General features: G+C 55.2%; 53 protein-coding genes, 1 pseudogene and 1 riboswitch (2 of these 55 only partly in view). Of the genes and pseudogenes, 26 read left to right on the forward strand and 28 right to left on the reverse strand.

What is annotated here, in order from left to right; genetic code table 11:
- Positions 1-1,448, forward strand: the 3' portion of a protein-coding gene (aas, locus tag ABK821_RS01010; RefSeq protein WP_343178371.1) for a bifunctional acyl-ACP--phospholipid O-acyltransferase/long-chain-fatty-acid--ACP ligase. It extends 712 nt beyond the left edge of the window; only the last 1,448 of its 2,160 coding nucleotides appear in the window; its start codon lies off the left edge, out of view; it ends in the stop codon at positions 1,446-1,448.
- The gene (gene lplT, locus ABK821_RS01015; protein WP_138360160.1) at positions 1,441-2,634 is read left to right on the forward strand and encodes a lysophospholipid transporter LplT; all 1,194 of its coding nucleotides are present in this window, start codon (positions 1,441-1,443) and stop codon (positions 2,632-2,634) included. The genes aas and lplT overlap by 8 nt, the downstream gene beginning before the upstream one ends.
- Before the next feature lie 41 nt (positions 2,635-2,675).
- Here the strand turns inward: lplT and ABK821_RS01020 are convergent, their stop codons facing one another.
- From ABK821_RS01020 to ABK821_RS01040, 5 genes are all read right to left on the reverse strand, one after another.
- On the reverse strand, positions 2,676-3,716 hold the full coding sequence (locus ABK821_RS01020) for an NADP(H)-dependent aldo-keto reductase (RefSeq protein WP_138360159.1): 1,041 nt from the start codon (positions 3,714-3,716) through the stop codon (positions 2,676-2,678).
- Positions 3,717-3,950: 234 nt separating this feature from the next.
- Positions 3,951-4,169, reverse strand: a complete 219-nt coding sequence (locus ABK821_RS01025) for a YgdI/YgdR family lipoprotein (RefSeq protein ID WP_004105255.1) — start codon at positions 4,167-4,169, stop codon at positions 3,951-3,953.
- A 114-nt stretch (positions 4,170-4,283) separates the two neighbouring features.
- A complete protein-coding gene (locus ABK821_RS01030; RefSeq protein ID WP_138360214.1) occupies positions 4,284-4,997 on the reverse strand; it encodes a TerC family protein in 714 nt (237 codons plus the stop codon).
- 168 nt (positions 4,998-5,165) lie between these two features.
- Positions 5,166-5,861 carry a DNA mismatch repair endonuclease MutH gene (gene mutH, locus ABK821_RS01035; RefSeq protein WP_343178370.1) on the reverse strand — a complete coding sequence of 232 codons (696 nt, stop codon included), beginning with the start codon at positions 5,859-5,861 and terminating at the stop codon, positions 5,166-5,168.
- A gap of 109 nt (positions 5,862-5,970) precedes the next feature.
- Positions 5,971-6,102, reverse strand: coding sequence for a hypothetical protein (locus tag ABK821_RS01040; RefSeq protein WP_241675616.1), 132 nt, complete (start codon positions 6,100-6,102; stop codon positions 5,971-5,973).
- 441 nt (positions 6,103-6,543) lie between these two features.
- On the opposite strand from ABK821_RS01040, the gene rppH reads away from it, so the two are divergent.
- From rppH to recD, 12 genes are all read left to right on the forward strand, one after another.
- Complete coding sequence (gene rppH, locus ABK821_RS01045) at positions 6,544-7,074, forward strand: RNA pyrophosphohydrolase (RefSeq protein ID WP_138360156.1); 531 nt, start codon at positions 6,544-6,546, stop codon at positions 7,072-7,074.
- Between the two features lie 12 nt (positions 7,075-7,086).
- Positions 7,087-9,333, forward strand: coding sequence for a phosphoenolpyruvate--protein phosphotransferase (gene ptsP / locus ABK821_RS01050; RefSeq protein ID WP_138360155.1), 2,247 nt, complete (start codon positions 7,087-7,089; stop codon positions 9,331-9,333).
- Positions 9,334-9,552: 219 nt separating this feature from the next.
- Positions 9,553-10,428: a prolipoprotein diacylglyceryl transferase gene (gene lgt / locus ABK821_RS01055; protein ID WP_138360154.1), complete on the forward strand. Its 876-nt coding sequence runs from the start codon at positions 9,553-9,555 to the stop codon at positions 10,426-10,428.
- Between the two features lie 6 nt (positions 10,429-10,434).
- Positions 10,435-11,229 (forward strand): thymidylate synthase, encoded by a 795-nt coding sequence (gene thyA / locus ABK821_RS01060; RefSeq protein ID WP_138360153.1) that lies wholly within the window; start codon positions 10,435-10,437, stop codon positions 11,227-11,229.
- Between the two features lie 377 nt (positions 11,230-11,606).
- Entirely contained in the window at positions 11,607-12,074 is a 468-nt protein-coding gene (locus ABK821_RS01065; protein WP_142502571.1) for a prepilin peptidase-dependent protein, read from the forward strand.
- Positions 12,065-12,628, forward strand: coding sequence for a prepilin peptidase-dependent protein (locus ABK821_RS01070; protein WP_142502570.1), 564 nt, complete (start codon positions 12,065-12,067; stop codon positions 12,626-12,628). Before ABK821_RS01065 ends, ABK821_RS01070 begins: the two co-directional genes overlap by 10 nt.
- Positions 12,625-13,032 (forward strand): DUF2509 family protein, encoded by a 408-nt coding sequence (locus ABK821_RS01075; RefSeq protein WP_138360150.1) that lies wholly within the window; start codon positions 12,625-12,627, stop codon positions 13,030-13,032. Before ABK821_RS01070 ends, ABK821_RS01075 begins: the two co-directional genes overlap by 4 nt.
- Complete coding sequence (locus tag ABK821_RS01080; RefSeq protein ID WP_138360149.1) at positions 13,017-13,340, forward strand: prepilin-type N-terminal cleavage/methylation domain-containing protein; 324 nt, start codon at positions 13,017-13,019, stop codon at positions 13,338-13,340. The genes ABK821_RS01075 and ABK821_RS01080 overlap by 16 nt, the downstream gene beginning before the upstream one ends.
- A 12-nt stretch (positions 13,341-13,352) precedes the next feature.
- Positions 13,353-16,727, forward strand: coding sequence for an exodeoxyribonuclease V subunit gamma (recC, locus tag ABK821_RS01085; RefSeq protein ID WP_343178369.1), 3,375 nt, complete (start codon positions 13,353-13,355; stop codon positions 16,725-16,727).
- A 128-nt stretch (positions 16,728-16,855) separates the two neighbouring features.
- Complete coding sequence (gene ptrA, locus ABK821_RS01090) at positions 16,856-19,741, forward strand: pitrilysin (RefSeq protein WP_343178368.1); 2,886 nt, start codon at positions 16,856-16,858, stop codon at positions 19,739-19,741.
- Positions 19,738-23,283, forward strand: coding sequence for an exodeoxyribonuclease V subunit beta (gene recB, locus ABK821_RS01095; protein WP_343178367.1), 3,546 nt, complete (start codon positions 19,738-19,740; stop codon positions 23,281-23,283). The genes ptrA and recB overlap by 4 nt, the downstream gene beginning before the upstream one ends.
- On the forward strand, positions 23,280-25,115 hold the full coding sequence (gene recD, locus ABK821_RS01100) for an exodeoxyribonuclease V subunit alpha (RefSeq protein WP_142502567.1): 1,836 nt from the start codon (positions 23,280-23,282) through the stop codon (positions 25,113-25,115). The genes recB and recD overlap by 4 nt, the downstream gene beginning before the upstream one ends.
- Before the next feature lie 192 nt (positions 25,116-25,307).
- Here recD and argA read toward each other — a convergent pair whose 3' ends face one another.
- On the reverse strand, positions 25,308-26,639 hold the full coding sequence (gene argA, locus ABK821_RS01105) for an amino-acid N-acetyltransferase (RefSeq protein ID WP_138360144.1): 1,332 nt from the start codon (positions 26,637-26,639) through the stop codon (positions 25,308-25,310).
- Positions 26,640-26,841: 202 nt separating this feature from the next.
- Between argA and amiC the strand changes: the two genes are divergently transcribed.
- Together amiC and cobD are read left to right on the forward strand one after the other, a co-directional pair.
- The gene (amiC, locus tag ABK821_RS01110) at positions 26,842-28,095 is read left to right on the forward strand and encodes an N-acetylmuramoyl-L-alanine amidase AmiC (RefSeq protein ID WP_138360143.1); all 1,254 of its coding nucleotides are present in this window, start codon (positions 26,842-26,844) and stop codon (positions 28,093-28,095) included.
- Between the two features lie 17 nt (positions 28,096-28,112).
- The gene (cobD, locus tag ABK821_RS01115) at positions 28,113-29,201 is read left to right on the forward strand and encodes a threonine-phosphate decarboxylase CobD (protein WP_343178366.1); all 1,089 of its coding nucleotides are present in this window, start codon (positions 28,113-28,115) and stop codon (positions 29,199-29,201) included.
- A 160-nt stretch (positions 29,202-29,361) separates the two neighbouring features.
- On the opposite strand, the gene ABK821_RS01120 is transcribed toward cobD, so the two are convergent.
- On the reverse strand, positions 29,362-30,114 hold the full coding sequence (locus tag ABK821_RS01120; RefSeq protein ID WP_138360213.1) for an IclR family transcriptional regulator: 753 nt from the start codon (positions 30,112-30,114) through the stop codon (positions 29,362-29,364).
- Positions 30,115-30,516: 402 nt separating this feature from the next.
- Between ABK821_RS01120 and ABK821_RS01125 the strand changes: the two genes are divergently transcribed.
- From ABK821_RS01125 to ABK821_RS01155, 7 genes and pseudogenes are all read left to right on the forward strand, one after another.
- Positions 30,517-30,909, forward strand: coding sequence for a RidA family protein (locus ABK821_RS01125; RefSeq protein ID WP_138360141.1), 393 nt, complete (start codon positions 30,517-30,519; stop codon positions 30,907-30,909).
- A 202-nt stretch (positions 30,910-31,111) separates the two neighbouring features.
- Entirely contained in the window at positions 31,112-31,948 is an 837-nt protein-coding gene (locus ABK821_RS01130; protein WP_343178365.1) for a transporter substrate-binding domain-containing protein, read from the forward strand.
- Positions 31,949-32,000: 52 nt separating this feature from the next.
- Positions 32,001-32,738 (forward strand): amino acid ABC transporter permease, encoded by a 738-nt coding sequence (locus ABK821_RS01135; protein WP_138360139.1) that lies wholly within the window; start codon positions 32,001-32,003, stop codon positions 32,736-32,738.
- Positions 32,735-33,379 (forward strand): amino acid ABC transporter permease, encoded by a 645-nt coding sequence (locus ABK821_RS01140; protein WP_138360138.1) that lies wholly within the window; start codon positions 32,735-32,737, stop codon positions 33,377-33,379. The genes ABK821_RS01135 and ABK821_RS01140 overlap by 4 nt, the downstream gene beginning before the upstream one ends.
- A complete protein-coding gene (locus ABK821_RS01145; RefSeq protein WP_138360137.1) occupies positions 33,376-34,113 on the forward strand; it encodes an amino acid ABC transporter ATP-binding protein in 738 nt (245 codons plus the stop codon). The genes ABK821_RS01140 and ABK821_RS01145 overlap by 4 nt, the downstream gene beginning before the upstream one ends.
- Positions 34,114-34,124: 11 nt before the next feature.
- A complete protein-coding gene (locus ABK821_RS01150; RefSeq protein ID WP_343178364.1) occupies positions 34,125-35,396 on the forward strand; it encodes an alanine racemase in 1,272 nt (423 codons plus the stop codon).
- Positions 35,397-35,506: 110 nt separating this feature from the next.
- Positions 35,507-36,364: pseudogene (locus ABK821_RS01155) on the forward strand (IS4 family transposase); the annotation flags it as partial.
- A gap of 123 nt (positions 36,365-36,487) precedes the next feature.
- Here ABK821_RS01155 and ABK821_RS01160 read toward each other — a convergent pair.
- The 21 genes from ABK821_RS01160 to pduA all read right to left on the reverse strand — a co-directional run bounded on the left by ABK821_RS01160 (position 36,488) and on the right by pduA (position 53,410).
- On the reverse strand, positions 36,488-37,354 hold the full coding sequence (locus tag ABK821_RS01160) for an L-threonine kinase (protein ID WP_343178363.1): 867 nt from the start codon (positions 37,352-37,354) through the stop codon (positions 36,488-36,490).
- Between the two features lie 217 nt (positions 37,355-37,571).
- Positions 37,572-38,786, reverse strand: a complete 1,215-nt coding sequence (locus ABK821_RS01165; protein ID WP_138360135.1) for an acetate/propionate family kinase — start codon at positions 38,784-38,786, stop codon at positions 37,572-37,574.
- On the reverse strand, positions 38,771-39,223 hold the full coding sequence (gene pduV, locus ABK821_RS01170) for a propanediol utilization protein PduV (RefSeq protein WP_142502773.1): 453 nt from the start codon (positions 39,221-39,223) through the stop codon (positions 38,771-38,773). Before pduV ends, ABK821_RS01165 begins: the two co-directional genes overlap by 16 nt.
- Positions 39,224-39,227: 4 nt before the next feature.
- Entirely contained in the window at positions 39,228-39,578 is a 351-nt protein-coding gene (pduU, locus tag ABK821_RS01175; RefSeq protein ID WP_138360134.1) for a propanediol utilization microcompartment protein PduU, read from the reverse strand.
- Positions 39,578-40,132 carry a propanediol utilization microcompartment protein PduT gene (gene pduT / locus ABK821_RS01180; RefSeq protein ID WP_138360133.1) on the reverse strand — a complete coding sequence of 185 codons (555 nt, stop codon included), beginning with the start codon at positions 40,130-40,132 and terminating at the stop codon, positions 39,578-39,580. The genes pduU and pduT overlap by 1 nt, the downstream gene beginning before the upstream one ends.
- Positions 40,133-40,134: 2 nt before the next feature.
- Positions 40,135-41,502, reverse strand: coding sequence for a 4Fe-4S dicluster domain-containing protein (locus tag ABK821_RS01185; protein WP_343178362.1), 1,368 nt, complete (start codon positions 41,500-41,502; stop codon positions 40,135-40,137).
- A complete protein-coding gene (pduQ, locus tag ABK821_RS01190; RefSeq protein WP_308563132.1) occupies positions 41,499-42,611 on the reverse strand; it encodes a 1-propanol dehydrogenase PduQ in 1,113 nt (370 codons plus the stop codon). The genes ABK821_RS01185 and pduQ overlap by 4 nt, the downstream gene beginning before the upstream one ends.
- An 11-nt stretch (positions 42,612-42,622) precedes the next feature.
- Positions 42,623-44,014 (reverse strand): CoA-acylating propionaldehyde dehydrogenase PduP, encoded by a 1,392-nt coding sequence (gene pduP, locus ABK821_RS01195; protein ID WP_343178361.1) that lies wholly within the window; start codon positions 44,012-44,014, stop codon positions 42,623-42,625.
- Positions 44,011-45,021: a two-domain cob(I)yrinic acid a,c-diamide adenosyltransferase PduO gene (gene pduO / locus ABK821_RS01200; protein ID WP_343178360.1), complete on the reverse strand. Its 1,011-nt coding sequence runs from the start codon at positions 45,019-45,021 to the stop codon at positions 44,011-44,013. The genes pduP and pduO overlap by 4 nt, the downstream gene beginning before the upstream one ends.
- Before the next feature lie 9 nt (positions 45,022-45,030).
- A complete protein-coding gene (locus tag ABK821_RS01205) occupies positions 45,031-45,306 on the reverse strand; it encodes a EutN/CcmL family microcompartment protein (protein ID WP_138360128.1) in 276 nt (91 codons plus the stop codon).
- A 3-nt stretch (positions 45,307-45,309) separates the two neighbouring features.
- Entirely contained in the window at positions 45,310-45,801 is a 492-nt protein-coding gene (gene pduM, locus ABK821_RS01210) for a microcompartment protein PduM (RefSeq protein WP_138360127.1), read from the reverse strand.
- Positions 45,798-46,430 (reverse strand): phosphate propanoyltransferase, encoded by a 633-nt coding sequence (locus ABK821_RS01215; RefSeq protein WP_138360126.1) that lies wholly within the window; start codon positions 46,428-46,430, stop codon positions 45,798-45,800. The genes pduM and ABK821_RS01215 overlap by 4 nt, the downstream gene beginning before the upstream one ends.
- A complete protein-coding gene (locus ABK821_RS01220; RefSeq protein ID WP_138360125.1) occupies positions 46,430-46,936 on the reverse strand; it encodes a BMC domain-containing protein in 507 nt (168 codons plus the stop codon). Before ABK821_RS01220 ends, ABK821_RS01215 begins: the two co-directional genes overlap by 1 nt.
- A 3-nt stretch (positions 46,937-46,939) precedes the next feature.
- Positions 46,940-47,215, reverse strand: a complete 276-nt coding sequence (pduJ, locus tag ABK821_RS01225) for a propanediol utilization microcompartment protein PduJ (RefSeq protein WP_001057755.1) — start codon at positions 47,213-47,215, stop codon at positions 46,940-46,942.
- 18 nt (positions 47,216-47,233) lie between these two features.
- Entirely contained in the window at positions 47,234-47,584 is a 351-nt protein-coding gene (locus tag ABK821_RS01230) for a glycerol dehydratase reactivase beta/small subunit family protein (RefSeq protein WP_343178359.1), read from the reverse strand.
- Entirely contained in the window at positions 47,574-49,406 is a 1,833-nt protein-coding gene (locus tag ABK821_RS01235) for a diol dehydratase reactivase subunit alpha (RefSeq protein WP_343178358.1), read from the reverse strand. Before ABK821_RS01235 ends, ABK821_RS01230 begins: the two co-directional genes overlap by 11 nt.
- Before the next feature lie 15 nt (positions 49,407-49,421).
- Positions 49,422-49,949 (reverse strand): propanediol dehydratase small subunit PduE, encoded by a 528-nt coding sequence (gene pduE / locus ABK821_RS01240; protein WP_138360122.1) that lies wholly within the window; start codon positions 49,947-49,949, stop codon positions 49,422-49,424.
- A gap of 14 nt (positions 49,950-49,963) precedes the next feature.
- A complete protein-coding gene (gene pduD, locus ABK821_RS01245) occupies positions 49,964-50,623 on the reverse strand; it encodes a propanediol dehydratase medium subunit PduD (RefSeq protein ID WP_138360121.1) in 660 nt (219 codons plus the stop codon).
- A 10-nt stretch (positions 50,624-50,633) separates the two neighbouring features.
- Positions 50,634-52,298: a propanediol dehydratase large subunit PduC gene (gene pduC / locus ABK821_RS01250; protein WP_138360120.1), complete on the reverse strand. Its 1,665-nt coding sequence runs from the start codon at positions 52,296-52,298 to the stop codon at positions 50,634-50,636.
- An 18-nt stretch (positions 52,299-52,316) separates the two neighbouring features.
- A complete protein-coding gene (pduB, locus tag ABK821_RS01255) occupies positions 52,317-53,129 on the reverse strand; it encodes a propanediol utilization microcompartment protein PduB (protein WP_138360119.1) in 813 nt (270 codons plus the stop codon).
- Positions 53,126-53,410, reverse strand: a complete 285-nt coding sequence (gene pduA, locus ABK821_RS01260) for a propanediol utilization microcompartment protein PduA (protein WP_138360118.1) — start codon at positions 53,408-53,410, stop codon at positions 53,126-53,128. Before pduA ends, pduB begins: the two co-directional genes overlap by 4 nt.
- A 524-nt stretch (positions 53,411-53,934) precedes the next feature.
- On the opposite strand from pduA, the gene pduF reads away from it, so the two are divergent.
- The 3 genes from pduF to ABK821_RS01275 all read left to right on the forward strand — a co-directional run.
- On the forward strand, positions 53,935-54,735 hold the full coding sequence (gene pduF, locus ABK821_RS01265; protein WP_395033799.1) for a propanediol diffusion facilitator PduF: 801 nt from the start codon (positions 53,935-53,937) through the stop codon (positions 54,733-54,735).
- A gap of 188 nt (positions 54,736-54,923) precedes the next feature.
- Positions 54,924-55,835, forward strand: a complete 912-nt coding sequence (pocR, locus tag ABK821_RS01270) for a regulatory protein PocR (RefSeq protein WP_138360116.1) — start codon at positions 54,924-54,926, stop codon at positions 55,833-55,835.
- A gap of 298 nt (positions 55,836-56,133) precedes the next feature.
- Positions 56,134-56,436: riboswitch (cobalamin riboswitch) on the forward strand.
- An 87-nt stretch (positions 56,437-56,523) separates the two neighbouring features.
- Positions 56,524-57,671, forward strand: partial view of a cobyrinate a,c-diamide synthase gene (locus ABK821_RS01275; RefSeq protein WP_343178357.1) — the 5' portion only. The gene runs 232 nt beyond the window's last position; the window shows 1,148 of its 1,380 coding nt (coding positions 1-1,148); its start codon is at positions 56,524-56,526; the stop codon falls past the right edge of the window.

Here is a 57,671-nt window from a genome sequence, read left to right on the forward strand (position 1 = left end):
TGACCAAAACCCTGTTTGTGGCGCGTATTCTGGAAAGGTATAGCGCTCAGGGCGAGAAAATCGGCCTGATGCTGCCGAATGCCGGGATTAGCGCAGCGGTAATTTTCGGCGCGATTGCCCGTGGGCGTATTCCGGCGATGATGAACTATACCGCCGGGGTGAAAGGCCTGAGCAGCGCGGTTACCGCCGCCGAAATTAAGACGATTTTCACCTCGCGAACCTTCCTTGATAAAGGCAAACTCTGGCACCTGCCGGAACAGTTGACTCAGGTGCGCTGGGTATTCCTCGAAGATTTAAAAGCGGATATCACCGCCGCGGATAAGCTGTGGATTTTTGGTCATCTGTTGATACCGAAGCTGGCGCAGGTTAAGCAGCAGCCGGAAGATGCGGCGATGATCCTGTTTACTTCCGGTTCAGAAGGCAATCCGAAAGGCGTGGTACATAGTCATAAAAGCCTGCTGGCTAACGTCGAGCAGATTAAAACCGTCGCTGACTTTACCGCGAACGATCGCTTTATGTCCTCGCTGCCGCTGTTTCACTCCTTTGGCCTGACGGTCGGCCTGCTGACCCCACTGTTTACCGGTGCGGAGGTGTTCCTCTATCCGAGTCCGCTGCATTATCGCATGGTGCCGGAACTGGTGTATGACCGTAATTGTACCGTGCTGTTCGGCACCTCGACCTTCCTCGCCAACTATGCCCGCTTTGCTAATCCATATGACTTTTATCGCCTGCGGTATGTTGTTGCAGGCGCGGAGAAACTGCAGGAGAGCACAAAGCAGATCTGGCAGGACAAGTTTGGCCTGCGTATTCTCGAAGGCTATGGCGTTACCGAATGTGCGCCAGTGGTGTCGATCAATGTGCCGATGGCGACGAAGGTGGGAACCGTTGGTCGCATTCTGCCGGGTATGGATGCGCGTTTACTGGCGATGCCGGGTATTGAAGAAGGCGGCCGTCTGCAGCTAAAAGGGCCGAATATTATGAAAGGCTATCTGCGCGTGGAAAATCCGGGTGTGCTGGAGGCGCCAACGGCGGAGAATCAACACAGCGAAGTGGAAACCGGCTGGTATGACACCGGCGATATTGTCACCTTTGACGAGCAGGGCTATGTGCGAATTCAGGGACGCGCAAAGCGCTTTGCTAAAATTGCCGGTGAGATGGTATCGCTGGAGATGGTCGAGCAGGTGGCGCTGGCGGTTTCGCCGGACAAAATGCACGCCACGGCGATTAAACAGGATGCCAGCAAAGGCGAGGCGCTGGTGCTGTTTACCAGCGATAATGAACTAAATCGCGAGAAACTGCTGCGCTATGCCCGTGAACATGGCGTGCCGGAGCTGGCGGTACCGCGCGACATTCGCTGGCTGAAACAGCTCCCGGTGCTGGGCAGCGGTAAGCCGGATTTCGTCGCCCTTAACGATATGGTTGAAGAGATGGAACATTCGGATGAGTGAGTCAGTACACACTAACACCTCTCTGTATTCGAAAGGAATGATGGCGGTTATCTGCGCCCAGTTTCTCTCGGCATTCGGCGATAACGCGCTACTCTTCGCGACCCTGGCGCTGATGAAGCAACTGTTCTACCCGGCGTGGAGCCAGCCGGTATTGCAGATGTTGTTTGTGGGTGCTTACATTCTCTTCGCGCCTTTTGTCGGGCAGTTTGCCGATAGCTTCGCCAAAGGGCGGGTAATGATGGTGGCTAACGGTTTGAAGCTTATCGGCGCGGGCTGTATTTGCTTTGGCGTTAATCCGTTTGTTGGCTACACGCTGGTGGGCATTGGCGCTGCCGCCTATTCTCCGGCTAAATACGGCATCCTCGGCGAGCTGACCACCGGGGATAAGTTAGTCAAAGCTAACGGCCTGATGGAGTCCTCCACCATTGCGGCTATTTTGCTTGGTTCGATGGCTGGCGGTATTCTGGCGGACTGGCATGTCCTGGCGGCGCTTGTCGTCTGCGCGATGGTGTACGGCGGGGCGGTGATGGCCAACCTGTGGATCCCCAAACTGCCCGCCGCGCGTCCCGGCCAGTCGTGGCGTTTCAGGCCGATGACCCACCGTTTCTTTAGCGCCTGTGCAGTGCTGTGGCGTGACGGCGATACCCGGTTTTCGTTAGTCGGCACCAGCTTGTTCTGGGGAGCGGGAGTGACCCTGCGCTTCTTACTGGTGCTGTGGGTGCCAGTAGCCCTGGGTATTACCAGTAATGCCATGCCGACCTACCTTAACGCAATGGTGGCGGTGGGGATAGTACTGGGGGCTGGCGCGGCGGCGAAGCTGGTGACGCTGGAAACGGTGTCCCGTTGTATGCCCGCGGGGATTTTGATTGGCGTCGCGGTCGTCTTTTTCGCCATCCAGCAGGCGTTGCTGCCGGCATTTGGCCTGCTGCTGCTGCTCGGGGCGTTCGGCGGTTTCTTTATTGTGCCGCTGAATGCGCTGCTTCAGGAACGCGGCAAACACACGGTTGGCGCGGGCAATGCAATCGCGGTGCAGAATCTCGGCGAGAACGTCGCGATGTTGCTGATGCTGGGCCTGTACTCGCTGGCGGTGAGCATAGGTATTCCGGTTGTTGGCGTCGGGATGGGCTTCGGCGTGGTATTTGCGCTGGCTATCATCGCGCTGTGGATTTGGGGGCGTCGTAAATAGTCTCCCGGGTGCAGCGGACCGCCCCGGGAAGGTGACTTTTCCTACGGTGCCGGGTAGGTATAAATTCGATGCACCGCTTCAATCTCCGCCAGCACCTCTTCGCTTAGTGTCAGATGGAGGCTTTCGACGTTAGTCTGAAGCTGCGCCATGGTCGTCGCCCCAAGCAGGGTGCTGGCGACAAACGGCTGGCGACGCACGAAAGCCAGCGCCATTTGTGCCGGGTCAAGATTATGGCGTTTTGCGATATCGACATAGGCCGCCACCGCTTTCTGAGTCTGCTCGCCGCTATAGCGGGTAAAGCGGCTGAACAGGGTATTGCGCGCGCCGGCGGGTTTCGCGCCGTTGAGGTATTTCCCGGTCAGCGTACCGAATGCCAGACAGGAATAAGCTAACAGCTCCACGCCTTCATACTGGCTCACTTCCGACAGCGCCACTTCATAGCTGCGGTTCACCAGGCTGTAAGGATTCTGAATCGTCACAATACGCGGCAAATCATGCTTGTCCGCCAGATGGAGATAGCGCATCACGCCAAAAGCCGTTTCGTTGGAGACGCCAATATAGCGAATCTTCCCGGCGCGCTGGAATTCAGCCAGCGCTTCCAGGGTATCCAGCAGGGTGACGACCGGGGCGGAATCGGTCCAGGTGTAGCCCAGTTTACCAAAACAGTTGGTTGGCCGCTGCGGCCAGTGGACCTGATAGAGGTCAAGATAATCAGTCTGCAACCGCTTCAGGCTGTCGTGCAGCGCCTCGCGGATATTTTTACGATCCAGCGCATGGTTAGGGCGAATGCTGCTGTCGTTATTGCGGGCAGGGCCGCTCACTTTGGAGGCGATAACCAGCTTTTCGCGATTACCGCGTTTTGCCAGCCAGTTACCGACATAGGTTTCCGTCAGGCCCTGGGTTTCCGGGCGCGGCGGGACAGGATACATTTCGGCGACATCGATCAGGTTGATGCCCTGACTGACAGCGTAATCGAGCTGGTCGTGCGCGTCTGCCTCGCTATTCTGCTCACCAAACGTCATTGTGCCCAGTCCCAGCGTGCTGATTTCAAGAGAACTGTGTGGGATACGGTGATACTGCATAGCCGGTTTCCTTTTTTGTTACAAGGTCAGGCGTTCCCCGACAAAGGAATATAAAAATGGCAGAGGGGAAGAAAAAGGGGAAGTAAAAAGATCAAAAAAAGCCGGGTTTACGGAATCTGGCCTGATTTATCCGGAGATGGATCAGGATATCCCGACTCTTTTCGCAAATGAAAAGGGGACGAAAACACCGCTTAACTCTGTGATAAACGGCTCGTCGCAGGTTGGCGTGAAAGCTTACCGTTTAATAATCTGCGAGACATCATCGCGATTGATCTGCATTTTGTTCCCTTGCTGATCTTCGTAGCTGATAAGACCGGTGTCGTCGTCAATCGCAGGTTTACCGTCTGTCAGAATCATACGTCCGTCTTTGGTTGCCATGACATAATCGCTGCTGCAGCCGGAAACGGAGAATGCCAGTCCTACGGCGGAAATCAATACTGCCCATTTTTTCATCGTTATTACCTCTATTTTGGCCGTACCTTCTATCAGATTAATAGTCTGATTTCTGGAATATAAGAATCAGTAAAGTCTTAAAAGGGATGACAGCCCTTTTCAGGGCTGTGCGGGTTACAGCGGATTTTTTTTATTTCGTAGCAGATTGAGGCTCTCAACCGCAATCGAAAAGAACATAGCGAAATAAATGTAGCCTTTCGGCACGTGCACATCAAAACTTTCCAGTATCAGCGTGAAGCCGACGAGAATCAAAAATGACAGCGCCAGCATTTTCACCGAAGGGTGGCGGTCAACAAAATCGCCTATCGAACGGGCGGCCACCATCATCACCAGTACGGCAATAACGACCGCCGCCATCATGATGAACAGATGATCCGACAGCCCGACGGCGGTAATCACCGAATCAAGGCTGAAAATGATATCCAGCAGCATAATCTGCACAATGGCGCCAATAAATGAATGAACGTTGGTTTTTAACCCCTCTTCTTCTCCTTCAATGGATTCGTGAATCTCTTTACTCGCTTTCCAGATCAGGAATAACCCGCCGAGTAGCAGGATCAGATCGCGAAATGAGATCGCCTGGCCCAGCACGGTAAACAGCGGGTTGGTGAGCTTAACGACCCATGCGATTGACGCCAGTAACGCCAGACGCATGATCATTGCCCCCATAAGCCCGATGCGGCGGGCATGAGCCCGTTGCGCAGTGGGAAGCTTGGCCACGACCAGAGAGAGGAAAATAATATTATCGATCCCAAGCACTATCTCCAGTAGCGTCAGCGTACCAAGCGCCAGCCAGGCGTTAGGATCGGTTACCCATGCAAATAACATCATTCAAAGTCCTGCAAAATAGAAAGAAGTGATTATATGCAACCCGCATGGCAGAACAAAAAATTAATCATGGACAGTAATCGCCGTGCGCGACTGCTCCGGCGCCTTCCTGCGCTGCTCGCCCCTGGAGCCAGCGCACGCGTTGTTAAACACCGCCCGCGGTGTGAATTATCCAGAGGAAAGAAGGAAGTGGCGGGCCAGCAGGGCGGCGGTGAAGTTTTTCTTCAGGTAGAAACCGCGCGGTAACGTGAGGATCGGCTCTCCGTGGGCGCCAACCGCTTCGGTCAGGGCCTTGCTATTTGCCGCTTTTGGGCGCAATTGCAGCACTTCGCCGTGACGCGCAGTGATGCGTTCAACTTGCCCAAGCACGATCAGATCCATCAGCTCTTCCCAGTCCATGCGTAGCTGACGCGCTTCTTCTTCGCTGGGGCTCCACAGCAGAGGCGCGCCCACCCGGCGGCTGGCGAGCGGAATCGTTCGCTCGCCCTCTACCGGGATCCACAGTACGCGCTTGAGTTTATGACGCACATGGCTGCTCTCCCAGGTGACGCCGCTATTACCGGTGAGCGGCGCGACGCAGACGAAGGTCGTTTCCAGCGGACGCCCCTGAGAATCGACAGGGATGGTTTTCAATTCAACGCCGAGAGCGGCGAAATCCTGCTCGGGCTTGCTGCCTGCGCTGGCGCCAAGCCAAATTTCCAGCAGGATACCGATCCAGCCTTTATCACGTTTTAAATCGCGCGGAACGGGAATACTGGCAAGGGCGGCCAGCTCACCCAGTGAATAACCTGCCAGCTGCCGCGCCTGAGCCAGAAGCTGTTCCTGGCTTTGCGGTGGCGATAAGAGCGGCGCGATATTCGGCATAACATGAAACCTCTGGCTAAAAAATAAGCGGTAATTTCGTCCGTTGTGGATAGAGTTTACCTTTTCCTGACTAACTATGACAATTTGATGATTCATATGGCTTTTTTAATTATTTTTTGCCGTTATGAAAAATCTGGAGGCAGGTTTTCCAGAACTGGTCACCGACAATGAACAGGATCTTACACCATGTTATCCACAGAAAAATGGGATAACTGGGGAAAAGCGCCACTACTGTTTCCATTTACAGCCTTGACGTGGGAGAAAAATCGAGTTTTTAGCCAAAATATGTCCAGAGTACTTGCGCAAGCTGTGGATAAAACCGACATTGTTCGATCTTTCATCAGTTCCGGGATCGTATATGTGATGATCGTCACGTTACACTGTGAATGATGAAATTTAAACAAGGTAACTTAATGAAAATAAATATATTATTATGTGGGTTGATTACGCCGCTGTTCGGATTACTCTGGGTTTTCCCTGGTTAATTCCGTACTTCTTCACAACTCTATCCACAGAAAAAGTGAATAAAATCGCGCGTGGACGGCTTTCACTGTTTATAACTCGGGGGATTGCTGTGAGTTATTCAAATGTTATTCGATCTCATCTCGTTCACAGAGTGGTTTACCGTTTCCAGCGAGTGTGAAACAATCATTCGCATTGAAGCTTATTTTGAGGTAGTCCGGTGATTGATGACGATGGCTACCGCCCAAATGTCGGTATTGTAATCTGTAATCGCCAGGGTCAGGTTATGTGGGCCAGGCGCTATGGTCAGCACTCGTGGCAGTTCCCGCAAGGGGGCATTAATCCAGGAGAATCAGCAGAGCAGGCGATGTATCGGGAATTGTTCGAAGAAGTTGGGTTAAACCGCAAAGATGTGCGGATTCTGGCTTCAACCCGTAACTGGTTGCGTTACAAATTGCCTAAACGTTTGGTGCGTTGGGACACAAAGCCGGTATGTATCGGCCAGAAACAGAAGTGGTTTCTCCTGCAATTGATTGGCAGTGATGCGGATGTCAATATGCAAACCAGCAGTACACCTGAATTTGATGGCTGGCGATGGGTAAGCTACTGGTATCCGGTGCGTCAGGTGGTGTCGTTTAAGCGCGATGTCTACCGCCGGGTGATGAAAGAGTTCGCCAGCGCCACAATGGCGCTGGCAGAAAGTTCGCCTAAGCCGCAAAGCGCGCCTGCATATCGACGTAAAAGAGGTTAAGCCACACACATTATGCTCACTCGGTTGCGAGAAATAGTCGAGAAGGTCGCGAGTACGCCACGTTTAAACGAGGCGCTGGATATCCTGGTAACCGATATCTGCGCCGCAATGGAAACGGAAGTCTGCTCGGTTTATCTGGCTGACAACGACCGGCGCTGTTATTACCTGATGGCGACTCGCGGGTTGAAAAAGCCCCGCGGGCGCATTGTCGCGCTCGCTTTTGACGAAGGCCTGGTCGGCCTCGTCGGCCGTCTGGCAGAACCCATTAACCTCGCCGACGCGCAAAAGCATCCCAGCTTTAAATATATTCCTGCGGTAAAAGAGGGGCGTTTCCGCGCCTTCCTTGGCGTGCCGATTATCCAGCGGCGCCAATTGCTGGGGGTGCTGGTGGTGCAGCAGCGCGAGTTGCGCCAGTTTGACGAAAGTGAAGAGTCTTTTCTTGTTACGCTGGCCACGCAAATCGCCGGTATTCTTTCTCAGTCCCAGTTAAACGCACTGTTTGGTCAATATCGTCAGACCCGCATTCGCGCCCTGCCTGCTTCGTCCGGCGTCGCCATTGCTGAAGGCTGGATGGACGTTAGCCTGCCGCTGATGGAGCAGGTTTATGAAGCCTCGACGCTTGATACCGCTGCCGAGCGCGAGCGTCTGACCATCGCGCTGGAAGAGGCGGCGAACGAGTTTCGTCGTTACAGCAAACGCTATTCTGCCGGCGCGCAGAAAGAGACGGCGGCCATCTTTGACCTCTATTCACACCTGCTTTCCGACGCGCGCCTGCGTCGTGAACTGTTCGCTGAAGTGGATAAAGGCGCGGTGGCCGAATGGGCGGTGAAGAAGATCATCGAGCAGTTTGCCGAACAGTTTGCCGCGCTCAGTGATGGCTATCTGAAAGAGCGTGCGGGTGATTTACGCACGTTAGGCCAGCGACTGCTGTTTCACCTTGATGACAGCATTCAGGGAACGGATAGCTGGCCGGAGCGCATCATACTGGTGGCGGACGAACTGTCGGCCACGACTCTGGCGGAAGTTCCTCAGGACCGTTTAGCAGGCGTGGTGGTACGTGACGGCGCGGCGAACTCGCATGCTGCGATTATGGTTCGTGCGCTGGGCATTCCGACGGTGATGGGGGCGGATATTCAGCCTTCGCTGCTGCACGGTCATACCCTGATCGTCGACGGTTACCGCGGCGAGCTGCTGGTCGATCCGGAGCCGGTGTTGCTGCAGGAATACCAGCGCCTGATTAGCGAAGAGAATGAACTTAGCCGCCTGGCTGAGGACGATCTCAAGCGGGCGTCTGAACTGAAAAGCGGCGAGCGAGTAAAAGTGATGCTCAATGCGGGGCTGAGCCCTGAGCATGAGGAGAAGCTCGGCAATTTCGTCGATGGTATCGGTCTGTACCGCACCGAGATTCCCTTTATGCTGCAAAGCGGCTTCCCCTCTGAAGAGGAGCAGGTTGCCCAGTATCAGGGAATGCTACAGATGTTCAACGAGAAATCGGTGACTCTGCGCACGCTGGATGTCGGCGCGGATAAACAGCTGCCGTATATGCCAATCAGCGAAGAGAACCCGTGTCTTGGCTGGCGCGGTATTCGCATCACGCTCGATCAGCCGGAGATTTTTCTGGTGCAGATACGCGCCATGCTGCGCGCCAATGCGGCGACCGGTAACCTCAGTATTTTGCTGCCGATGGTGACCAGCCTGGATGAAGTGGATGAGGCTCGTCGTCTTATCGATCGCGCCAGCCGTGAAGTGGAAGACATGATCGGCTATGCCATTCCACGTCCGCGTCTTGGCGTGATGCTGGAAGTGCCGTCGATGGTCTTTATGCTTCCACAACTGGCTAATCGCATTGATTTTATCTCTGTTGGCACTAATGACCTGACCCAGTATATTCTGGCGGTGGATCGCAATAATACCCGGGTGGCCAGTATGTATGACAGCCTGCACCCAGGAGTTCTCAGGGCGCTGGCGATGATCGCCCGCGATGCCGAGCGTTTCGACATCGATCTGCGACTGTGTGGTGAAATGGCGGGTGATCCGATGTGCGTGACGATCCTCATCGGTATGGGTTATCGCCATTTGTCAATGAATGGTCGCTCGGTGGCAAGAGTGAAATATCTGCTGCGCCGTATCGATATTGATGAGGCCCAGGAACTTTCCCGCCGCAGTCTGGAAGCGCAGATGGCGACTGAAGTCCGTCACCAGGTTGCGGCTTTTATGGAGCGGCGCGGTCTCGGCGGCCTGATTCGCGGAGGCCGATAGCTGTCATTATCGGACGGCGCGTGAACAAGGCGCAACGCGCCGCCTCCGGAACTCCTCTGCTGCTCATTCGCATTCGTATACATATCTTTTACACGTCCGGCTCGGATCGTCTTTCGCGCATATGTTATCATTCGCAGCCTTTGGAGCGCTGGTTTCTGGCTGGCGCGGATGATCCCCGCTGTCCACTTTCGGCGGAATAACAAGTCTTTATGGTGACAGATGAATAGTGGCTACCTGCATTTTCCGGACTTTGATCCGGTAATATTTTCCATTGGACCGGTCTCCCTGCACTGGTACGGCCTGATGTATCTGGTCGGGTTTATTTTTGCCATGTGGCTGGCCACCCGTCGGGCCAATCGTCCGGGTAGCGGCTGGACGAAAAATGAAGTTGAAAACCTGCTGTACGCCGGGTTCCTGGGGGTCTTCCTCGGCGGGCGTATCGGTTACGTCTTTTTCTATAATCTGCCGCTCTTCCTGGAGGATCCGCTCTACCTGTTCCGCGTCTGGGATGGCGGCATGTCCTTCCACGGCGGCCTGATCGGTGTGATTCTGGTGATGATCATCTTCGCCAGACGCACGAAGCGAACCTTCTTCCAGGTCTCTGATTTTATTGCGCCGCTGATTCCGTTTGGCCTTGGCGCCGGGCGGCTGGGCAACTTTATCAACGGCGAACTGTGGGGGCGTGTCGATCCGAACTTCCACTATGCGATGATTTTCCCCGGCTCCCGCGCCGAAGATCTGGCTCTGCTGCCGTCACATCCCGAGTGGCAATCGTTGTTCGATACCTATGGTGCGCTGCCCCGCCATCCTTCACAGTTGTATGAGCTGGCGCTGGAAGGCGTGGTGCTGTTCCTGATCCTGAACCTGTTTATTCGCAAACCGCGCCCGACCGGCTCGGTTTCTGGTCTTTTCCTGATTGGCTACGGCCTGTTCCGCATTATTGTGGAATTTTTCCGTCAGCCCGACGCGCAGTTCACCGGCGCCTGGGTGCAGTACATCAGTATGGGACAGATTCTTTCGATTCCTATGGTGCTTGCGGGTATCATTATGATGGTCTGGGCGTACCGTTGTCGTCCGCAGCAACAAAACTCTTGAGGAACCATGAAACAGTATCTTGATTTGATGCAGAAAGTGCTCGACGAGGGCACGCAAAAAAATGACCGCACCGGTACCGGCACCGTCTCTATCTTCGGCCACCAGATGCGTTTTAACCTGCAGGAAGGATTCCCGTTGGTGACGACCAAACGCTGTCATTTACGCTCCATCATCCATGAACTGTTGTGGTTCCTGCAGGGAGATACCAACGTTGCGTATCTGCATGAAAACAACGTTACCATCTGGGATGAATGGGCCGATGAAAACGGCGATCTGGGGCCGGTCTATGGCAAGCAGTGGCGCTCCTGGCCTGCGCCGGATGGTCGTCATATCGACCAGATCAGCACGGTGATGGAACAGTTGAAAAATGACCCGGATTCACGGCGTATTATCGTCTCGGCATGGAACGTTGGCGAACTGAACAAAATGGCGCTGGCGCCGTGCCATGCGTTTTTCCAGTTTTACGTGGCGGATGGCAAGCTCTCCTGCCAGCTGTATCAGCGCTCCTGCGATGTGTTCCTTGGCCTGCCGTTCAATATCGCCAGCTACGCCTTGCTGGTGCATATGGTGGCGCAGCAGTGCGACCTGGCAGTGGGTGATTTTGTCTGGACCGGGGGCGACACGCATCTGTACAGCAACCATATGGAGCAGACGCATCTGCAGCTGAGCCGCGAACCCCGCGCATTGCCGAAACTGGTCATCAAACGCAAACCGGCGTCGATTTTCGACTACCGCTTTGAAGACTTTGAAATTGAAGGCTATGACCCGTATCCGGGAATTAAAGCGCCGGTGGCGATTTAATTCCCCGGAGTGAATGTTTTTGCTTAGTGGCCTGTTCTGTTCACGATAAATAACGTGGACAAGGGGCATATCCCTTGCGTGTGAACGTCCTTGGGAGATTTCGCCTGGCCCTGGCAAGTTTGTCCAGCCTCGAACGACCTCACTGGCCGCCGTCCTGGCGGCCAGTCCTGCATGTGTGCCAGCGTGCTCTCACCCGTTTTCGTGCTCACCTCCCTGCGGCAAGCCCGTGGAAAATCTGCTGCCATCGGGCGCCTTTTTGTTCGCTGGTTTCCTCCGTCTTTGCAAGCCATTGCAACGTCTTTAATACTCTCCGAGGCGCGACGCAAACGCGCATTTTTCCGTTCGAAAAAGGTATTGCTGATACCCATACTCAGCTCATGAACAGAGAACATGGCTATACCCTGACGGAAACCCTGGTCGCACTGATACTGGTCGTTATTCTTTGCGCCAGTGGGCTATATGGCTGGCACAGCTGGCAACGGCAGCAGCGCCTGTGGCAAACAGCCTGTCAGGTTCGCGACTTTCTGCTGCTGCTGCGTGATGATGCCAACTGGCATAATCGTAACCGGCTGTTAAACGTTGGTCGGAGCGGGGAGGGCTGGTGCCTGAGCGCCACTGGTTCCACGGCCGACTGTCGTGAAAAGGATGTTTTCACGCTATACCCGCTGTGGCCGGAAGTTTCGCTCCGCGTCATGACGCCTGGGCTGGGTTTTTACGGCCTGCGGAATACCGCCTGGGCCGGACATATCCGGCTGGAAAGCGCGGCTGGTGGCTGGAACATTATTGTCTCTAACTGGGGGCGAATCCGTCTCTGCCGTGGTGAGGAGACGGTATCATGTCTGTAATACGCCGTGGTTTTTCGCTACCAGAAACACTGATCGTGATGGCTATCAGCTCGGTGCTATTGTCAGGCGGCGCGCGCTTTCTCCCGGCCTTACAGTCGGCAACGCTTCTCCTGACCCGGCAACAGTCGTTGGAAAATGAACTCTGGCAGCGTATTTACACCGTGGCGAAGCATTTGCAACGCGCCGGTTATTGCAACGGCCGCTGTCGCGGAGAGGCGCTGCATATTGCCGCAAGTGGTGATTGTCTGCTTGTCCGCTGGGATGGCAACAGCGATGGCGTCTGGAATACGGCTCCACTGTCAGAATCGGATATGACCGGGTTCCGGTTACGTGATGGCGCGCTGGAAACCCAGCGTGGGGCGGACAGCTGTAATGGTAAAGGCTGGGAGAAAATGACTAATCCGGCGGCGATTAAAATCACCACGTTTCACATTTCCCGCTACGACAGAGCGGGATTCCCCCCGGAATTATCGATAACGCTGGCGGCACAATCCATTTTTGGTCGGCAAATCCACGCCCGTGCGGAATACAGCGTAACAGGATATAACCTGTGAATCGTCAGCGTGGTTTCTCTTCCTTGTTGATGGTGCTTCTGCTGTTCGCGCTCGGCAGTTTGTTGCTTCAGGGGCTGAACCAACAGCAGCGTTCTCTGCTGGCGCAAGCAGCCAACGAAATGCAGGCCCTGCGCGATACTGCCAGCGTGCAATCTGCGCTACAGTGGGGAAAAGGCCTTTCCTGGCCGCGACAGGAAGCGGTGAGCTGTCAGCAGGATGTCACGCTCGGCTGGCGTGCCTGCCTGCGAATCTTCAGCGATGCATCGGTATTGCTGATTGGCGGCAGCGGTACCATGCTGCTGTGGCAAACCGGCACGGTGGAACAAAACCGTGTCCGATTTTCTCCCCACGGCTGGAGCGATTTTTGCCCGTTAAAGGAGGCGAGCTTATGCCAGATGCCCTGAAGAAGCAGGACGGTTTTAGCCTGCCAGAAACGCTACTGGCTTTAATGCTGATGGTCATGACCGTCACCGCCCTGGCAGGTTATCAGCGTGCGCTGGCCAATGGCTTTATGCAGATCAATCAGTACCGTCAACTGTGGCGCGATGCGTGGCGATTCAGTCAGCTTAATCCGCCAGCAGTGCCGGATAATCGCCAGATATCCCGCATGCAGACATCGGCGCAAAGATGTGTCAGCATCACGGTAACGATCACCATGCCCGCCGTCAGGCGGGCCCAGATGACCAGGCTACATTGCCCGGTCAGTCAGTAGGCAGGAGCGAATATGTTAAGGGTGTACCATTCAAACCGTCTGGATGTGCTGGAAGCATTGATGGAGTTTATCGTCGAGCGTCAGCCGCTGGATGACCCTTTCATGCCGGAAATGGTTCTGGTCCAGAGTAGCGGGATGGCGCAATGGCTACAGATGTCGTTGGCCAGACGATTCGGCATCGCAGCCAATATCGAATTCCCGTTACCCGCCAGTTTCATTTGGGACATGTTCGTTCATGTACTGAAAGATATCCCTGGCGAAAGCGCGTTCAGCAAGCAAAGTATGAGCTGGAAGCTCATGACCCTGTTACCGCAGCGGCTAAATGACGATGCTTTTATGCCGCTACGTCACTATCTGAGCGATGATAACGACAAGCGCAAACTTTTCCAGTTGTCGGCAAGAGTGGCGGATCTCTATGACCAGTACCTGGTTTATCGCCCCGAGTGGCTGATGCGCTGGGAGGACGACCAGCGCGTAGACGGGCTGGGCGAGGCGCAGGTATGGCAAGCCCCGCTGTGGAAGGCGTTAGTAGAATATACGGCTGATTTGGGGCAGCCGCTGTGGCATCGCGCCAATTTGTATCAACGCTTTATCAGCGCGCTTGAAGCCGCGAAGGAACCGCCTGCCGGGCTCCCGTCCCGGGTATTTATATGCGGCATCTCGGCGCTGCCGCCGGTGTATCTGCAGGCGCTACAGGCGCTGGGAAAACATGTGGATGTTTACGTGCTCTTCACTAACCCTTGCCGCTACTACTGGGGGGATATTAAAGATCCCGCATTTCTGGCAAGGCTGATGTCTCGCCAGCGCCGTCACCACCGCGAAACATCGCGAGAGCTGCCGCTGTTTCGTGATACGGCGCTGGCGCCAGGACTGTTCAACGATGCCGGGGAGCAAGATGTCGGCAACCCATTGCTGGCCTCATGGGGCAAGCTGGGGCGCGACTATATCTATCTGCTGGCGGGTCTGGAACGCTATGACGAGCTGGATGCTTTCGTCGATATCGTGCCGGATAATTTGCTGCACAATCTTCAGGCGGATATTCTCGACTTGCGCAATGCGGCGGTGACCGGACGCAGCGCGGAGGAGTTCGCCAACAGCGGCGGCAAGCGGGTTTTAGCGGCGGACGATCGCAGCCTGACGATCCACGTCTGTCACAGCCCGCAGCGCGAGGTAGAAGTGCTGCACGACCGGCTGCTGGCCATGCTGGAAGAGGATCCTGAACTGACGCCGCGCGATATTATCGTTATGGTGGCGGATATTGATAGCTATAGCCCGTATATTCAGGCCGTCTTTGGGAGTGCGAGCGGTGAACGCTGGCTACCGTGGGCCATCTCTGACCGTCGCGCCCGTGAGTCGCATCCGGCGCTACAGGCATTTATCACTCTCCTTTCTCTGCCGGAGAGTCGCTTTGCCAGCGAAGATGTGCTGGCGCTACTGGATGTTCCGGTGCTGGCCGCGCGATTTAACATTAACGAAGAGGGGTTGCGCTACCTGCGCCAGTGGGTAAACGAATCCGGTGTCCGCTGGGGGATGGATGACGACAACGTGCGTGAACTGGATCTCCCGGCGACCGGTCAGCACACCTGGCGATTTGGCCTGACGCGTATGTTATTAGGCTACGCGATGGACAGCAGTGAGGGGGAGTGGCGCTCGGTGCTACCTTATGACGAATCGAGCGGGCTTATCGCCGAGCTGGTTGGTCATCTCGCATCATTGCTGATGCAGCTTAATCTCTGGCGCCGCGGCCTGGCGGAAGATCGCCCGTTAGCCGAGTGGCTACCGGTATGTCGCGATCTGCTGAACGACTTTTTCCTTCCGGATAGCGAGACGGAAGCTGCCCTGGCGTTGATTGAGCAGCAGTGGCAGGCCGTGATTAATGGCGGGGTAGAGGCGCAATATGCTGAAGCGGTGCCGCTGTCTTTACTCCGCGATGAGCTGGCTCAACGGCTCGATATGCAGCGAATCAGCCAGCGATTTCTCGCCGGGCCGGTGAATATTTGTACTCTGATGCCAATGCGCTCGATTCCTTTCAAGGTGGTTTGCTTGTTGGGTATGAATGATGGTGTTTATCCGCGTACCCTGCCGCCGTTAGGGTTTGATTTAATGAGCCAGAAGCCGCAACGCGGGGATCGTAGTCGTCGTGATGACGACCGTTATCTGTTTCTTGAAGCGCTGATGTCCGCCGGGCAAAAGCTGTATATCAGCTATATTGGTCGTTCAATTCAGGATAACAGCGAGCGCTATCCCTCCGTACTGGTCCAGGAGCTGGCTGATTATATTGGTCAGAGCCACTGCCTGGCTGGCGATGAAGCTCTGGATTGCGATGCCAGCGAACGTCGTGTTAAAGAACATATTACTCATCTGCATACGCGTATGCCTTTCGATGCGGATAATTTTCTTGCGAATGAAGAACAAAGCTATGCCCGGGAATGGCTGCCAGCCGCCAGCCAACAGGGGGCGGCCCACAGCGATTTTATCCAGCCGCTGCCCGCGCTGGAAATAGACCACCTGCCTTTCGGGCAGTTGCTGCGTTTCTGGCAGCACCCTGTCCGCGCCTTCTTTCAGCAGCGGTTACGGGTTAATTTTCGCCCGGAGGAGAGCGAGATCCCCGACGATGAGCCCTTCACTCTCGAAGGTTTGAGTCGTTATCAGTTGAACCAGCAGTTGCTCAATACGCTTATTGAGCAGCAGGATGCTTCGGCAATGTATCGTCGTTTCCGCGCGGCCGGGGAGTTGCCCTATGGCGCTTTTGGCGAGCTGGCCTGGGAGGCTCAACGGCAGGAGATGCAAAACCTGGCTGAGCGGGTGATCGCCAGTCGGCTGCCCGGGCAAAGTATGGAAATTGATCTGCAATGTAACGGCGTCAACATTACCGGGTGGCTACAGCAGGTACAATCTGACGGTTTGTTGCGCTGGCGACCATCGCTGTTAAGCATGGCGCAAGGGATGCAACTTTGGCTGGAGCATCTTGTCTATTGTGCCAGCGGAGGAACGGGAGAAAGCCGGCTGTTTGTGCGCAAAGAAGGGGGGTGGCGTTTCCCCCCGCTGGCGCAGGAGCAGGCTCAGGAATATCTGAATGATCTGGTTGATGGTTATCTGCAAGGCATGTCTGAACCACTGCTGCTGCTGCCGGAAAGCGGCGGCGCGTGGCTAAAAGTCTGTTATGACGCTGAGAAGAATATCATGTTAATGGATGAAGAGACGCAACAAAAAGCGCGTAGTAAATTTCTTCAGGCTTATGACGGGAATATGGTGGTCCGCGGTGAAGGTGCAGATGTCTGGTATCAACGCCTGTGGCGAACGCTGGAACCAGCATACTATGAAGAGATCATCGCGCAAACGCAGCGCTATTTACTGCCGATATTTCGTTTTCATCAGTCCGCATAACATGGCAGTAGTATAAAAATTGCGCAAAAGAATGGTGGTTCATTTATGATGCGCAACAAATCACGGACTGATGTTTGATAAGGCTGCATATGGTGCAGCGCCAGGTTTGTTAATAATGAGGTTCGTGAATGCCCCGCAGTGTATGGTTTAAGGTTATTGTCATACTGGTCGCCCTTTGGGCGCCGTTAAGTCAGGCAGACATCGGATGGCAACCTATTCAGGAAACTATCCGTAAAAGTGAAAATGATCCCCGTCAATATCAAGCGATTCGCCTGGATAATGACATGGTGGTGCTGCTGGTCTCCGATCCGCAGGCGGTGAAATCGCTGTCGGCGTTGGTTGTTCCTGTCGGTTCTCTGCAGGACCCCATTGAACATCAGGGGCTGGCCCACTTTCTTGAGCATATGACGTTAATGGGCTCGAAAAAGTATCCCCGGCCCGATAGCCTCGCCGAATTTCTCAAAATGCACGGCGGCAGCCACAACGCCAGTACCGCGCCGTATCGCACTGCGTTCTATCTTGAAGTGGAAAACGATGCTCTGGACGGTGCCGTCGATCGTCTGGCTGACGCCATTGCCGCGCCGCTGCTGGATAAAAAATATGTCGAACGCGAGCGTAATGCGGTTAATGCTGAACTGACCATGGCGCGAACCCGGGACGGGATGCGAATGGCGCAGATTAGCGCGGAAACCATCAATCCGGCGCACCCTGGTTCGCATTTTTCTGGTGGTAACCTTCAGACGCTAAGCGACAAACCTGGCAAACCGGTGCTTGATGCGCTTCACGCTTTCCGCGACAAATGGTATTCCGCCAACCTGATGAAAGCGGTGATCTACAGCAATAAGCCTTTGCCGGAACTGGCGGGCATCGCGGCTGCCACCTATGGTCGCGTACCGAATCACGCTATCAGCAAACCGAAAATTACCGTGTCGGTGGTGACTGATGCGCAAAAGGGCATCATTATTCACTATGTTCCGGCGCTGCCGCGTAAAGTGCTGCGTGTGGAATTTCGCATTGATAACAATAGCGATCAGTTTCGCAGCAAAACTGACGAGCTGATCACCTATATGATCGGTAATCGCAGCCCCGGCACGCTTTCAGACTGGTTACAAAGGCAGGGGCTGGTTGAAGGCATCCGGGCGGATTCCGATCCGGTCGTCAACGGTAATAGCGGGGTGCTGGCCATCTCCGCGACCCTGACGGACAAAGGCCTGTCGCATCGTGATGAAGTCACGGCAGCTATCTTTAGCTACCTTAACCTGTTGCGTAGCCAGGGGATCGATAAACGTTATTTTGACGAACTGGCCCATGTGCTGGCGCTTGATTTTCGCTACCCGTCCATTAACCGCGATATGGATTACGTCGAATGGCTGGCGGATACCATGATCCGCGTGCCGGTCGAACATGCTCTGGATGTGGTAAATATTGCCGATCGCTACGATCCGCAGGCGATTAACGATCGGCTGGCGATGATGACGCCGCAAAACGCCCGTATCTGGTATATCAGCCCGAAAGAACCGCATAACAAGATGGCTTATTTCGTCGATGCGCCCTATCAGGTGGATAAAATCAGCGATCAGACTTTTGCCGACTGGCAGTTGAAATCCAGCGCCATCGATCTCAAGCTACCGCAACTGAACCCCTACATTCCTGACGATTTCTCCTTAATTAAAAGTGACAAAGCCTGGCCGCATCCGCAGTTGATCGTCAATGAACCGACCCTACGCGTGGTTTATGCGCCGAGCCAGTTTTTCGCCAGTGAACCGAAAGCGGATATCTCGCTGGTTCTGCGCAATCCGCAGGCGATGGACAGCGCTCGTCGGCAGGTCATGTTCGCCCTCAATGATTATCTGGCGGGTATTGCGCTTGATCAGCTCAGTAATCAGGCGGCTGTCGGGGGAATCACCTTTTCTACCGGCGCCAATAATGGATTGATGGTCAACGCCAATGGCTATACGCAGCATCTTCCGCAGTTGTTTAGCGCGTTGCTCGATGGTTACTTCAGCTATACGCCAACAGAAGAACAGTTGAAGCAGGCGAAGTCCTGGTATGCCCAGATGATGGATTCGGCGGATAAAGGCAAAGCCTACGATCAGGCGATAGTCCCGATCCAGATGGTTTCTCAGGTGCCTTACTTTCAGCGTGAAGAGCGCCGGGCGCTACTGCCGTCAATTACGCTGCAAGAGGTGCTGGAATACCGCGAGAATCTCAAAACGAAAGGTCGCCCTGAATTTTTGGTGATTGGCAATCTCACGGCGGATCAATCCATCGCCATGGCGCGGCAGATTCAAAAGCAACTGGGGGCCGACGGCAACGAGTGGTGCCGTAACAAAAATGTGCGGGTAGACCGTAAACAACTGGCGATTTTGGAAAAAACTGGCAACAGCACTGATTCCGCGCTGGCCGCCGTTTTTGCACCGCCTGACGTTGACGAATACACCAGCTCTGCCGCCAGTTCTCTTCTCGGGCAAATCGTGCAACCGTGGTTCTATAACCAGTTGCGCACCGAAGAACAACTGGGCTATGCGGTCTTCGCCTTCCCGATGAACGTGGGCCGCCAGTGGGGTATGGGCTTCTTACTGCAGAGCAGCAACAAACAGCCAGCTTTCCTCTGGCAACGCTTCAGGGCGTTCTTCCCGACGGCGGAAGCCCGATTACGGGCGATGACGCCGCAAGCATTTGCGCAAATTCAGCAGGCGGTTATCAGCCAGATTCAGCAAGCGCCGCAAACGCTGAGCGAAGAAGCGTCAAAGCTGAGCAAAGATTTCGATCGCGGTAATATGCGTTTCGATTCACGTGATAAAGTAGTGGCTCAGATTAAACTGCTGACGCCGCAAAAACTTGCTGACTTTTTCCATCAGACGGTGGTGGATCCGCAAGGCATGGCGATACTCTCTCAGGTTTCCGGCAGCCAGAATGGCAAAGTGGAATACGCTCATCCGCAGGGTGGCAAAATCTGGGAAAAAGTCAGCGCATTGCAGAAATCTCTACCCCTGATGCGAGAAGATGAATGACCGACACCGCCGAGTCTCTTGACCCACTGCGCTTGCCCCTGACAGGCGAGCGCCTGATTGAAGCCTCTGCGGGCACCGGCAAAACCTTTACTATCGCCGCGCTCTATCTGCGGCTGCTGCTGGGGCTGGGGGGCGAATCCGCTTTCCCCCGGCAGGTCAGTGTTGAAGAACTGCTGGTGGTGACCTTCACCGAAGCGGCGACTGAAGAGTTGCGCGGGCGTATTCGCAGCAATATCCACGAGCTGCGTATCGCGTGTCTGCGTGACAGCACCGACAACCCTCTCTACGCCGGACTGCTGGCGGAAATCACCGATAAAGACCAGGCGGCGCAAACGCTGCTGCTGGCGGAACGCCAGATGGATGAAGCCGCGGTGTTCACCATTCACGGCTTCTGTCAGCGGATGCTGAGCCTTAACGCTTTTGAATCCGGTATGCTGTTTGAACAGCAACTGATTGAAGATGAATCACGCCTGCGCTATCAGGCCTGCGCCGATTTCTGGCGTCGGCATTGTTATCCGCTACCGCGCGATATCGCTGCGGTTATCGATGCGACGTGGAAAGGTCCGCGTGATCTTTTGAAGTCAATCGAGCGCTGGTTGCAGGGGGAAGCGCCGCAGCTTAAATCTCCACCGGCAGATGAAGAAACACTGGCCGAACGCCACCAGCAAATTATCGGGCGCATTAACGCCCTTAAACAACAGTGGCGGGAGCAGGCGGGGGAGATAGCGGAGGTGCTGGAAAACTCCGGTCTGGACCGACGCAAGTTTAATCGTGGAAATCAGGGGAAATGGCTGGAGAAAGTGGATGCCTGGGCGCAGGAAGAGACCCTGAACTACCAGCTACCGGAGGCGCTGGAAAAGTTCTCCCAGGCCTTCTTGCTTGAACGCACTAAAGCGGACGGTTTACCGCCTGTACACCCGTTGTTTAGCGCGGTAGAGGCGCTACTGTCGTCAGCGTTAACCTTGACTGACCTGGTTATTGCCAGGGCGATGGTCGAAATCCGTCAGGCGGTGGCGCGGGAAAAACGTCGCCGCGGTGAGCTTGGTTTTGACGATATGCTCAGCCGCCTGGACGAGGCCTTGCGCGGGGATAGCGGAGACGCGCTGGCCTGCGCGATTCGTCAGCGTTTCCCGGTGGCGATGATCGATGAATTCCAGGATACCGATCCACAGCAATATCGTATTTTCCGTCGTATCTGGCGGCGACAGGCGGATACCGCGCTGCTGCTGATTGGCGATCCCAAGCAGGCCATTTACGCTTTCCGTGGCGCGGACATCTTCACCTATATGAGGGCGCGCAGCGACGTGAGCGCCCACTATACGCTGGATACTAACTGGCGCTCTGCGCCGGGAATGGTTGAGAGCGTTAATCGTCTGTTCAGCCTCAGCGATAACCCTTTTATGTTCCGCGAGATACCGTTCCTGCCGGTGAAATCAGCAGAGAAAAACCAGGGGCTGCGCTTTACCGTCGATGATGCCGCGGTGCCGGCGATGAATATCTGGCTGATGCCGGGCGAAGCCGTTGGCGCGGGAGATTATCAGGCGTTTATGGCTCAGCTTTGCGCGACGCAAATTCGCGACTGGCTCAGCGCCGGGCAGCAGGGAAAGGCGCTGTTATGGCGTGGGGAGCGCGCGACACCGGTGCAGGCTTCGGACATCACGGTGCTGGTGCGTAACCGTCAGGAGGCATCGTTGATCCGTGATGCCCTCCAGCTGTTGTCGATTCCGTCCGTGTATCTCTCCAACCGGGATAGCGTATTTGAAACACCGGAAGCACGGGAACTGTTATGGTTGCTGCAGGCGGTGCTGGCTCCCGATCGTGAAGAAACCTTGCGCAGTGCGCTGGCGACGTCAATGTTCGGCCTTAACGCGTTCGATATTGACAAGCTCAATCAAAATGAGCGGGCCTGGGATGAGCTGGTCGAGGAGTTTAGCGGTTACCGGCAAATCTGGCGGCAGCGTGGGATCATGCCGATGCTGCGCGCGCTGATGACAGCGCGAAATATCGCGGAAAATTTGCTGGCGACCCGCGGCGGCGAGCGGCGGTTGACCGATATCCTGCATATTAGCGAGCTACTTCAGGAGGCAGCCAGTCAACTGGAGAGTGAACATGCGCTGGTACGCTGGCTGACGCAGCATATCGCTGAGCCGGATAGCAATGCTTCCAGCCAGCAGATGCGCCTGGAAAGCGACAAACACCTGGTGCAGATTGTCACCATTCATAAATCGAAAGGGCTGGAATATCCGCTGGTCTGGTTGCCGTTTATTGCGCGTTTTCGCAAACAGGATCAGGCCTTTTATCATGACAGAGATTCCTTTGCCGCCGTTCTTGATCTGGGAGAGGATGACGGCAGCATGGCGCTGGCGGAAGCCGAGCGTCTGGCCGAAGATTTGCGCCTGCTGTATGTGGCGCTCACCCGCTCAGTCTGGCACTGCAGCCTTGGCGTCGCGCCGCTGAGCACCCGGCGTAGCGACAAACCCGGCGTCAGTGACTTTCACCACAGCGCGCTCGGTCGCCTGATACAGAGGGGGGAAGCACTGGATGCCGCAGGGCTGATGGCGCGTTTGCAGGCATTTTGTTGCGAAGATATCGCCCTGCAGATCCCCACGCTGGCGGCGCAAACGCCCTGGCAGGCTCCGCAGACGCCATTGCCGCCGCTCTCTGCGCGTAGGCTTGCGCGTACGATAGCTGACGACTGGCGAGTTACCAGCTACTCTGGTTTGCAGCAGAACGGGCACAGCGCGGCGCTGGACCTTCTGCCGCGGCTTGATGTCGACGCCGCGGGCATCGGCGAAGTGGGGGAAGATCCGCAGCTCACGCCGCACCAGTTCCCGCGCGGCGCGTCGCCGGGGACCTTTTTGCACGGTCTGTTCGAAGATCTCGATTTTACCCGGCCGATACCTGCCGACTGGGTGGCGGAAAAACTGCAGCTTAGCGGGTTCGATGAAAAGTGGACGCCGGTGCTGACTACGTGGCTGGATGGCGTGCTGCGTACCCGTTTACCGGGCGCGGAGATCGCCCTGAACCAGCTTAGCGCAGGAGATAAACAGGTGGAGATGGCATTTTATCTGCCGATTGAACAGCCGCTCGATCCGCTGCGTCTGGATGCGCTGATTCGTCAGTACGATCCGCTCTCCGTCGATACGCCGATTCTTGATTTCCGCCAGGTGCGCGGCATGCTGAAAGGCTTTATCGACCTGGTGTTCCGCCATAACGGCCGTTATTACCTGCTGGATTACAAATCCAACTGGCTGGGAGAGGATCGCGAGGCTTATACCCGGCAAGCGATGATGCAGGCAATGCGTTCGCATCGTTACGACTTGCAGTATCAGCTTTACAGCCTGGCGCTGCACCGCTATTTGCGTCACCGGGTCGCGAATTACGACTATGAACGCCATTTCGGCGGTGTAATTTATCTCTTTTTACGCGGCATGGACGGGCAGGATGACGGGCAGGGGATTTTTACCACTCGTCCGGCGCTACCGCTAATTGCTGGCCTTGATGCGCTGTTTGCCGGGGAAATGCAGGAGGTCGCGTTATGACCATGGATGAACTATTGCTGGAAGCGGTTGAGCAGCGCCTGCTGCGCCCGCTGGATGTCCAGTTTGCGTTGATGGTGGCGCAAGATGCGCATCCGACGGTGAAACTGGCGGCCGCGATTCTGAGCCGCGACGCCGGAGAAGGGCACGTCTGCCTGCCTGTTTCGTGTCTCAAAGACGATGAGCTGCTGCATGCGAAAACGGTGAACCTGGGCGAGAAAATCCGCGAGCTGACGGGCGATCCAGACGACTGGTCAGCACAACTGCTTGATTCTTCGGCTATCAGCCGTGGCGAGCGCGCGACGCCGATGATCCTCTGCGGGGAGCGGCTCTACCTCAACCGGATGTGGCGTAATGAATTAACCGTTGCACACTTTTTTAACCAGACTAATCAGGTGCTGGATATAGATGAAAGCCTGCTGGCTTCAACGCTCAATGCGCTGTTTCCCCCGTCTGATGATGTTGACTGGCAAAAAGTGGCTGCGGCGGTTGCTCTGACCCGACGCATTTCGGTGATTTCCGGCGGCCCGGGCACCGGTAAAACGACTACTGTCGCCAGACTACTGGCAGCGCTGATTCAGACGAACACGCGTCCGCGTTGCCGTATCTGTCTGGCGGCGCCAACCGGTAAAGCCGCCGCGCGCCTGACCGAATCCCTGGGCGCGGCGCTACGCCGTCTTCCGTTAACGGAAGAACAAAAGGCGCTGGTGCCAACCGAAGCCAGTACCTTGCATCGTTTACTGGGCGCTCAGCCGGGGAGCCAGCGGCTGCGCTATCACGCCGGAAATCCACTGCATCTCGATGTACTGGTGGTGGATGAAGCCTCAATGATTGACCTGCCGATGATGTCGCGTCTGATCGATGCGCTGCCTGAACACGGCCGGGTTATTTTTCTCGGCGACCGCGATCAGCTGGCTTCGGTAGAGGCCGGGGCGGTACTGGGTGATATTTGCGCGTGGGTCAATGTGGGATATACACCGGAGCGGGCGGCGCAGCTTGCCCGCTTAACCGGTCAGCCGGTCCCTGCGGGCGAAGGCGAGGTGGCTGGAGCGTTGCGCGACAGCCTGTGTCTGCTGCAAAAAAGCTACCGTTTTGGTCGTCATTCCGGCATCGGGCAACTGGCTTACGCGGTTAACCGCGGCGAGCGGGGCGCAGTCAGAGCAATCCTGCGCCAGCCATTTGATGATATTGCTTTGTACCCACTTAGCACCACGGAAGAGTATGAATCCATGCTTATTCAGGCGCAGGCGGGCTATAGTCGCTTCCTGCAACGGCTACGCGAGCGGGCCGGGCCAGAAGAGGTGATTGCCGCATTTACTGAATTCCAGTTGCTGTGCGCTCTGCGCGATGGCCCCTATGGCGTTAGCGGGGTGAATGAACAGCTGGAGCAGATGCTCAACCGTCAGCGGGCCATCGCTCTGCCACGATATTCCCGCTGGTATGAAGGACGTCCGGTGATGATCTCCCGTAACGACAGCGCGCTGGGGCTGTTTAACGGGGATATCGGTATCGCCCTGGAAAGAGGCGATGGGCTGCGAGTCTGGTTCCCGATGCCTGATGGTCGCATTAAGTCGGTCCATCCTGGCCGCCTGCCGGAACACGATACCGCCTGGGCGATGACGGTGCATAAATCGCAAGGGTCAGAGTTCGATCATGCGGCGCTGATTCTACCTTCCCGTAGCGTGCCGCTGGTGACCCGTGAACTGGTTTATACCGCCATTACCCGCGCGAAACAGCGGTTGTCGATATATGCCGATGAGCAGGTGCTTACCCAGGCAATCGTCGCGCGTACTGAACGGCGCAGCGGTCTGGCGGATATTTTCGCCGGGAAGTAAATGTATACACGCTGGCGGATCCGTTGTATGTCTTTCAGGGCATGGCACACGAGACCATCGGCAGGGCAAAATCAGTGTCACCATCATTTTCAGATGATAAAAAATTACCGCAATTATCCCCGGTCACACAGGCGTTTCCGGGGAGCGGCGTTTACCGTGCATACGCCGTTATGACGGGACGCAGGAGGAGAATCAGGTCAGATCAGCCATCAGCACTTTAGAACGGCGTTGGTAGTTGTACATCTTTTTTTTGCTCTCCGGCAGCAACTCGACGTCCACCGGGGTAAAGCCACGCTCCTGGAACCAGTGGATGCTGCGGGTCGTTAGCACAAACAGCTTGCTCAGGCCCATTTGTTTCGCCTGGGCGGCAATACGCTCAAGCAACACTTCACCGCGCGATGAACTACGATAATCCGGATGCACAGCCACACAGGCCATCTCGCCAATCTTCTCTTCCGGGAACGGGTACAGCGCAGCGCAGGCGATGGTGGTGTTATCGCGCTGAATAATGGTGAATTTGTCGATTTCCATCTCCAGCTGTTCGCGCGAGCGACGCACCAGGATACCCTGCTGTTCAAGCGGGCTAATCAACTCAAGGATCCCGCCGATATCGTTAATCGTCGCGCGGCGGATCTGCTCGGCGCTCTCCATCACTATCTGGGTGCCGATACCGTCACGAGAGAACAGCTCCTGCAACAGCGAGCCGTTTTCCTGGTAGCTAATCAGATGGCAACGACGTACGCCGCTGCGGCAGGCTTTCACCGCACCGCGCAGGAAACGAACCGTACCGGAGCTATAGTCTGCGTTTGCTTCCATTTCCTCCACTCGCGCCTGAGCTTCGTTGGGGAACAGTTCGGAGACGATATCGCCATTCTGGTCGTAGACCCCCTGAGAAGAACAAAAACCGATCATTTTTTCGGCTTTCAGCTTAATCGCCAGTTGGGTGGCAATCTCTTCAGAGGTCAGGTTAAAACTTTCGCCGGTAACAGAAACCGCAACCGGGCCCATCAGGACAATCGCGCCGTTATCAAGCTGGCGGTGAATGGCTTCTTCATCAATACGCCGAATGCGCCCGCTGTGGCAGTAATCCACGCCGTCATCGACGCCTAACGGTTGCGCGATCAGGAAGTTGCCGCTGACCACGTTGATGTGGGCCCCCTGCAACGGCGTGTTGTTGAGGCTCATTGACAGGCGGGCGGTAATTTCCAGTTGCAGCATACCTGCGGCCTGCTTAACCAGTTCGAGAGTTTTGGTATCAGTCACTCGGGTTTGTTTGTGGTAAACCGGCTCGTGGTGATGCTCCGCCAGGTTGGCATCAATTTGCGGGCGTGCGCCATACACCACCACCAGGCGAATTCCCAGACTGTGAAGCAGGCCAATGTCATTGACTATACTGGAGAAATTGTCATGCTCAATGGCTTCTCCGCCCAGCATGATGACAAACGTTTTACCCCGATGGGCGTTAATATAGGGAACAGAATGGCGGAATCCCTCTACCAGTTCGGTGCGACGTTCCTTCACCATTACACAACCTCAATGCATGATTATTCGTAATTACTGTATTTTTATTCCGTTTTATTGGCAAACGCAAGCCCCAATTTATTGCTGAATCGGAGAAAACAGAACCCGGTTGTCAAAGATTGTTTACCCTTTTATAGATGACAGGTTATACGCCTTTCGTTAAAGTTTCCGGTCAATCTGTTTGTTTTTGTTGCTTGGGAGTGGCATGTCGGGATACAAGTCAGGATTAAGCCGCCGCCGTTTTTTACAAGGGGCAGGCGCCATGTGGTTGATGAGTGTGAGTCCGGTTGGTTTGGCTGCGACAGCGCGGGTGGTGGCTGTGCGCGTCTGGCCATCATCGACCTACACGCGCATCACGGTGGAGTCCAGCCATATCCTGAAATATCGGCAGTTTACGCTCAGTAATCCCGAGCGTCTGGTTGTGGATCTGGAAGGGGTTCATCTCAATTCAGTGCTCAAAGACATGGGAGGGCAGATTCGCCGCGACGATCCTTATATTCAGTCCGCCCGCGTCGGGCAGTTCGATCCGCAAACCGTACGCATGGTATTCGAGTTAAAACAGGATGTGAAACCACAGCTGTTCGCCCTTGCGCCGGTTGCCGGGTTTAAAGAGCGTCTGGTGATGGATCTCTACCCCGCCAATGCCACCAATGTGCAGGATCCGCTGCTGGCGCTGCTTGAAGATTACAACAATGGCGATCTTCAACGTCAGATCCCACCAGCGGAAAGCGGCCCGAAACCGGGTAAAGCCGGGCGCGATCGGCCAATTGTTATTATGCTCGACCCCGGTCATGGCGGCGAAGATCCTGGCGCAATAGGGAAATATCGTACTCGCGAGAAAGACGTGGTGCTAAAGATTGCCCGACGGCTACGCGCGCTGATCGAGAAAGAGGGCAATATGAAGGTCTATATGACCCGCAATGAGGATGTCTTCATTCCGCTGAAGGTTCGCGTCGCTAAGGCGCAGAAGCAGCGCGCTGACCTGTTCGTCTCTATTCACGCCGATGCGTTTACCAGTCGTCAGCCCAGCGGATCTTCGGTCTTTGCCCTGTCGACGAAAGGCGCCACCAGTGCCGCAGCCAAATATCTGGCGCAAACTCAGAACGCCTCGGACCTGATTGGCGGCGTAAGTAAAAGCGGCGATCGTTACGTCGATCACACCATGTTTGATATGGTGCAGTCGCTGACCATTGCCGACAGCCTGAAGTTTGGTAAGGCAGTGCTGGAAAAGATGGGCCATATTAATAATCTGCATAAGAACCGGGTTGAGCAGGCGGGCTTCGCGGTGCTGAAAGCGCCGGATATTCCCTCAATTCTGGTGGAAACCGCGTTTATCAGCAACGTCGAAGAAGAGCGTAAATTGAAAACGGCGAAATTCCAGCAGCAAGTTGCCGAGTCGATTCTGGCAGGGATTAAAGCCTACTTCGCCGACGGCGCCACGCTGGCACGGCGAGGGTAATACGACAGGAAGGGGATATGGCTCTACTGAAGAGCGCGCATGGCGGCAATATTCGCGAGGCCGCCGCGCTATTGGGGATCTCTGCGCAACAGTTATTGGATTTTAGCGCCAATATTAATCCGCTGGGGATGCCGGAACGTTTAAAGCGCGCCATCATCGACAATATGGATTGTGCCGAACGTTATCCCGACGTTGAGTATCAGCAGTTGCACCTCGCGCTGGCGGAGCATCACCGGATATCCGCGTCATGGATCCTCGCCGGAAATGGGGAAACCGAAGCTATTTTCACCCTCGTTCAGGGGCTGAAGCCGCGTCAGGCGATGATCATTACCCCCGGCTTTGCCGAGTATCGCCGGGCGCTGCAATCGATCGACTGCGCAGTGCGGGAGTTTTTGCTGCGTGAAGAGGATGGCTGGCAGCTAACCGAGGCTATTCTTGACGCTTTGACGCCGGATCTGGACTGCCTGTTTCTCTGTACGCCGAACAATCCTACCGGATTACTCCCCGAGCGCCGTTTGCTTGAATTCATTGCCGAGCGCTGTCAATCGCTGGGAATCGTGCTGATTCTTGATGAAGCGTTTATCGACTTTATTCCCGATGAGCCAGGGTTTATTCCGCACCTTAGCCAGAATCCGCACGTATGGGTTCTGCGTTCGCTGACCAAATTTTATGCTATTCCCGGTCTGCGTCTGGGATACCTGGTCAATAGCGATGAACGGGCGGTGGCGCAAATGCGTGAGCGTCAGATGCCGTGGTCGATAAACGCCTTTGCCGCACTGGCGGGGGAAATTATTCTGCAGGACAGCGCTTATCAGCAGCAAACCTGGCGGTGGCTGGCTGAAGAGGGAACGAACTTTTACCATCAGTTGCGCGGCATTCCTGGTCTGACAGTCTACCCAGGCCGGGCTAACTATCTGTTTCTGCGCTGCGATGTACCTGATCTTGATCTGCAATACGCCATGCTGCAACAGCATATTCTGATCCGCAGTTGCGCCAACTATCCAGGGCTGGACGGGCGCTACTTCCGCGTTGCGATCCGTGGCGAGCGGGAAAACGGGCAACTGCTGGCAGCTTTAAGGAGGGTATTTTCCTGGCAGGTATATTAAAACGTCTGCGGCTGTTTTTATCTGCTATTCATACGTAGCCTGTTCAAAAAACAGGCTTGCCGTACAATAATTTCTGATTTCCAGACTCATCCCTTCAAGGGTAACTCAGAGAGCCAGATTTCAGGTGCATAGTGTATGTTCAATCTCATGGAACACGGGTTCAGGTGAAATCAGATAATTTATGCCCGGAAACGATCAACTCTTTCAGCAGCATCTGACGGCGCTCCTCCGGCGTATCTCGACTCACCATAAAGCAGATAGCGGCTATCGACTGCCCGTTACGAGAATGAATCGGCGCCGCCATACAGCAGGTAAAACTCTCTGACAATCCTTCGGTCAGGCAATATCCTTGCTGTCCTGCTCGATGAATATCTTCGAGGAATTCCTGCTTGTTGAGGACTTGCCCGTTCGCCAGACGGTAATCCTCTTCGGGGATGAGATCGAGAATGGCGCTGTCCGACCAATTGCTGAGCAGCAGACGACCAGTAGCCGTCCAGGTAATCGGTACCCGTACCCCGATATCAGAAGTGATTTTGAACGGGTGGGCATTACTTTCAGATAGCACGACGGTGTACTTATTTCCTTCCAGCATACATAGCTGCACTGTCTCGCCATGACGGGCTACTATCTCAACCATTAACTGATGTGAGCGGCGGATAAGGTCGTTATGCGCCATGTAATCTGCACCGTAATAGTGCATTTCTCGGCCAAAGAACACTGCGCCGTCGGCATCCAGTTCAACTAACCCGGCCTCATCAAGCAGGTTGACTAGTTCATATACGCTAGAACGCGGCGCACCAGTGGCGTCGATCAAGTCGCGCATCGCCATGGGCTGACGAGCGATATGCAACTGGCGAAAAATGTCGATAACACGGTCAACACCGCGTGCTCGCGATGACTTCTCGTTCGGCATAAGCAAATTCTCCTGATGCAGTCGGGCGGTCATGCCAGACAGTAAAAAAGAAAAGATCATACACCGAGTGTCGTCCTTAACCCATCCCTGTTAATTAAAATTTCATTACCAGAGTTTTTATTTCCTCGTTCCATTTTGGGGCCTCATTTTAGCGCATTATGTGCAAATTGATTTTTCAAATCAGGATAACAGTAGCACTTCCAGTCAGAAATTTTCTTCATTCCTTTTTATTTTTCGAAAGTAACAACATCACGAGAAATTAAATTCCTCGCGATATATTGCAAAGTCAAAAATTCTGTGCAAATCTTGCTCTATCTGATACTTCAGATTTAAGTCTGATATATCAGACGGTGGTGGATCGGTACTAATGGGTATTCTCAAAACAAAAAGGAGCAGCGTTACATGACGATTAAGCGTTATGGCATTGAAGGTGGCACCGGCACTGGTGGCCAGAGACTGCCGTTCGCGCGGGCCGTTGAGGCCGATGGCTGGCTCTATATCTCAGGCCAGACACCGATGCGCGAGGGAGAAGTAGTGGAAGGAGGTATCATCGAACAGACGCAACTGGCGTTTGACAACTGTCTCACCATCATGCGGGAAGCAGGTTATCGCGTGGAGGATGTAGTGCATGTGACTGCGGTATTAACAGATGCGCGTTATTTCAGTTCATTTAATAAAGTATTCAGTGAGATATTTCGTGATAATCCACCAGCGCGTATTTGTAGCGTACAGAATTTAGTGGTTGACTGCAAAGTAGAAGTGGATATGAAATGTTTTCGCATCGACCATAAATAATTAAGACAGTTAAAATAGGCTGCGCGTTTCTATTTCTTTCCTCATCAATACCAGGACAGCCTGTTATTAATTGATGCTTTTCCTTTTTCATTAGCAATATTCCGAAATAATCAACGCTGCCGCTGCGCAGGTGAACGTCTGACTTACTAACGGATGACACGGTATTACGCCGTCTCGTTAAACATTAAAAGAGAGCATAAAAATGAATGCAACATCACTGAAATTAAGTGCCAAAGCACTGGCGGGCGCGCTGGTATTGCTTACTGTTGCGGGCTGTACGCCGAACGAAGAGAAAAAAGAGGCTGGTGCTGTACCACAGTCTGCGCTGCAAACCGTGCTGCAGCGCGGCACGCTGCGCGTAGGTGACTGCCTGAGCTTTGCCCCGTTTGGTTTTTACGATAAAGACGGCAATCCGGATGGTTATGACGTCGATTTGGCCAAAGCGCTGGCTAAAGAGATGGGCGTCAAACTGGAAATGGTCAACACCACCAGCGCCAACCGCATCCCTAACCTGCAAACCAATAAAGTCGACGTGGTGTTCTGTAACTTCACCCGCAATCTGGAGCGCGCTAAAGAGATTGGTTTCACGAACCCTTATGTTGTGGCAAGTGAAGCGATGCTGGTACGCAAAAGCAGCAGTATTCAGTCCGCACATGATATGGCCGGAAAAACCATTGCCACTGTGAAAGGTTCCACCAACGGCGACGAAGTGCGCAACCTCGGCATAGACGTGAAAATTCAGGAGTACGACTCCTCTCAGGCAGCAATCCTTGCGGTGAAACAGGGACAGGCTGATGCCATGATCGAAGATAACAACTTCCTCGCCTATCAGGCGAAACTCGATCCGTCTCTAACCGTTACCAACGAAGCGCTGGTACCGCTGGAGTACAACGCCTTCGGTGTGAAACAGGGGGACCAGGTATGGATCAACTATCTGAATGAATTCCTTTTTGAAATTAACGCCTCCGGCGAGAACGCCCGGCTGTATGAGAAGTGGTTCGGCAGTAAACCGCGCTACTCGCTGAATCCGCAATACTGATTGTTCGCCACGGCGCAGCCGCTGATGCTGCGCCGATTTAAGGAGTCACACTATGAGTTATCAATGGCTAACCTTGTGGCGCTACGCCGACACCTTTCTGGACGCAGCGTGGCTAACTCTGCAAGTCACGCTGCTGGCATTTGTACTGGCAGTGGTACTTGGCCTGCTATCCGCGCTGGCGAAATCCTCGCAGTTGGCACCGCTACGCTGGCTCAGTCACTGCTACGTCGAGTTCATCCGCAACACGCCGGTGCTGCTGCAAATCTTCATCATCTTTTTTGGCCTGCCGTCGCTGGGTATTACCATGAGCGCCTTTACCGCAGGAGTACTGGCGCTGGGGATTAACGTGGGCGCCTACCTGTCGGAAACCTTCCGCGCAGGAATTCAGTCGGTAGCGAAGGGCCAACTGGAAGCTGCGTATATCCTCGGTATTCCGCGCCGACAAATCTTTCTCAGTGTGGTGCTGCCGCAGGCAGCGCGCGCAGTGTGGCCTGCCATTATTAATAATCTTATTCAGCTACTGCTTGGTACTTCGCTGCTCTCAGCCATCGCGTTGCCGGAGCTGACCGGCACCGCAACGGTGATCAATGCGCGTACCCTGCTGTACATCCAGACCTTCAGCGTTGTTGCTCTGGTCTATCTGGTGCTGAGTAACCTGTTCTCCTGGCTTGGCATCATGGCTGGACGCCGGATGTTCCATCCGCCGCTGGTGATGCCGGTAAAAAAGCCCGGCCGGCAATGGGCAAGAAAATGGCTGATTAACCCAGTAAAACAGGAGAATGTGCTATGAGTGAACTTATCATTAGCTCACTGCCAATTCTGCTGAAAGGATTGGGCGTCACTTTACTGCTCTCCATTGCCGCTATTATCGGCAGCACATTGCTAGGTTTACTGGCGGCGCTGTTACGCACGAGCCGTTTGCCGGTTGCCAGACAGATCGCCGTGCTCTATACGGAATTGTTTCGTGGAACGCCGGTACTGATCACGCTAATGTTTATCTACTTCGGCGTGGCTTACTTCGGTTATGAAATCAATCTGTTCGCTGCAGGTATCCTTGGCCTGAGTATTTATCAGGGCGCTTATATCGCCGAAGTATTTCGCGGGGGTATTGAAGCCGTACCTAAAGGCCAATGGGAAGTGTCGTGGATTCTCGGCCTGTCGAAGCGTCAGACATTTCTTAGCGTGATTTTGCCTCAGACGCGCGGCATCGTGTTGCCTCCTCTGGTAGGTCAGTATCTTTCGCTGATAAAAGATACGTCGATTGTCAGCATGATTGGCATGTCAGAATTGATGCACCAGGGCCAGGCGATTGTCGATCGCATCGGCCAGCCAGTAGTGATTTACGGTCTGGTCGCCCTGTTGTACTTCGTTGTCTGCTTTCCGATTTCCCGTTGTGTTCAACATTATCAAACCAGGAGCCAGTTATCATGAGAAAATCCGCCATTACGCTGAGCCGGATTACCAAATCCTTTGGCTCAACCAAGGTGCTGAAAGAGATCAGCCTCGATGTTTCACCCGGCGAAGTCCTGGTGCTGATTGGCGCATCCGGCTCCGGAAAAAGTACTGTGTTACGCATTATGAGTGGGCTGGAAACCGCCGATGGTGGGGAAATCTGGGTTAATGAAGTGCCGCTACATGACCGCAAACGCAGCAGTGAAATCTGTGGCCACGTTGGCATGGTGTTTCAGCAGTTCAATCTCTTTCCCCATAAAACCGCGCTCGGTAACGTGACGCTGGCGCTGATTAAAGCGCAGAAACTGTCCGAGGCTGAAGCCAATAAACGCGGCCTGGCGGCCCTGGAGCGTGTGGGGCTGGCTGAGCGCGCGCATCATTATCCGGCCCAGCTTTCCGGTGGTCAGCAGCAGCGCGTGGCGATTGCTCGCGCGCTGGCTGTGGAGCCGAAAATTATGTTTTTTGATGAGGCGACTTCCGCCCTCGATCCCGAACTCGTCGGCGAAGTGATGGAGGTGATGCGCAGCCTGGCGCGTGAAGGCATGACCATGGTGGTGGTCACCCACGAGATGGGGTTTGCGCGTAAAACCGCTGATCGAGTGGTGTTTATGGATCAAGGCGTGATAGCCGAGCAGGGTTCTCCGGAGCAGATTTTTGTCAATCCGCAGAATCCGCGCACCCAACAGTTCTTATCACGCGTGCTTGAACACTGACAGGAGGCATGATGTCGATTCACTTTCCATTGCAGGCGGACGGAGCGCTAGATGCGCTGCAGCCTGCGCCGCGTTTTAAATCAGTCGCCGGAACTGGCAATCAGTCACTGACTAACGGCACGTCGATATTTAACAGCTCCGAGGTGTTTTCCCCACTGATGCTGATGAAGCAATCAGCACTGGAGAATAATCTTCGTCAACTGGCAGATTTTTGCCGTGAACAAGGTGTCATGCTGGCGGCTCATGGTAAGACATCAATGTCTCCTGCGATCCTGCGCCGCGCCGTCACTGAAGGTGGCGCCTGGGGATTGAGTGCTGCAACTCCTGCTCAGGTTCGCGCCTTGAGACAATTCGGCATTCGTAATGTTCTCCTCGCTAATGAACTGGTCGACCCCGGTGGTATTAGCTGGATCGGCGAATGGCAAAAAGAGCATCCAGACCATAGTTTCCTTTGCTACGTTGATTCTCTGCAGGGAGTACGTTTGCTGGAGCAGCATCTCGGCGACAGTCGCATTGCGGTGCTACTGGAGATGTCGGTCAGTGGGGGACGTACCGGCTGCCGATCATTGGATGAAGCGCTGAAGATTGCCGCCGCTATTGCCGTCAGCCCTTCTCTGCAACTGGTGGGCGTCGCGGGTTATGAAGGCGCGCTCGGTGCCGGACGTGATGCTGCAGGTGTGCAGCGAGTAAAAGATTACTGTCAGATGCTGATCGTTACGGCGGAGATGCTGGCCGAAAATCAGCTTTTTTCCAGCCAGCATATTATCCTCAGTGCTGGCGGCGGTGCGTGGTTTGACGTGGTCTCAGCGTGTTTTACGGCCGCGAACCTGCCGCTGCCAGTGACGCCACTGATTCGATCCGGCGCTTACATGGCGCATGATAGCGGACTGTATGCGCGTATCGCACCTTTTGCTCAGCCCGGCGCCACGCATCATTTCACCGCCGCACTGGAGATCTGGGGACGGGTGTTATCGCGCCCTGAGCCTGGGCTGGCTTTTATCGATTTCGGCCGCCGTGATGTGCCGTTCGATCAAGATCTGCCGAATCCGCTGTGGGTACGGAATGTCGATGGCAGCGCCCCTCGTGCGGCTTCTGGCATGAGCATCAGTGAGGTGAACGATCAGCATGCGTATTTGTTGCTGCCGCAAGAGGACGCCTTAAAGCCCGGCGACTGGATAGGCTGCGGTATTTCACATCCCTGTACTGCATTCGATAAATGGCGCTACTTGCCATTGGTGGATGATGATTATTTCGTCACAGATTCACTGGAAACCGCATTCTGAATGAGACATGGGGTCGTAATGGCGCGATATACCGCGTAGTTTTAGAGAGAATATCCCATGAATGATGAAGTGAACTGTCCCGTCAGTTCTTAAATGCCACGACACCCAGACTGATCTGTGACGGGCGTTCGATACCACTGTTAAGCTGGATAGTTCCTTCGGAAAAACAGCAGAATGCACAGATACGGCAAGCTTTCCTTGATGCTCTTGCAACTGCTGTTAATCCTCAGGCCAAAGTCATCATCGTGACCGATGCAGGCTTCCAGAATGCGTGGTTCCGGCACATCAAATCACCCGGCTGGGATTTTATCGGACGTATCAGAGGTAATATCCAGATGCGACTGAACAGAAAAGGTGAATGTTGGTTAAGACGTCAGGAATTACAGGCCAGCAGCAAACCAGAATATCTGGGGCCGGGAACACTTGCCCGCTCAGAATATGCCCGATGTGATGGTCATTTTTATCTGCAAAAAAAAGAGCCGAAAGGCCGAAAAAACAAACGGACCAAAGGGAAACCCGGTTCCCCCACAACAGAAAAAGAGCAACGAATATCAGCAAAAGAGCCGTGGCTTATCTTCAGCAGTACAGATGAATTCAGGCCACGGGAAATCATGAAGTTATACAGTCGTCGCATGCAGATAGAACAGAACTTCCGGGATGAAAAAAGCGAGCGCTTCGGGTTCGGTCTGCGAGCCAGTTCCAGCCACTCAGCGGGAAGGATGCTTGTCCTGAGCCTGCTGGCAACGCTGAGTACAATAGTTCTGTGGCTTATTGGTTATCACGCTGAAAATAAAGGATTACATCTGAGATATCAGGCCAACAGCATTAAATCTCGCCGTGTTATCTCGCATCTGACGTTAGCGGAGAATGTCTTACGACACTCGCCGCTAATATTAAGGCGAATGGTGCTGAGCACCGTTCTTAACCACCTCGCCAGAGCCTATCGAAATATGGTGCTGGTTTATTAGCGCTGATTTATGGGGATCCCTCAGCCCTTTGGGGGCGAGAGAAATGCCCCAGACCGTTCACACGCAGTGAGTATGATGAACGCTCTCGTAACGGAATAGCCTGCTGAACAACGCAGGGCGGCGTTACCGTAGTTCGACACCGCCCTGTACCATGCGCAGCAGGTGCCGTACCGGCCAGTGTTTACTGAACGGCTTCCCATCCAGACGCCGCTGGAGTGAGTCGATATCGTGGCGTCGGCGGTCGAGCATCAGGCCGACAACGCTGCCGCTGTGGGCCACGTTTAGGCCGTATAAATCACACTCTTCTACCAGCGCAAGCAGCGCATCAAACCCCGGTTTTGGCAGCAGATGCTGGCTGGCGATGGCGCTGAGCGTCGCCGCTTCTCCCATACGTCGCGGGTTATCCGTCCGGCAGGCCTGCTGGACTTTCTCCCAGGCCTGTTGCAGGGCGGCGGAATGGGCGCGCAGTTTTTCAAGCCGGGGCAGGCGATGATAATCCGTGGTCAGTATCGTCCGCGGGCTTTCCAGCACCAGCAGATCGAGCTGCGGCTGGGAGTGGCAGGCAATTTGCGTTGCCGCAGTGTTGTGATCGAACAGGGTGAGATGGCGAAACAGGGTGCTGTCGGTGGGTTCCAGCGATACGCAAAGCCGGGCCAGTGTTGTTTCATCCAGCGCGTGGCCGAGATGGTGCGCGGTGGCCACCGCCGTCGCGGCGATATCCGCGGTGCTGCTGGCCATGCCTTTAGCGACAGGGATTGTGGAACAAATTTCGATGCGAATTTCGTTGCTCAGTTCAGCAGGATAGTGCCAGTAGCTTAACAGCCGCTCGACCATCGCCCGCGAAAGCGGGCGTTCATCGGCGCGCGGCGCACCATAATCCACTTCGACGGTGCTGTACCAGTCAACGGGACAGGAGACCAGCTTCTCGCTGCCGAGGATCCAGCCCTGAATGAGTTCGCCGCAGGAGGCGGGACATTGCGCTACAGCCACGTTTTCACCTTTTTACCCGTCATACTTCACGCTACATATTCATTGGCTTCACAGTGACTCATCTCATCCATAAGCTTCGCCCATAGAGGCCCGCGCAAACGCGTCCCAATGTCCTGTAACCTGGATTATTTAGGGTAAAGCATCAGAATTTAAAACGCATAGTGTCATGCCGATCCCGCTATTACCATGATTCACCGCAATTTGACGGATGGCGAACTCAGGCTGAAGCGGTCAATGGCGATATTTCAGGTAGCGCTATACGCATCACATCGCGGGCAATCATCAGCTCTTCATTGGTATTAATGACCGCCACGTTGACCAGCGCATTGTCAGCCTGGATAAAGGTGGCGTTGCGCTGGTTTTTCTCTTCATCAATCGACAGCCCGAGGAAGTTCAGATTGTGGCAGATGGCGCTCCTGGCGCGGGCTGAGTTTTCGCCGATGCCACCGGTAAAGATCAACGCATCAAGCCCTCCCATCTGCATGATGTAGCTGCCAATGGTGGCACGGATGCGCTCGGCAAACAGAGTGAGCGCCAGCTTTGCTCTGGCATTTCCGCTATCTGCCGCCTGTTCGACGTCGCGATAGTCGTGCGAGACGCCGGAAACCCCAAGCAGACCGGATTCGTTATTCAGGAGATGATTGAGTTGTTCTGGCGTTTTACCTTCGTGAAGCGCCAGCCACGGTAAAATTGACGGGTCAATATCGCCGCTGCGGGTACCCATCATCACGCCGGACTGCGGCGTGAAGCCCATCGACGTATTTACCGAGCGTCCGCTTTTGATGGCGCAAACGCTGCTACCGTTGCCCAGATGACAGCACACCACGCGCAGGGCGCTCAGCGGCACGCCCAGCTTTTCCGCCAGCGTCGCGCTCACATACTTATGGCTGGTGCCGTGGAAGCCATAGCGGCGAATACCCAGTTCGCTGTAGTAGCGCCAGGGAAGTGGATAGATAAAGGCGCGCTCGTCCAGGGTCTGGTGAAAAGCGGTATCAAACACAGCGACCGACGGCGTAGTGGGTAACAACTGGCGAAAGACCTTAATTCCCAGCGCGTTAACCGGGTTATGTAGCGGCGCCAGCTCCGCCAGACGCTCAATTTCACTCAAGGTTTCATCGGTGACCCGCGTTGAATCTTTAAAACGTTCCCCGCCATGCGCCACGCGGTGACCAACGCCGTCAATATCCTGCAGGCTCTGAATAATGCGGTAATCGAGAAGCTTTTCCAGCAACAATGTGACGGCTTCGCGATGATCGGCGACCGGCGCCGATTCCTGCCATTTCTGCGCGGACGTTTTGATCGTCACCTCGGCGTTTGCCATCCCGATACGTTCAATCAGCCCCTGACAAAGGGTATCGCCCTGCGGCATCGCCAGCAGTTGAAATTTCAGTGATGAGCTACCGGCGTTAATGGCTATTATTTTGTAAGACATAAAGGTTCCTTCGAATGCAGAAAGGCCAGTACGGCTTCAAGTCCTGAGTGATTGAGCGCGCTGGTAATAAAAACCTGCTGCGCGCCCGCCTGTTTAAGCCACTCTCCAACTTGCGAAATACGCTGCGGGTCGGCCAGGTCAGCTTTGGTGACCAGGCCAATAACCGGGCGGTTCATTGGCCCGGTAAACCCCGGAGAAAATGGCGACCACTGAGCGTCGGCATTGAGTACCAGGGCGATAACGTCGGCCTCGCAGGCGCTGGTCAGCAGGGCGCTATAAAGGCAGCGGTTCTCCAGATATTCACCCGGTGTATCGATTGCCATCGGCGACCATTCAATGGCCTGAGTTTTCTTATAATGGAGCGCGTCACCGCGCAGGCTTTGAGTCAGCGACGTTTTCCCGCACTGGCTGGGACCGATAAACATCAGGCGTTTCATCATGTTATGTCCTGGTTATCGCGCAGGTAGTGAATTGCATCATTTCGCCCAGCGTGCGCGTTACCTGCTTGAGGGCATATTCGACGGCGGAAACATCGCCGGTCAGCACCACGGCGCCGGTAAAGCGGTCAAGAAAACCAATCTCCACCGCGCCGGATTTAGTGGCGATATCGCAGGCGATAATGGAGGCCTCGCTGGGCGTAATGGTGAGGATGCCAATAGCCGAGACCGCATCCGGCAGGCCCAGCTTCTTAAACAGATCCTTTCCGGGGTTGGCAATCAGGTGCGCGAGGGTAACCTGCTTCCCGGGAACGTATTCCTGGATCATCCGCTCCGTTGTTGGCTGTTTTTCCATTACCCCTCCACCATCTGTCGCCACATGGCTTCATGGGGGCGCGGGATCACCGAACGGTAAACCAGCAATCCTTTTTCGCCGGCGCTTTCGCTGGCAACCGTCACGGCGTTGTTAACGTCGGAAATATCGCCCGCCACGACCATGTAGCATTTACCGCCGATACCGAACGCCATATGCACCCGCACGAGGATAACGTTTGAGGCTTTTACCGCCCGGTCTGCGGCGCTGATGCAGGCCGCAACGCTCCAGGTTTCGACGATACCTACGGCCTGGCGCTGGTCGACGCTGTTCAGGCCGCTAATGGCCGGAAGCACGCTGGGATGAATATTCGCCAGCACCAGGCTGTCGACGAGCATCTCGCCGGCCTGGGAGGCGCCGGTTTCAATGGCCTGCTGGATCGCACCGATATCGCCGCCGAGCATAAGTAAAAACTTACCCGGGCAGATGGTTTTGCTGACCAGCAGATTGACGTTGGCGCTTTTCAGCATCGTATCGCCGAGCTCCATTCCTTTCGCGATACTGGTGAGTTCTAAAATTCCTATAGCCTGGGACATGGTTAACCTCTTACAACCGTGATGGCCTGTTCGCTGATCGCCGAAACAATGCCGTCAATACTGGCGTGAATCGGGGCGCCTAATGCGTCCGCCGGGATATCGGCAACGCATTGCCCGCGCGTGACGCGCTCTCCCGGCGTGACCTTCGGCACCGCGCTGGCGCCAATATGCTGACGTAGCAGCAGAGTGACTTTTTCTACCGTCGGCTGCGCTTCGCGCAGTGGGGCTTCCTGATACCAGGGACTTAACCCCAGTTTGGCGATCAGCCGTTTCACCGGCACCAGACGATATTTCGCCATCTCATCGGCCGGATAGAGCGGCCCCTGATAACGCAGGTTTTGCGCCCGCAACTGCTGTTTCAGCATGCGGTTGATGCGCATTGGCGAGATCCCCACCGGACAGGCTACGCTTTCGCAAACGTTGCATTCTGAACAGGTGAGGGCGCTAAGCAGTAGCTGCGGCGTGGCGGCCTGCTGAAAGTTCACCGCTCGCACCAGCAGATGCGGAGAGAGCTCGTGACCAATCAGGTGCCTCGGGCAGAGATCGGTGCACAGGCGGCACTGTTCGCAGACGGTGCGCGCGACGGAAAGCACCGTGCGTTCGTCCTGCATCCTTCGCTGGATAAGGGGATGGCTGTCAGGCAGCACCAGCAGACCGCCGGTGGTTTTCGTCACCGGCGAGTCCAGAGACGTGAGCAGGCTGCCCATCATTGGACCGCCGTTAATAAAACCAGGATTGGCGACCGTCGCGCCGCCCGCCAGCGCCAGCACTTCACGCAGCGACATGCCGATGGGGACGGTGACGGTCAGCGCTCTTGCGACCGCGCCGTTAACCGTCAGCGTGCGGCGGGTGACCGGAAACTGTTGCTCGACAGCCCGGGCAATATTCAGCACGGTTTGCACGTTATTGACGACCACTCCGACGCTGGCCGGTAGCGCGGCAGGCGCGACCCGGCGGCCGGTGGCCAGCCAGATGGTCAGCACCTCATCCCCCGCCGGATAAACATCCGGCAGGATATGCAGACGGATACCGGCGGGCAGCAGCGGGGTGAGCGCGTCAATGGCTCGCTGATATTTGGCTTTCAGAGCGATCACGCCTTCACGCGCGCCGGTCGCCGTCATTGCATATTGCACGCCGCGCACAAGGCGTGAAGCCTGCTGCCACATCAGTTGCTGGTCCACCTTGAGCATCGGTTCGCACTCAGCGGCGTTAACCAGAAAGATCTCCACCTCCGCCTGCAGTTTAACGTGAGCGGGAAAACCCGCGCCCCCTGCGCCGACTACGCCCGCCACGCGAACACGCTGGCGAATTTCATCGGCGCTATGGGACTGGGCTACCGGCGTTTCGACGACATTGGCAGCGGTACTCATAGCAGTTCCTCCAGCAGTTCCTGGATTTCCCCGGCGCTGGCCGGACGCGGGTTAGTGCGTAATGTGACGTCAGCCAGCGCAGCCTGTACCATTGCCGGAATGTGCGCGGAAAATTGTGATCGCCCTTGTTTGAGCGCGACGGCCAGTGAGGGGATCGCGCAGCGCTGTTTGAGTTGTTCGATTTGCTTAATCAGGGCGTTTATCGCCGCGATGTCATTGGTTTCGGCCGGGCAAAAACCACAGGCTTTAGCCAGCCGCACGTAGCGTTTGGCGGCGCGAGGATCGCCGGCGTTAAAGCGGATAACCGTGGTTAACAGCAGCGCGTTAGCCAGCCCGTGCGGCAGATGAAACTGCCCGCCGAGCTGGTGGGCCAGAGCGTGATTAAGCCCCAGTCCCGCCTGACTGAACGCCATTCCTGCGAGGGTTGAGGCGTTGTGCATTTTTCCCCGCGTCGCTACGCAGTCGCCTTTTTCCACTGCGGTGGGCAGATACTGGAACACCAGCCTGGCGGCTTTTTCCGCCAGCGCATCGGTAAAATCGCTGGCCTGCGGCGAGACCCAGGCTTCCAGGGCGTGGGTCAGGACATCCATTCCGGTATTCGCCGTAATTTGCGGCGGCACGCTGACTACCAGTTCCGGGTCGAGGATCGCCATATCCGGGTACAGCGCATTGTGGAATAGCGGGTACTTGATACCTTTATCCGGGTCGCTAATCACGCAAGCGCTGGTCACTTCCGAGCCGGTACCGCTGGTGGTGGGTATCGCCACGCAGGTTTCGATGTCAATGCCGGACTGCTTGCTGAACCAGACGATCGCTTTCGCCGCATCCATTGCCGAACCGCCGCCGAAACCAATCACCACCTGCGGATGCAGGGCCTGCATCTGCGCAATGCCCTGCACTACGGTATGGATAGTGGGGTCAGGCGTTATTTCGCTAAAAACGCTGATGCGGTTATCTGCGGGTAGCGCGTCGCGCAGGGTTTCCAGTAGCGGCGAACGGGCAAGAAATCCATCGCAGATTATCCAGATATGTTTGTTGGTAAAGCGCTTGAGTACCGCCAGACTTCCCTGACCGCTGTACAACCGCGTTTGTAGTGCGAAAGTATTCATTACAGCCTCAATTAGCGGATAGAAAAACCGTTGGTCAACACGCAGCGCCGGGAGCGGGCAAAGGTGCGCGCCGATGTTGTTCCTTCGCCGGTTGGCGTGGCGATTGTGAAGGTCGTAAAGCCTTCGCCGCCGACGCCGATCCCGGCATAAGAGGGGCCGTTTTTGACGAATATCGAGGTTTGCAACGTGCGGGCCGCGAGGTTCAGGCGCGACACGTTCTGCGAGTGCATGATCGCGGTATGATGCAGGCCCTCTTCGACCTTCAGCGCCAGCGCCAGCGCGCTATCGAAGTCGCTGACTTTCACTATCGGCAGCATTGGCATCAGTTGTTCGCTGGTAACCCACGGATCGTCGGCGTTCACCAGCGCAATCAGCAGACGCGGCGCTTTAGCCGGGACGGCGAGCCCGGCAGCTTCCAGCATCGCTGAAGGGCTCTTCCCGACCAGCTTTTTATTGGCCTGGCCCTCTGGCAGGCAGGCGGCGCGGAGTTTGTCGGTATCCGCAGGGCTCAACAGCAGCGCGCCGAAAGTTTGCATTTGCTGTACCAGACGTTCGGCAACGCTCTCCACCACAATCAGGCTTTTTTCGGCAATGCAGGGCAGGTTGTAATCAAATGAGGCGCCGTTAATGATATCTTCCGCCGCTTTCACCAGGTCGGCGGTTTCATCCACAATACAGGGCGGGTTGCCTGCACCTGCGCCAATCACTTTCTTCCCGCTCTTCATGCCCATTGCCACAATACCGGGGCCGCCGGTAATAGCCAGAACGGCGATCCGTGGATGGGCCATCATCTGCTGGGTGGCTTCGAAAGTCGGTTCCGCCACGGTGACCAGCAGATTGCGGATGCCGCAGCAGCGGAAGGCAATCTCTTCAATCATACTAATCAGCTTGAGGGAGACCTTTTTTGCCCCCGGATGCGGGCTAAAGTAGACGCTGTTGCCTGCCGCCAGCATGCTGATACTGTTATTAATGATGGTTTCTGTCGGGTTGGTGCTCGGCGCGACCGACCCGATGACGCCAAACGGCGAGTACTCAAATAGCACCATGCCGCCATCGCCGGTCAGCGCGGTGGTGGTGAGATCTTCTACGCCTGGCGTGTTGTCCAGCGCGGCCTTATTTTTGAGGAATTTATCTTCTTTGTTGCCCATCCCGGTTTCGCTGGCGCTCTCTTCCGCCAGCGCGATCAGATGCGGCGTCAGCTCCTGACGGATGGCGCTGATGATGGCACTGCGGGTTTTCAGCGGGCACCGCTGATAACGCAGGAATGCCTGGTGTGCGGCGTCGATAGCCTCGTCGACGGACGGGAAAATTCCTTTGCCCTGAATCTGGCCCGGCGTGTGCGCTGGCGTTAATTGTTCGCTGATAATCGTGCGAATAAGGGTTTCGAGTTCGGAAGTATTCATTGATGAGTTCCCACGTTAATGGCCGCGATGGCGCTCTGTGCTATATCCATGTCCTGCTCAACGCTGCCGCCGCTGATACCAAGACCCCCAATCAACTGGCCGTTGCGCCAGAGGGCGTAACCGCCGCCAAAGGTGACCACTTTCCCTTGTAAATGGCTTTCCAGACCATAAAGCGCGGCGCCGGGCTGTACGACGTCGCTCAGTTCATGGGTCGCCTTTTTCATTGCGACTGCAGTCCAGGCCTTTTTCGGCGCCAGTTCGCTGCTGACCAGCAGGGCATCCGGCATTCTCCAGGTCACGGTTTCCGTACCGTGCGCGTCAACGATGCTGATAACTACTGGAATCTGCAGCAGCTGCGCGCGTTCAACGGCTGCGCGGATAAGCTGGTGCAAATCATGGAATGATAGGCACACAGGTGTCGTCTCCTGGCAGGGGGCTGGCTGGCTGGCGGCCAGATAACGCTTGCTGACTTCACGGATGATGTCGTTCTGGTGAGCATCGCTATCTTCGGCGCGGGCCAGAGCGTACAGACAGTCGGATAAGCGGTTGATATAGCCCATCAGCACCTGGCGCACATTGACTTCGGCCGCCAGCTCAACCAGCCGACGTTCGGCCCGGCGGGCCAGTGTGCGGGCGAAATGCAGGCGGCTGGCGGCTTCGCAGCGGCCGGGTAAAATAAAGCTGTGCAGGGGGGCGACGCGGGCCATTGCCCGATCGATGGCGGCTTCCAGAGCGGCGATCTCTTCGCTACTGATATAACGCTGTTTCGGCGACGGCTGCTCGCTGTCACTGGCCAGCTCTGCGCTAAACCAAAAAATTTGCTGCTGGATGGCTTCAAGTAGGGCGCGGTGGTTTGCATCCGCGACGGAGCAGACGCACAGGCTCAGCGCGGCGTTCAGCTCATCCAGCGTGCCGTAGGCTTCAACTCGCGGGTGCGTTTTGCTCACCCGTTGGCCGGTAAAGAGTGATGTGGTGCCTGCGTCACCTGTACGGGTATAAATCGCCATAATCGCCCCTTAACGCGAAAGCGTATCGACAATGCCTACAACGGCGAGGTCGATAGCCTGATTTGGTCCAGGAAAAACATGTCTGGCGCTGGAGCCGCTGCTGAGCAGCACCAGTTCGCCAATCCCCGCGCCCACCGAGTCAACGGCGACTTCATCGCCGGACGCAGGCGAGGCAGGGAGTTCTCCGTCGGCGCTAACCCGACGCACCAGCAGCAGTTTTTTCCCGATCAGGGAAGCGGATTTTTGCGTGGAGACAACCGCGCCTGTGACTCGTGCCAGATGCATGATTTACTCCTGCTTTATTAATTGAATATTCCGCGCGTTTGCCGTTTCACGCGCCAGAGCGGTCACTATGCACTGGCGTCGGAGCAGCAGACGCCCTTTGTCCAGTCGCGCGACGTCGCGATAGCTCAGTAGCGAACCGGCATGCAGAATTAACGGTAGACCGCGTTCATCGCTGAACTGAACCGGCAGGCGAGCCAGTTTTTTTACCGGGATAGCCTGTAACAGCTGGCTGTGCAGAGTAATCTGCACGCGAATGCCGAAAGCCATCGCGTCGTGAATTTTCCGCGCGACGGGGTCATCGGTTTCATCATCCGCAAGCTGGCCCAGAAGCGGCAGGTCAACGAGCAGGATGTGCAACGACGCATGCTGACAGAACAGGCTTCGGCAGTCGGCATCACGAAGCTGCGCGACGCTGAGCGTCGCCGTGCTCCGGGCGCGGCGCTGCAGCCGGGAGACGATCTCCTCAATAACGCGCTGCAGAATTTCGCCGTTCATCGCGGGTCTGCCAGCCTGACAAAGGCCTGCGGGTTATCGGCACCTGCGGCGTTGGCTTCATCGGTATCAATGTGCATTTCAAGCCGCATATTCGGTGAAACACGAATCACCACGTTGTTGAAAACAAGCCCGCGCTCGTCGCCTTCTATAGCCACAGAAACCTTATCGCCGTGAGAAACTCGCAGGATCAGGGCATCGAGCGGCGACATATGAATATGCCGTTGGGCGACGATGACTCCAGAGGATAATTCCAGTTCGGCATAAGGGCTGACCAGACGAATGCCCGGCGTTCCCTTCAGGTTGCCGGACATTCGCAGCGGCGCCGCAATCCCCAGCGTTCTGGCGTCGGTACGCGATATTTCCACCTGGCTTACCGAACGTAGCGGGCCGAGCAGGCGGACATTCTTGATCTGCCCCTTCGGCCCCACCAGGGTGACGGTTTGTTCCGCGGCATATTGCCCCGGCTGCAACAGCGCTTTTTTCTCGCTGATCGGGTGACCGGGAAACAACCGTTGGTAATCCTGCTCCGACAGGTGAATATGGCGATTGGATACGCCCAGCGGAATAGGCCGCTGACGCATCTCATCGAGGACTTTACTGACCGTTGATAGCAGAAGTTCTTTATCCATTACGCTTCACCTCGCTTACCTGAGTGAATGCAAAGCGAACGAGGCTCGCCCTTCTGGCGCGGACATTTTGGGTCCAGACACAGGTTGCAACTGACCAGCGATGATTTCTGTGGCGCCTCTTCTACTGGTGCTTCTACAAACGTGTCTACTGGCGTTTCAGAAACGACATCAACCGTCTCTGACGCCGTTGCTTCAGGCTCCATAGCGGGCGGAGGAGGCGGGGCTGCGGGCAGGATCCCTTCTCCGGGCCTGGCGATAACGTTGTGGGCCACCAGGCCATTTTGCCGTTCGGCAAAATGCACTCCGGTGGTGATGGCCGCCTGCACGGAGGCGACATCACCGGTAATTTTAATCACCATCCAGCCTGAGCCATTGGTCTTTTCGAGGGCGAGCAGCGTGATAGAAGCGGATTTCGCCATGATATCGGCGCAGCTGATAGCCAGTGCCAGACCACAAACTTCAAGTAATCCCAGTGATTGCTTCACGCAGTGCTCCTTATTCGCCATCGATCAGGCGGATTTCGGTAAAATGGCCTCAACATCGCTGTGTGGACGCGGAATAACGTGGCAGGATTTCACCTCGCCAACCACGCTTGCCGCCGCGCTGCCTGCATCCACCGCTGCTTTTACCGCGCCGACATCGCCGCGAACCATCACGGTAACCAGGCCAGAGCCAATTTTTTCGTAACCCACCAGTTGCACGTTGGCGGATTTCACCATCGCATCGGCGGCTTCAATCGCGCCAACCAGGCCTTTTGTTTCAACCAGTCCCAGTGCGTTGTTCATTCTGCTGTTCTCCTGTGTTTAAGCATGGAGATCCCGAAAAGGGATCCCTTTGACCAGCCGTGCCGCGTTATTACCGGTATTGCGTTGGGCCTGACTGTCCTGATTAAGCATCAGCGTAAAAAGCGGCGCGGATGCGGGTAAATTCTTGTAGTGCACGGCCAGCGAGTGCCGATCGCAGGCAATGCCCACCAGCAGCGGGGAGCAACGTGCCGCCTGCCAGGCGTTATCAACCACCTCTCCGGCAAGGGCGCGCTGGATCCGGAAAGGAATACCTTCCTCTTCAATGCCCAGCAGCACTTCGTTCCAGAGGTTGATACAGTCGCCGATGGCGATAATGACGATTGCCGGAACGCCGGGATTACTGTCCATGAGCAAACTCCTTATGCCAGGAGAGAATCAGCCCGGTGGCGACCGCATTTCTCGGGCCTTCTGTGCCGCGAATATTTCCCCGCCCGGCCACCAGCCGGTAGTGCGCCAGCGCATCGGTGACCAGTTGCGGGATTTCAAAATCCAGCGACGAGCCGCCAACCAGCACCACGAAAGGAATATCGCGGATGTTGCCGGTCGGGCTGACCTGACGCAGGGCGCGCAGCGCGTTAGTGACAAAGACACGTTCTTTGGCGCTACGGCGAATGGCGCGCACTTTTTCCAGCGCTAAATCGCCGGGTAATGGAACCAGTTCGTCCGGTTTCACCACGCAGACGCGAGCGAATACGGCGGGAGCCAGCGACGTCGGGAAGAACTGCACGCTGCCGTCCTCGTGACGTAAATGGAACAGGCTTTCCACTTTGGCCAGCGGGTATTTCTTAATCTCTTCCGCCAGATAGCGATCTTCCAGACCCAGTTCACGGGCAATGATCATGGTGACCATGTCGCCAGCCCCGGCGAGATGAGTGGCGGTGATGTCGCCTTTTGGGGTAATAATTGAGGCATCGGTGGAGCCTGCGCCGAGATCAAGAATCGCCAGTGGTCGGGTTGTGCCCGGCGTCGTCAGCGCGCCCAGAATGGCGGCCTCAGCCTCTGCGCCGCCGATCTGCACATCAATATTGAGTTTTTGCTCAATTTCGCGGGCAATCAGCGCCATCTGCAGACGATCTGATTTCACCATTGAGGCGATGCCGACGGCCTGTTCCAGCGAGAACTCCCCGGCAAGGCCGCCGGTGACGCTGACCGGTACCGACGTATCGACAGCCAGCAGATCCTGAATGAAAATTTCGCCGCTGGGTTTATTCGTCAGTTCAGCCATGGTCTGGCGCACATGCTCCAGCATGCCGCCGATATTGGTCCCCGCTTCACCAGTGACGTTATCCAGCTTACTGCAACCTTCAACCGCTCTCATGATGGCGTCGGCACCGGCGGCAACATCCACACGCACGGTTCTGCCTTGCGACAACAGTTCCAGATTACCGGCCGGTATCGCCCGCGCTTTGACGTCGCCGGAGGGGGTTTTGACCACTACGGCGGAACGGTTACCGATCAGTGCGCGCGCCATCGGTACGATGTTTTTTGTCTCATCGGCGTTGAGGTTAAATACGGTAGCGATACCGTAAGGATTGGAGAGGGTTTCGATAATTTTCCCCGGAACGGCGACTTCAATCGCTGCCAGCATACCCAGTGGAATTCGGTCGATGTAGAGCACTTCATCGACAATGGGCAGCGGTTTTTTCAGCCGGTTGCTGACCAGCACGCCGTCGTCACGCTGCAAAATGACGCCGGTGATTTGATATCCAGCGCGCGCGGAGGCGTTAATCATATTGGCGACATCGGCGAAATCGAACGTCGATGACACCACGAGGATATAGGGCGTATCCGCCGCGCGCGTTAACAGCTCCTCTGGTGTAATGGTGATACCTACGCCAAGCCCCGCGCCGCCTGGCGTTTTCGGGTTATGGCCGATCATTGTCGATTCGGTGATGATGGTTTCGGTAATGGTTTCCATCGCCACATCGCCAATCACCGGCGTGGCTTCATTAATGCGAATGAGTGAAATATCGCTGACATTGATCCCGGCGCGCTGCGCGACGAGAGAGAGCGCTTCCTTAATGCCGAACACGTTACGCAACGTGCCTTTGATGCCGGTGGTTTCCGCCAGCGCACTGTGCGTTATCGTCAGTACGCCAGCCTCATCCTGAGTCGCCAGCGCGACTTCTGTTGATGAGTTACCTATATCAATGCCAGCTATATATCGCATCGTATATCCCTGATGTTAATCGTCGCCTTTAAGTTTTTTACGCTCGACGTACAGCACCGCCGCTTCACGCACGAAAGCTGCGCAAATCTTTGCCTGATAACGGTTTTCGAGATCGTCGGCGATGGCGAGAAGCTCTTCTTTCGTGGAACGGTACGGACGCAGAGCGTTATAGATTTCAAGAATGCGATCATCCGGTACGGCGGTCAGTTCGGCGGCACGCTCAAAGTTCATTGCCAGCCGGTCGCGGCCTGCATCTTTGGCGATAGACGCCTGTAAACGCAGGGTTTCCGGAGTAATACGCATATCCTGCGCGGTGACTTTATTGCTCAGCACGTTTTCCAGCGTGAAGTCGTCCAGCGTTTTATTGGTGGCGGTTTTCACCCATTCCGGATGCTTATTGGCCAGCGGATAGTCGCTGACCTTAGCGTTACGGACCGTGCCGCTTTCTGTCGGGGGCAGGGTTGACGCTGATGTTTCCCCCTGCAGGCTGTTCATACGGCTCAAGACGTCGCGAACCATTGATTCAATTGCGTCGGTATTCATGGGGTTATCCTTTATCAAAGCGCCACGCGCAGTTCCTGCGGGTTTTTGCCCGTCACGACATACTTCGTCTCTTTAATGTGCAGAATGGCGGATTTCGCCTGGTACTTCGGGCGCGCCATCTGGTCATTCAGCGTTGGGACCGGCTGCGGTGATTCACGTTTCGCATAGCGAGCGGCGTTTTTACCAATCTGACGGTAGGTTTCCAGCGTCAGCAGCGGCGCCTGGGGGAATAACTCCAGATTAGAGAGCGGCGGTAGCCCCTGTTGATGGATTACCGTGGTGCCTTTCGACTGGATGCCGATGGAGATGCCTGAACCGCTCAGGCGATTGCCCTCAACGGCGACAAACGCCACGTCAGAAGATTTAAAACAGCGAATGACGCGCGCCTTAATGCCTTCTTCTTCGATACCGGCAATCAATTCGCGCAAAATGCTTTTATGCGGCAGGCCAACGATGTTCACGGTTTGCGACAGGCCGAACGCCGGGCCGACGGCAATAATCACTTCATCTTGTTGTGTCCCCTGTTTGGCCTCGCCAATTTCCGTCAGAAAACTGTCACCTTGCGGTGAGTTTGCTGCCGCTGGCGCATTAAACGAGACGGGTTTATCGCTGCCCTTCATCTCGCTGAGCACGTCTTCAATTATCTGGCGCAGCAATTTTTCATTAATTTCCATTTCTCACCCCTTAATCAATCTCGTTGGGATCAAGCGCGCCAGGGATGTTTTTAATCTCTTCCCAGCGTTCGCCCTGCAGGCGATAACCCGTTGCCGGACCGGCGTAGTCGTTGACGTCGTTAACCGCAGAGAGCACTTGTCCGTCGCCGACGATAATGGCGGAGGTGTGCAGATAGTCGCCGGTCAGCTTGGCTTTCTGGATATTGAGCATGTCCTGGGCAACGTCAGGGAATCCGCCCTGCGCCAGCGCTTTCACCACTTCCAGACCGTTACGGTTTTTATTGATAATTTCCTGGGCGAACTTGATGTCTTCGACGATGTTGCGTTCTGGCATATCCTTCGAACCGTGGGCGTAGGTTGCGGCTTCAACTTCTTCATCGGTAATCGGCGGCAGCCCCATTCCGGCAAACACGGCCTGCAGGGCGCGAGCGGCTTTATTACGGATGGCGATAACATCTTCTTCGCGGACTGGACGCAGACCGCCGTCCACTTTCAGGTCACGCTGGATTACGTTGTAGTCGTCAAAGTCTTCGGCATCTTCGTTAGAACCGGCGAACATGTTGTCGTAGTTCGGTACGGCGGAGTAACCGGAGGAGATAAAGTCGGTGCCCGGCAGGAACTGCATCAGCAGGCGTGCGGTACGGCGCATATCGGAGTGGGTGAAGGTCTGGTCGTTACTGGAGGCGCATTCCAGATCCAGCGCGGAGCAGATCAGGTTTTCCGCCAGTACGGCGCGAATGCCTGACGGCACGGCAGAAGGAACGCCGATGCAGCTGACAGAACCGTTCTGTAGGCCCTGAACGCCTGCGGCTTTGGTGATGTAGATACAGCGGGCTTCCAGATAGAGCATGGATTTGCCTTCGGCATAGCCCATCTGCACTTCGGAACCGGAGCCGGAAGTGAAGCGCATTTTCAGGCCGCGGGAGGCATAAGAAGAGGCGAGGAAACCTTTTGACCAGGGCGTATCGTCGCCATCGGTAAAGACCGGTTCAGTACCATAGACGGAAATGGTTTCGGCGTAACAGGTGTGACCCAGCATACCGAGCTTCAGTTCGGTGGCTTCCTCCAGTGAACACTGCGTTAATACACCTGGACGACCGACCTGGGAGCCCACCAGCAGCGCGATAGCATTGAACGGGGCGTAGCGCGCGACCGCAACCGTTGTCTCTTGCTCATCAAACCCCCGCCACGCGCCTTCGGCGGCATCGGCGGCAATCTGAACCGGGTTGTCTTTCACGTTGGTGACGTGCGCCTGCTGAGACGGCGTGCGGCGTGCGCGCATTTTCTGCATTGCCATCATCATCTCAACAACGTTCATATGCGACACGACTTCAACAATTTTCGCCGGCGTCATCGCGGTAGTCAGCGGTACGATTTCGCTACGCTGTATGTTGGGGTCACACAGCATATTCGCCAGTTTGACCGAATCCATCGCCATCACTTCTTCGGCGCGCTTCAGGTTGATGCCGTAGCGGGCGATAAAGTGGTCAATCAGGTCAAATTTGCTAACGGGTTTTCCATCCAGCTCAGTGACCGCGCCGTTAACGATTTTAATCGACGGTTTTGGGTCGTTCGGGCTTTCCATTGCAATAAAGCCTTCCTCGATCCACTCCTTAACAAAGCCGTCCTGATTCACAGGGCGTTTCGCCAGTGCTTCAAATCTTTTCGATCTCATGAATCAGCCTCGTAAGTATCAGATATAGGACGGGCGATCGTTTTTCGGTTCATCACCAAGGGTCGCAAGGACAGTTTTGCCGATTTCGCGGGCGGAGCTAACCGCCTGACGCACCGCGCCGGAGTCGCCGGAAATCACCAGAATGGCTTCGTTGCTGAAGCTCGTGCCGTGCGCCGGTGAGCTGTAAGCGACAACTTCAACGTTGGCTGACTTCAGGGCGGTATCCGCCATCAACACGCCAATGGACGCGGGAGCGCCGACAATCACACCGCAGGCACGGCCAATCGGCGCGCCAAAGGCCTTTTCCAGCGCGTAGCTGGCGCGGGCGGTGTATTGCAGCTCGATATGTCCGGCTTCATTGGCGTATACATCGCCAAAAGTGCGGTCGAGTTCTTTCAGCGCGACTTCGATACCGCGCTTCACGTCCGAAACATCATTGCCGCCTAAAATAATCAGCGAGCCGTGGCCTGCGCCGCCTTTGGTATCGCGGGGAAGTTCAATGCTGACCACTTCGGTGTTGGTGGCTTTTACCGCCTCATCGGCAGCCATAATGTGCGGGCCTGCGCCAGTGCGCGCGCCGAGAATGCCGATGGAGCGGTAGCGTTTTTCCAGCTTCATCGCTTCCAGTAAGGCGCTGTCCACATTAGCGATCACCAGACCGACGGTGTCGCCAATGGCGGTGCCGACAAATTCCGTTAAACTGCAGCTTTTTTCTGCCATAGCCGTCTCTCGTGTTGGGTGGGTTTCTTCAGGAATGGCCGTTTGTTCCGGCGTTGCCACACGGGCAATTACCTGCGCCATGATCTGTTCCACCAGTTCATTGCTGCTCATTGGCTAATTCCCTTCGGTAAGATTTTTTCTACGTCGGTATGAGGGCGTGGGATGACGTGTACGGCTTTCACTTCACCCACGTTGCGCGCGGCGGCGGCGCCTGAGTCGGTTGCCGCTTTTACTGCGCCAACGTCCCCGCGAACAATTACCGTCACCAGACCGGAGCCAATTTTTTCGTAGCCGACTAACATCACATTGGCTGACTTCACCATTGCGTCTGCGGCCTCTATGGCTGCGGTTAAGCCCTTGGTTTCTACCATTCCTAATGCTTCTTGTTGCATAAAGACCTCGCATGGAGTGTTCCGATAGTTGGAACTATAAGAAGATGTGAAGAAAAAGAATGGCTGAGTTGAATTTGATGGCGAAAAAATAGTGGTTTTTTAATAGTATAAAATTGCTGTGTTGAATTATATCAAGTTGATATTTAGTGTATTTTTTATTTATTTAAATATGAATATTTCGTTTTTCATATTCCATATTTACAAATTTGTTCATGACGATTTTAATTTTGTCTGCTATGCGAGAAAGTTGATTTGTGATGCTGATTGGAAAATGGTGAGTTGATTGCAGCAATATTTTTACATGCCAATGTAAGCGGCGTTATGGCAAAAAAAATGCGTGAATCATGCGGTCCACGCTTATTTAATAGCAATAATTTGTTATTGCTGCCTGAATTTTCCGGAGGCCCTTCCAGCAGGTTGCCAATAATTTGCTGAAGGGAGTTCATATAGTGATGATGGTTGTACTCTACTGCCAGCAGGATGTTGGCTGGTCAGGACACGAACCCTGCTAAGAAGGTGTCACAATGAACGATTCATTAAAAGCGCAATGTACCGCCGAGTTTCTGGGCACCGGGCTGTTTTTGTTTTTCGGTATCGGCTGCCTGTGCGCGTTGAAGGTGGCGGGAGCAAGCCTCGGACTGTGGGAGATTTGCATTATTTGGGGGCTGGGGATCTCGCTTGCCGTGTATCTGACTTCGGGGATATCGGGCGCGCATCTCAACCCGGCTGTGACCGTCGCGTTATGGTTATTTGCCTGTTTTCCGGGACGCAAAGTGTTCCCCTATATTGTTTCACAGGTCGCGGGCGCCTTTGGCGGCGCGGTGCTGGCCTATATGCTTTACAGCACGGTGTTTACTGAGTTTGAAGCGACGCACCATATTGTACGCGGTAGCGTAGAAAGTCTACAACTGGCGAGCATTTTCAGCACGTACCCTGCGGCGTCGCTGAGCGTCTGGCATGCCGCGCTGGTTGAAGTGGTGATCACTTCTATGTTGATGGGGATGATAATGGCGCTGACCGACGACGGTAACGGCGTGCCGAAAGGGCCTCTGGCCCCCTTGCTGATCGGCATTCTGGTGGCGGTTATTGGTGCTGCCACCGGGCCGCTGACGGGATTTGCAATGAATCCTGCGCGCGATTTTGGACCGAAACTGTTTACATGGATGGCTGGTTGGGGTGATATCGCGATGACCGGTGGAAGGGATATTCCCTACTCTATTGTGCCGATTATTGCGCCATTAATCGGCGCCTGTCTGGGCGCGGCTATCTATCGTTATCTGATTGGCAATAATTTACCGTGTAATACCTGCAAATTAGAGGAGTAATGTATCCGTTGAAATAGCCGAAAATTTTCATGAACCGGTATCACGAACTGGCCAAAAACGTCTCCCACGGATGGGGGACTTTTGCTATCGTATTATTCTTTTATCGTTGCCGGTAAATGATGATGAAAGGGAAAAAATATTAAAGAAATGTTTTGTTTATAACAAAAAATTAACTGAGAGGTTTTATCATGATTTCTGCGAGTACATTGAACTCAGAACTCATTAATAAAATCGCACAGGATTTTGCCCAGGCCACGAGTCTGGCGGTTGTGGTGGTCAATATTCACGGTGATGAAATCTCTGAATTATTTAATTTTACTCCTTTCTGCCAGCTCATGCGTCAGCACCCTCAGCTCAGCGCTCGCTGTCGGATGAGCGACCGTTGCGGCGGCCTTGAGGCCTCAAAAACCGATCAGCTCTGTATCTACCGTTGTCACGCCGGGCTAACGGATTTTTCCATCCCTCTGGTGATCGCCGGGCATCTTGTGGGGTTTGTTCTGTGCGGGCAGGTTCGTTTAAGTAACGATGTTGAACTGGTCGATATTCTGAACGTGGACAACCGCTGGAAGGCCGAGCCGGAACTGGTTAAAGCATTCCGCGACGTACCGGAGATGGACTACTCAAGGGTGATTGCTTCCGCTGATTTACTGAAGCTGATTGTAGAAAACTGCCTTAAAAAACAACTTAATTTCGTGGTGATTAAAGATAATCCGCAGCAGCCTGAACCCGCGCGCGCCGGCCGGGTCGCCAGCCCTCACGACAGTAAAATGAAGAAGGCGCTGCGCTATATTGATGCTCATCTTTCAGATGAGCTGCGTCTTGAGGACGTGGCCGCTCACGTGTATCTCAGCCCCTACTACTTCAGTAAGCTGTTCAAAAAATATCAGGGGATTGGCTTTAATGCCTGGGTTAACCATCAGCGGATGGTGAGCGCCAAAGAGCTGCTGTGTCACAGCGACTGGAGTATCGCCAGCATTGCGCGGAATTTAGGTTTTTCGCAAACCAGCTATTTTTGCAAAGTTTTTCGTCAGGCCTATCAGGTGACCCCGCAGGCTTATCGCCAGCAAATTAATGCCAGATCACAAACTGAGCCATTTTAAATGGCAATATTTTGTTATTGCCGATTTTTGCTATCTCTCTGTATCTGGCTCATTATAAAATGAAAAAATCTCATTCAGAGCAATAAATTGTCATAGCGCAACAAAATAATAATGAGCGCGCGATAAGCTGCACCAGTTTTTATTTATTTGATCAGATAGAGTGTTGTCAGAGGAATTTTTTTTCGCACCATCGGTAGAGCAATCAAACTGCCGATGCAATTAAACGCGGCGGGAGCCATTCTGCTTCCGCAAGATGTTCCGGCAATGATTCGCGCGATGTTCAATCCGCCTCGAATCATGACGGATTAAACTGACAGGCGCCAGGGAAGGGGGTGGAAATCCCCCGCAGCCCCCGCTGCTGTGATGCTGACGAACCCATATATACGCTGATTCGCTCTCGTTGTAGGGAAAACGGTTAACCGTTTTGCACAGTGTTTGCCCGGTTTCATAACGGCGTGCCTCATCAATGAGGCCTGCCATGCAGAAGCCAAAGCGCATACAACGTGAAGTGTGGCAGGTATAAACCACTGATCGCGAGATTGGGAAGGATGGGAGAGGACGACGCTAAGCCAGAAGACCTGCCTGTCGGTGATAACCAACAACTTCGGTGGGAAGTGGGTTGCTCAGATGCGTACGGTCGAAAGACCGGGGATGCACGCAGCCCTACCACTTTGTACAGGATCGGGGTATGGCGGCCAGGCAACACGCATTTATTCTCGCAGGAACCAGCAGCGGATGTGGGAAAACTACGATCACGCTCGGTTTGCTCAGCCTGTTAAAGCAGCGTGGAATGCGGGTTCTGCCCTGTAAAGTCGGCCCGGATTATCTTGATACCGGCTGGCATACCGCCGTCAGCGGTATCCCTTCCCGCAATCTCGACAGCTTTATGCTCCCGGAACCGGTTCTCAACGCGTTGTTTTGTGAACAGATGCGGCAGGCGGATATTGCGGTAATCGAAGGCGTGATGGGGCTTTATGACGGCTTCGGCAGCGACCCGAACGACTGCAGTAGCGCTGCGATGGCTAAGCAGCTTGGATGCCCGGTGATTTTACTGGTCGATGGCAAAGCGGTTTCCACCTCCGTCGCTGCCACGGTGATGGGGTTTCAGCATTTTGATCCCACTCTTAATATTGCTGGCGTTATTGTCAATCGCGTCAATAGCGAAACCCATTATCAATTGCTGAAAAGCGCCATCGAGCGCTATTGCGCGCTGCCCGTTCTCGGCTATGTGCCGCGGGTGGAGGGCGTCGAACTGCCCGAACGGCATCTGGGGCTGGTCACTGCCCGCGAATCTCTGATTAATCAGCAGGCGTGGCGCGATTTTGCCGGGACGCTGGGGCGAACCCTGGACATTGAACGGCTTCTCGATCTCAGCCAGCTCTCCGCTCTACCCACCGGCGAGTGGCCGGAACTGCCGTCGCCTGAAGCCGGAACGGGCTTGACTCTGGCGCTGGCTGAGGATGAAGCCTTCAACTTTTATTACCCGGATAACCTCACGCTGCTTGAACGCTGTGGCGTCAATATTGTGCGCTTTAGTCCGCTGCACGATAGCCAGCTTCCGTCGTGCCAGATGATTTGGCTCGGCGGTGGATACCCTGAAATTCATGCCGCCGCGCTGGCGGCGAATAGACCAATGCTGGAGCAACTGCGGGCGGCGCATCGGCGCGGCGTCGCTATCTATGCTGAATGCGGCGGTCTGATGTATCTCGGCAGCACCCTTGAAGACGCCAGCGGGGAAATGTATTCAATGGTTAATCTCATTCCCGGCCATAGCAAGATGGGCAAGCGGCTTACCCGCTTTGGCTACTGCGAGGCCCGGGCAATGTGGCAAACGCT

It is taken from the genome of Klebsiella sp. KE9456 (assembly GCF_043832615.1).
Taxonomy (GTDB): Bacteria; Pseudomonadota; Gammaproteobacteria; order Enterobacterales; family Enterobacteriaceae; genus Klebsiella; species Klebsiella indica.

Excerpts from the sequence above, each read along its gene's own strand:
- lplT (WP_138360160.1), top strand. The coding sequence starts at position 1,441 with ATGAGTGAGTCAGTACACACTAACACCTCTCTGTATTCGAAAGGAATG.
- ABK821_RS01020 (WP_138360159.1), bottom strand. The coding sequence starts at position 3,716 with ATGCAGTATCACCGTATCCCACACAGTTCTCTTGAAATCAGCACGCTG.
- ABK821_RS01025 (WP_004105255.1), bottom strand. The coding sequence starts at position 4,169 with ATGAAAAAATGGGCAGTATTGATTTCCGCCGTAGGACTGGCATTCTCC.
- ABK821_RS01030 (WP_138360214.1), bottom strand. The coding sequence starts at position 4,997 with ATGTTATTTGCATGGGTAACCGATCCTAACGCCTGGCTGGCGCTTGGT.
- mutH (WP_343178370.1), bottom strand. The coding sequence starts at position 5,861 with ATGCCGAATATCGCGCCGCTCTTATCGCCACCGCAAAGCCAGGAACAG.
- ABK821_RS01040 (WP_241675616.1), bottom strand. The coding sequence starts at position 6,102 with ATGGAAACAGTAGTGGCGCTTTTCCCCAGTTATCCCATTTTTCTGTGG.
- ptsP (WP_138360155.1), top strand. The coding sequence starts at position 7,087 with ATGCTCACTCGGTTGCGAGAAATAGTCGAGAAGGTCGCGAGTACGCCA.
- lgt (WP_138360154.1), top strand. The coding sequence starts at position 9,553 with ATGAATAGTGGCTACCTGCATTTTCCGGACTTTGATCCGGTAATATTT.
- thyA (WP_138360153.1), top strand. The coding sequence starts at position 10,435 with ATGAAACAGTATCTTGATTTGATGCAGAAAGTGCTCGACGAGGGCACG.
- ABK821_RS01065 (WP_142502571.1), top strand. The coding sequence starts at position 11,607 with ATGAACAGAGAACATGGCTATACCCTGACGGAAACCCTGGTCGCACTG.
- ABK821_RS01070 (WP_142502570.1), top strand. The coding sequence starts at position 12,065 with ATGTCTGTAATACGCCGTGGTTTTTCGCTACCAGAAACACTGATCGTG.
- ABK821_RS01080 (WP_138360149.1), top strand. The coding sequence starts at position 13,017 with ATGCCAGATGCCCTGAAGAAGCAGGACGGTTTTAGCCTGCCAGAAACG.
- recC (WP_343178369.1), top strand. The coding sequence starts at position 13,353 with ATGTTAAGGGTGTACCATTCAAACCGTCTGGATGTGCTGGAAGCATTG.
- ptrA (WP_343178368.1), top strand. The coding sequence starts at position 16,856 with ATGCCCCGCAGTGTATGGTTTAAGGTTATTGTCATACTGGTCGCCCTT.
- recB (WP_343178367.1), top strand. The coding sequence starts at position 19,738 with ATGACCGACACCGCCGAGTCTCTTGACCCACTGCGCTTGCCCCTGACA.
- recD (WP_142502567.1), top strand. The coding sequence starts at position 23,280 with ATGACCATGGATGAACTATTGCTGGAAGCGGTTGAGCAGCGCCTGCTG.
- argA (WP_138360144.1), bottom strand. The coding sequence starts at position 26,639 with ATGGTGAAGGAACGTCGCACCGAACTGGTAGAGGGATTCCGCCATTCT.
- amiC (WP_138360143.1), top strand. The coding sequence starts at position 26,842 with ATGTCGGGATACAAGTCAGGATTAAGCCGCCGCCGTTTTTTACAAGGG.
- cobD (WP_343178366.1), top strand. The coding sequence starts at position 28,113 with ATGGCTCTACTGAAGAGCGCGCATGGCGGCAATATTCGCGAGGCCGCC.
- ABK821_RS01120 (WP_138360213.1), bottom strand. The coding sequence starts at position 30,114 with ATGCCGAACGAGAAGTCATCGCGAGCACGCGGTGTTGACCGTGTTATC.
- ABK821_RS01125 (WP_138360141.1), top strand. The coding sequence starts at position 30,517 with ATGACGATTAAGCGTTATGGCATTGAAGGTGGCACCGGCACTGGTGGC.
- ABK821_RS01130 (WP_343178365.1), top strand. The coding sequence starts at position 31,112 with ATGAATGCAACATCACTGAAATTAAGTGCCAAAGCACTGGCGGGCGCG.
- ABK821_RS01135 (WP_138360139.1), top strand. The coding sequence starts at position 32,001 with ATGAGTTATCAATGGCTAACCTTGTGGCGCTACGCCGACACCTTTCTG.
- ABK821_RS01140 (WP_138360138.1), top strand. The coding sequence starts at position 32,735 with ATGAGTGAACTTATCATTAGCTCACTGCCAATTCTGCTGAAAGGATTG.
- ABK821_RS01145 (WP_138360137.1), top strand. The coding sequence starts at position 33,376 with ATGAGAAAATCCGCCATTACGCTGAGCCGGATTACCAAATCCTTTGGC.
- ABK821_RS01150 (WP_343178364.1), top strand. The coding sequence starts at position 34,125 with ATGTCGATTCACTTTCCATTGCAGGCGGACGGAGCGCTAGATGCGCTG.
- ABK821_RS01165 (WP_138360135.1), bottom strand. The coding sequence starts at position 38,786 with ATGTCTTACAAAATAATAGCCATTAACGCCGGTAGCTCATCACTGAAA.
- pduV (WP_142502773.1), bottom strand. The coding sequence starts at position 39,223 with ATGAAACGCCTGATGTTTATCGGTCCCAGCCAGTGCGGGAAAACGTCG.
- pduU (WP_138360134.1), bottom strand. The coding sequence starts at position 39,578 with ATGGAAAAACAGCCAACAACGGAGCGGATGATCCAGGAATACGTTCCC.
- pduT (WP_138360133.1), bottom strand. The coding sequence starts at position 40,132 with ATGTCCCAGGCTATAGGAATTTTAGAACTCACCAGTATCGCGAAAGGA.
- ABK821_RS01185 (WP_343178362.1), bottom strand. The coding sequence starts at position 41,502 with ATGAGTACCGCTGCCAATGTCGTCGAAACGCCGGTAGCCCAGTCCCAT.
- pduQ (WP_308563132.1), bottom strand. The coding sequence starts at position 42,611 with ATGAATACTTTCGCACTACAAACGCGGTTGTACAGCGGTCAGGGAAGT.
- pduP (WP_343178361.1), bottom strand. The coding sequence starts at position 44,014 with ATGAATACTTCCGAACTCGAAACCCTTATTCGCACGATTATCAGCGAA.
- pduO (WP_343178360.1), bottom strand. The coding sequence starts at position 45,021 with ATGGCGATTTATACCCGTACAGGTGACGCAGGCACCACATCACTCTTT.
- ABK821_RS01205 (WP_138360128.1), bottom strand. The coding sequence starts at position 45,306 with ATGCATCTGGCACGAGTCACAGGCGCGGTTGTCTCCACGCAAAAATCC.
- pduM (WP_138360127.1), bottom strand. The coding sequence starts at position 45,801 with ATGAACGGCGAAATTCTGCAGCGCGTTATTGAGGAGATCGTCTCCCGG.
- ABK821_RS01215 (WP_138360126.1), bottom strand. The coding sequence starts at position 46,430 with ATGGATAAAGAACTTCTGCTATCAACGGTCAGTAAAGTCCTCGATGAG.
- ABK821_RS01220 (WP_138360125.1), bottom strand. The coding sequence starts at position 46,936 with ATGGCGAATAAGGAGCACTGCGTGAAGCAATCACTGGGATTACTTGAA.
- pduJ (WP_001057755.1), bottom strand. The coding sequence starts at position 47,215 with ATGAACAACGCACTGGGACTGGTTGAAACAAAAGGCCTGGTTGGCGCG.
- ABK821_RS01230 (WP_343178359.1), bottom strand. The coding sequence starts at position 47,584 with ATGGACAGTAATCCCGGCGTTCCGGCAATCGTCATTATCGCCATCGGC.
- ABK821_RS01235 (WP_343178358.1), bottom strand. The coding sequence starts at position 49,406 with ATGCGATATATAGCTGGCATTGATATAGGTAACTCATCAACAGAAGTC.
- pduE (WP_138360122.1), bottom strand. The coding sequence starts at position 49,949 with ATGAATACCGACGCAATTGAATCAATGGTTCGCGACGTCTTGAGCCGT.
- pduD (WP_138360121.1), bottom strand. The coding sequence starts at position 50,623 with ATGGAAATTAATGAAAAATTGCTGCGCCAGATAATTGAAGACGTGCTC.
- pduC (WP_138360120.1), bottom strand. The coding sequence starts at position 52,298 with ATGAGATCGAAAAGATTTGAAGCACTGGCGAAACGCCCTGTGAATCAG.
- pduB (WP_138360119.1), bottom strand. The coding sequence starts at position 53,129 with ATGAGCAGCAATGAACTGGTGGAACAGATCATGGCGCAGGTAATTGCC.
- pduA (WP_138360118.1), bottom strand. The coding sequence starts at position 53,410 with ATGCAACAAGAAGCATTAGGAATGGTAGAAACCAAGGGCTTAACCGCA.
- pduF (WP_395033799.1), top strand. The coding sequence starts at position 53,935 with ATGAACGATTCATTAAAAGCGCAATGTACCGCCGAGTTTCTGGGCACC.
- pocR (WP_138360116.1), top strand. The coding sequence starts at position 54,924 with ATGATTTCTGCGAGTACATTGAACTCAGAACTCATTAATAAAATCGCA.